Below are 56,183 nucleotides of genomic sequence, written 5' to 3' on the forward strand. Positions count from 1 at the left end.
CCGGATCCGGATCAGCGGCGTCGAAGGCGAGCCACCGCCCCCGACGTACAAGGTGTCGCTGAACAGCATCGGCGGGTTCCGCAACGAGGTGACGTTCGTGCTCACCGGGCTGGAGCTGGAGGCGAAGGCGGAGCTGGTCCAGCGGCAGCTCGAGCAAGGGCTTCAAACCAGACCTGCGGAGCTCAAGTGGTCGCTCGTGTGGACCGAGCAGCCGAACGCGGAGACCGAGGAAGAAGCGAGCGTGCTGCTCAAGTGCACGGTCAAGGACGCCGATCCGAAAGTGGTTGGCCGCGCCTTCTCCAACGCCGCGATCGAGCTGGCCCTGGCGAGCTACCCCGGCTTCCACGTGACGGCTCCGCCTGGCGACGCCTCGCCGTACGGCGTCTTCACGGCCGGGTACGTCGATGCGCGCAAGGTCGACCATGTTGTCGTCCTCCCCGACGGCAGTCGCGTATCCATCGAGCCTTCGGAAGAGACCCAGGAGCTGGAGATCGCGGAAGGCGGCGCGTTGCCGATGCCGTTGCCGCAACTGGTGGCGGCGGGGCGGCCCGCCCGGTCGCTCACGCGGGAGGTCCCGCTGGGCCGGATCGCGGGCGCGCGGAGTGGCGACAAGGGCGGCGACGCGAACGTCGGGGTGTGGGTGCGGAACGAGACCGCCTGGCGATGGTTCGCGCACACGTTGACGGTCGAGAAGTTCCGGGAGCTGTTGCCGGAGACGGCGAACCTGCCGGTGACCAGGCATGTCCTCCCGAATCTGTGGGCGCTGAACTTCGTCGTCGGCGGGCTGCTGGGCGAGGGAGTCGCCTCGCAGGCGCGCTTCGATCCCCAGGCGAAGGCGGTCGGGGAGTGGCTGCGCTCGCGGTACGTCGACGTACCGGAAGTGTTGTTGTGAACGCGTTCCGGGACAGCGTGCGGCGGTTCATGACCGCGGAGGTACTGCCGAACCTGGACCAGTGGGAGCGCGACGGGGAGCTGCCGCGCGAGCTGCACAAGAAGGCCGGCCAGCTCGGTCTGCTCGGGGTCGCGTTTCCCGAGGCGGTCGGGGGTGGCGGTGGATCGCTGGCCGACGCGATCGCGGTGGTCGAGGAGATGCACTACGCCGGCGGGTCCGGCGGGCTGGTCGCCTCGCTGCTCACCTGCGGAATCGCCCTTCCCCATATCGTTGCTGCTGGCAACCAGCCGCAGATCGACCGCTGGGTGCGGCCAACGCTGGACGGCTCATTGATCGGCTCGCTCGCGATCACCGAACCGGACGGTGGCTCCGACGTCGCCTCGCTCCGTACGACGGCCCGCCGCGACGGGGACGACTTCATCGTCAACGGCGCCAAGACCTACATCACCTCGGGCTGCCGCGCCGACTTCGTCACCACGGCGGTCCGCACCGGTGGGCCGGGTGCGCACGGCATCTCGCTGCTCGTGATCGAGCGCGGTACGCCGGGCTTCGAGGTCTCGCGCAAGCTGGAGAAGCTGGGCTGGCTCTGCTCGGACACGGCCGAGTTGTCCTTCACCGACGTCCGGGTGCCGGCAAGTAATCTGGTCGGCGCGGAGGGCTCGGGCTTCGTCCAACTGGCGCAGAACTTCGTCGCCGAGCGGCTGACCCTCGCAGTACAGGCCTATGCGGGCGCGCAGCGCGCTCTCGACCTGACAGTGGCGTGGTGCCTTGACCGGGAGACCTTCGGGCGGCCGTTGATCTCGCGGCAGACCGTGCAGCACACGCTGACCGAGATGGCGCGGCGGATCGACGTCGCCCGGGTCTACACCCACGAGGTGGTCCGGCGTGCCGAAGCAGGTGAGGACGTGATCGCCGAGATGTGCTTCGCCAAGAACACCGCGGTAGAGGCGGGCGCCTGGGTGTGTGATCAGGCGCTGCAACTGCACGGCGGGTTCGGTTACATGCGCGAGGCCGAGGTCGAGCGGCAGTACCGCGACCAGAAGATCCTCGCCATCGGCGGCGGTACCACCGAGATCATGACCGGCCTGGCGGCCAAGAGACTGGGGTTCACCGGATGAGCAATCGCGAGGCGATGCTGGAGAAACTGACCGCGCTGGAGGCCGAGCACGCCAAGGCGCTGGCCGGCGGCGGCCCGAAGTACGTCGAGCGGCATCACAAGCGCGGCAAGCTGCTCGCGCGGGAGCGGATCGAGTTGCTGCTCGACCCGGACACCGCGTTCCTGGAGCTGTCGCCGCTCGCGGGGTGGGGCAGCGACTTCACCGTCGGCGCGAGCCTGATCACCGGGATCGGCGTGGTTTGCGGGGTCGAGTGTCTGATCACCGCGAACGATCCGACGGTGAAGGGTGGCGCGAGCAACCCGTGGACGCTGCGGAAGGCGCTGCGGTCGGACGAGATCGCCCGGGCGAACCGGTTGCCGGTGATCAGCCTGGTCGAGTCGGGTGGCGCTGATCTGCCGACGCAGAAGGAGATCTTCATCCCCGGCGGCGCGATGTTCCGCAACCTGACCCGGTTGTCGGCCGAGGGGATCCCGACGATCGCGCTGGTTTTCGGCAACTCGACCGCCGGTGGCGCGTACATCCCGGGCATGAGCGACTACGTGGTGATGGTCGACGGTGGCGCGAAGGTGTTCCTGGCCGGGCCGCCGCTGGTCAAGATGGCGACCGGTGAGGACGCCGACGACGAGTCGCTCGGTGGCGCCGCGATGCACGCACGGGTCTCCGGGCTGGCCGACTACTTCGCCGTCGACGAGCGGGACGCGATCCGGCTCGGCCGGCAGATCGTCTCGCGGCTGAACTGGAAGAAGCTCGGCCCGCCACCGGCACCGGAGTACGAGGAGCCGTTGTACTCCGAGGACGAGCTGCTGGACATCGTGCCGGGTGACCTGAAGATTCCGTTCGACCCGCGGGACGTGATCGCCCGGGTGGTGGACGGGTCGGTGTTCGACGAGTTCAAGCCGCAGTACGGGTCGTCGCTGGCGACCGGGTGGGCGTCGGTGCACGGCTATCCGGTGGGGATCCTGGCCAATGCGCGCGGGGTGCTGTTCAGCGAAGAGGCGCAGAAGGCGGCGCAGTTCATCCAGCTGGCGAACCGGGCCGGCACGCCGCTGATCTTCCTGCACAACACGACCGGGTACATGGTCGGGCAGGAGTACGAGCAGGGCGGGATCATCAAGCACGGCGCGCAGATGATCAACGCGGTCTCCAACTCTCGTGTTCCGCATCTTTCGATCCTGATGGGGGCGTCGTACGGCGCCGGGCACTACGGGATGTGCGGACGGGCCTTCGATCCACGGTTCCTGTTCGCCTGGCCGTCGGCGAAGTCGGCGGTGATGGGACCGCAGCAGCTCGCCGGGGTGCTGTCGATCGTCGCCCGCGCCGCCGCGGCCGCCAAGAACCAGCCGTACGACGAGGACGGGGACGCCGCGATGCGGGCTTACGTGGAAGGCCAGATCGAGGCGGAGTCCCTGCCGATGTTCCTGTCGGGACGGCTGTACGACGACGGCGTGATCGACCCGCGGGACACCCGGACCGTGCTGGGCATCTGCCTGTCGGCGATCCACTCCGCCCCGGTCGAGGGCACCCGCTTCGACGGCGCCAACTTCGGCGTCTTCCGGATGTGATGGCGATGATCACGTCGGTGCTGGTGGCGAATCGTGGGGAGATCGCGCGGCGGGTGTTCCGGACGGCACGGGACGTGGGCGCGTCGACGGTCGCGGTGCACTCGACGGCGGACGCATCGGCGCCGTACGTCGCGGAGGCGGATGCCGCGGTGCACTTGCCCGGTACTGCCCCCGGTGACACCTATCTGCGCGGCGAACTGGTGATCGAGGCCGCGCTCAAGGCTGGGGCGGATGCGATCCATCCCGGATATGGGTTCCTGTCCGAGAACGCCGAGTTCGCGGCGGCGGTGATCGAGGCCGGGCTGACCTGGATCGGGCCGCCGGTCGAGGCGATCTCGTCGATGGGGTCGAAGATCGAGGCGAAGAAGCTGATGGACGCGGCGGGGGTGCCGGTACTGCGGCAACTCGCCGCTGGTGATGTCACCGATGCGGACCTGCCGGTTCTGGTGAAAGCCTCGGCGGGTGGCGGTGGACGGGGTATGCGGGTAGTCGAGCGGCTGGCGGATCTCCGCGCGGAGATCGCGTCCGCCGAGGCCGAAGCGTTGTCGGCCTTCGGGGACGGGACTGTCTTCTGTGAGCCGTATCTGGCGACCGGGCGGCACATCGAAGTACAGGTGCTGGCGGATCAGCACGGGACGGTGTGGGCGGTCGGTGAGCGCGAGTGCTCGATCCAGCGGCGGCATCAGAAGGTCGTCGAGGAGGCTCCTTCGCCTTTGGTGGAACGGCTTCCGTGGATGCGAGAGCAGCTCTTCGAGGCGGCGCGGAAGGCGGCTCAGGCGATCGGGTACGTCGGGGCGGGGACGGTCGAGTTCCTGGCGGACGAGAAGGGTGGCTTCTACTTCCTGGAGATGAACACGCGGCTGCAGGTCGAACACCCGGTCACCGAGTCGACCACCGGGGTGGATCTGGTGGCGCTGCAGTTCGCGATCGCCGCCGGTGAGGCGTTGCCGACTGAGCCGCCTGCTGCTGTTGGGCACTCGATCGAGGTGCGGTTGTACGCCGAGGACCCGGGGAACGACTGGCAACCCCAGACGGGCACCCTTCACCGCTTCGAACTTCCTGGTTCTTCCTTTGCTCCCGGTGGTCCTCGGCAGGGTACGCCGTGGATTCGGGTCGACTCGGGGGTGGTGAGCGGGTCGGAGGTCTCGCCGTACTACGACGCGATGCTGGCGAAGGTGATCGCGTGGGGCGCGACGCGGACGCAGGCGGCGGCGCGGTTGGCGGCTGAGCTGGAACGCGCCAAGATCCACGGCATCCAGACGAACCGCGACCTGTTGGTGCGCACTCTGCGGCATCCCGCCTTCCTGGCTGGTGACACAGACACCACGTTCTTCGAACGCCACTGGGACGCGCGGAGGGTGGGCGAGGGCGGGCTGGGGGCGCCGTTGGCTGATGCTGTGGGCGAGCGGCTTGCTGCGGTGGCGGCGGCGCTGGCTGATGCTGCTTCGCGGCGGGAGCGGGCTGCGGTTCAGCGTCGAGTGCCTTCCGGCTGGCGGAATCTTCCCTCTCAGCCTCAGCGGAAGAGCTATCGGGTGGGCGAGGCGCAGTACGACGTCGACTATCGGGTGACTCGCGACGGGGTGGTTGTCGAAGGCGGTCCGGTGGTGGTTGTCGCCGCGCCTGAGCGAGTGGTGTTTGAGGTTGGTGGGGTGCGGCGGACGTTCGACGTCGCGGCGTATCCGGGGCTGGTTTGTGTGGGGGCTGTGGCGTTGGTGCCGGTTGAGCGGTTTGCGGATCCGGCGCAGCAGCTTGCGGAGGGCGCGTTGGTGGCGCCGATGCCAGGGAGTGTGGTGCGGGTCGGGGTCGCGGTGGGCGACAAGGTGACGCGTGGGCAGGGGCTGGTGTGGTTGGAGGCGATGAAGATGGAGCACACCATCTCCGCGCCGGCCGATGGGGTGGTGACCGAACTCGCCGTTGCCGCTGGGCAGCAGGTCGAGGTCGGGGTGGTCCTGGCCGTAGTACAAGTGGAGGAGGACGCATGAGCTTCGTCGAGTCCGAGGAACGTCGCGCGTTGCGGGCGGCGGTGAGCGAGCTGGGGAAGAAGTACGGCTACGCCTACTTCAACGAGCGAGCGCGCTCCGGCGGGCAGACCACCGAGCTCTGGCAGGAGGCCGGCAAGCTCGGCTACCTCGGCGTCAACCTCCCCGAGCAGTACGGCGGCGGTGGCGGCGGGATGGCCGACCTGTCGATCGTGCTGGAGGAGCTCGGCGCGGCCGGCTGCCCCTTGCTGATGATGGTCGTGTCACCGGCGATCTGCGGCACGGTGATCACCCGGTTCGGTACCGACGGGCAGAAGGAGCACTGGCTACCGACGCTGGCCGACGGGACCACCACGATGGCCTTCGCGATCACCGAACCCGACGCCGGCTCCAACTCGCACGGGATCACCACGACGGCCCGGCGTACCGATGACGGCTGGTCGTTGTCCGGGCGGAAGGTCTACATCTCCGGGCTCGACGTCGCCAAGGCCGTCCTGGTGGTCGGCCGGACCGAGGACGCCCGGACCGGCAAGCTCAAGCCGGCCCTGTTCATCGTGCCGACCGATGCGCCCGGGGTGGAGTTCCGACAGATCGAGATGGACCTGATCAGCCCGGACAAGCAGTTCTCGCTCTTCCTCGACGACGTCCGGCTGCCCGCCGACGCGCTGGTCGGGTCCGAGGACGCCGGCCTGATGCAGCTCTTCGCCGGCCTCAACCCCGAGCGGATCATGGCCTCGGCGTTCGCGATCGGGATCGGCCGGCACGCCCTCGGCAAAGCCGTTGCCTACGTCAAGGAACGGCAGGTCTGGAAGACCCCGATCGGCGCCCACCAGGGGATCGCGCACCCGCTCGCGCAGAACAAGATCGAGCTCGAGCTCGCCCGGCTGATGATGCAGAAGGCCGCCGCCCTGTACGACGCCGGCGACGACCTCGGCGCGGGCGAGGCGGCGAACATGGCCAAGTACGCCGCCGGCGAGGCAACCGTGCGCGCGACCGACCAGGCCGTCCAGTCGCTCGGTGGCAACGGCATGACCGTCGAGTACGGCGTTGCCTCGCTGGTCGCGGCCGCCCGGGCCAGCCGGATCGCGCCGGTCAGCCGGGAAATGATCCTCAACTTCGTCGCGCAGCACAGTTTGGGTCTACCGAAGTCGTACTGATTACGTCACTGTCATCCCCCAAGGCCGTCGTCGTGAGAGAGGACCCCGCCATGGTCATTCAGAGTGAGTACCCGCCCGTCGCGATCCTGGACATGCCGATCCACGACGCCGTGCTCGGCCGCGCCCAGGAGTACGGTGACCGGCCGGCCATGATCGACGGCGTCACCGGGCAGCAGATCAGCTACGCGCAGCTCGACGGGATGAGCCGGCGGATCGCGGCCGGGTTCGCCGAGCTGGGCATCGTGCACGGTGACACGGTCGCGCTCTACAGCCCGAACACGATCATCTATCCGGCCGTCTTCTACGGCGCCACCCGCGCGGGCGCCACGGTGACGACGGTCAACGCGCTCTACACGGCGAACGAGCTGCACAAGCAACTCGTGGACTCGAAGGCGAAATTGCTGGTGACGATTTCGCTCTTCCTGCCGGTTGCGACGGCCGCGGTGGAAGGAACCGGCGTACAGGAGATCCTGGTCTGTGACACGGCCGAGGGATATCGGTCGGTGCTGGAGCTGCTCGCGTCGACGGCGCCGGAGCCCGTGGTCGACATCGATCCGGCCAACGACGTCGCGGTGCTGCCGTACTCGAGTGGGACCACCGGTGCGGCCAAGGGCGTGATGCTGACGCATCGCAACATCGCCACCAACATCGCCCAGGCCGAGCCGATGATCAACCTCGCGGACGGCGAGCGGCTGATCGCGATCCTGCCGTTCTTCCACATCTACGGGCTGACCGTCCTGATGAATCTGCCGCTGCGGCTCGGTGTCACCGTGGTGGTGCTGCCGAAGTTCGACTTGCAGCAGTTCCTGACCGTGCTCGACGAACAGAAGATCACCCGGGCCTTCGTCGCACCGCCGATCGTGCTGGCGCTGGCGAAGCACCCGGCGGTCGATGGCGTTGACCTGTCCTCACTGAAGTACGTGACATCGGCGGCGGCACCGCTCGACGCTGATCTGGCCGAGGCGTGCGCCAAGCGGCTTGGGCTGCACGCAGTACTGCAGGCCTATGGGATGACCGAGTTGTCGCCGGGAACGCACTCGGTACCGCAGGACGACGTCGATCCGCCACGTGGTGCCGTCGGCAAGCTCTTCCCGTCCACCGAGATGCGGCTCGTCGGTGCCGACGGCAACGACGTACCGGCGGGTGAGGTCGGCGAGGTGTGGATCCGCGGCCCGCAGGTGATGAAGGGGTACCTGGGCCGGCCCGAGGAGACGGCCGCGACCATCGATCCGGACGGCTGGCTCCACACCGGCGATCTCGGTCACGTGGACGAGCGCGGCTATCTGTACATCGTCGACCGGGTCAAGGAGCTGATCAAGTACCACGGGTACCAGGTGCCGCCGGCCGAGCTGGAAGCCGTGCTGCTGACCGACACCCGGATCGCGGATGCCGCCGTGATCGGGGTCCAGATCGAGGGCAACGAAGTACCGAAGGCGTTCGTCGTCCCGATGCCCGGAGTGGAGCTGACCGAGGCCGACGTGATCGAGTACGTCGCGGAGCGCGTCGCGCCGTACAAGAAGATCCGGCAGGTGGAGTTCATCGATGCCGTTCCGAAGGCTGCGTCGGGGAAGATCCTGCGGCGTGAGTTGCGAGCTCGGGAGGCTACGCGTGAGTGAACCCCTGGACTCGCTGTGAGTGATGTGCTGCGGGAGCCGCAGCAGGATCGGAGCCGGGCGACTCGCCAGAAGCTGCTGGTGGCGTCGCTCGAGTCGCTGGCCGAAGTGGGCTACTCGGCGACCACTGTCGCGGTGGTGGCGGCTCGGGCGGGTGTGTCCCGGGGAGCGGCGCAGCACCACTTCCCGACGCGGGCTGATCTGTTTGCGGCGGCAGTGGAGTACATGACCGAGGTGCGGCTGGCGGAGATTCGGCAGCAGGCCGCGGGACTGCCCAGCGGCAAGGGGCGGACCGAGGCGATCGTGGGGATGCTTGCTGACGTCTACACGGGTCCGCTGTTCCGTGCTGCGCTGCACCTGTGGGTTGCGGCGTCTACCGAGGAGCCGCTGCGCCAGCAGATCGTGCGGCTGGAGGCGCATGTCGGGCGGCAGGCGCATCGGGCTCTGCTGGAGGTGCTTGAGGTGGAGGAGCGCACGCCGGGTGTGCGGGAGACGGTCCAGGGGGTGCTCGACATGGCTCGCGGCCTGGGGCTGGCCGACCTCCTGACCGACGACGCAGCCCGGCGCCGCGGCATCGTGCGGCAGTGGTCGCTCATCCTTGACCAGGTGCTCGCGGCTGCGCACTAGCGAGCGCTTGGGACGTGGCGGGTGTGGGCTGGCTGGCGCGCTGGGGCGTGGCGGGTGTGGCTGGCTGGCGCGCTGGGGCGTGGCGGGTGTGGGCCGGCTGGCGCGCTGTCGCGTAGCGGGTGTGAGCCGGCTGGCGGGCTGTCGCGTGGCGGGTGTGGGCGGCTGGCTCCTGCGGCTCAGCGGCTGCGGGCTAGGGAGCTGGGGGAGGTTCTGGCGGCTATGCGCTCGTCTACCTTGGCTGCCAGCGTGTCTGGGTCGCACTCGGCCAGGTGGTCGCGCACCAGGAGGTGGATGAAGGCGTACTCGCCTCGGCCAGTCTTGGCCAGCACGTAGCGCTCGGCCGCGTAGCGGAGGAAGGCGCCGCGACGCCAGGGCAGGTATCCGCTCCACCGGAGCAGGAAGCCATGCAGTCCGCGCGACAGAGGACCGGCGAAGACCGGTGCACGCCGTCGCCAGGCCTTCGCGGCAACCGTGCCCGCCACGATGCCCATGACCGGCTCGAGGCCGTTGCTCCACCACAGACTCGCGCCGAGGGCAACAGCGACGAGCAGACCGGCAAGCGCACCGGTACCGGTCCACTTGTCCATCCGCCACCGATCGCCGGCGTGCTCTTCCTTGCTGTGCGGATAGACCAGATGATCCATCGGCAGCGCCTTCACGAAACGGATGCCTTGGGCAACCATCAGCGCTATGGCGGAGCCGGCCACGAAGTCGGTCGGGTGATCGACAGCGTTGAACACCAGCCAGCTTGCCGCGGTGACGCCGAGCAGGCGCACGGTGAGCAGCAGGCGACGCAGGTTGTTGACCGACAGTACGTACTCGAGACCGAAGGAGACCCAGACCACCACACCTTGGAGCGCCAGGCCGAGCCAAGCCGGCAGGCTCTCAACCAGAGCCGTCACGACGAGGGCTGATGCCAGGCCGGCGACGGCGCCTGCGCAGATCATGACCGCGAGCAATCGCCCACGGGGTTGGTCCCTGCCTTGCTGCAGCGTCCACCAGGTGTGTGGTCGCACATGGACCAGCACCAGTGCGATTGCGGCGACTGCGAGTCCGGACGATACGCCGTACAGGGCGGTGGCGGCTGCGGCGGATCCGGCGGCCAGGCCGGCGAAGAGGGCCGGCAGGCAGACCATGTGGGCCAGGTAGCCGACTGCGGGGAGGACCAGGCCGTACCAGCCGTTCGGCGTCAGTCGACGCGGTACTTCGATGCGGTCGCCGGCTCGCGTCCGTGTCCACCAGGCAAGGCACCAGAGCGAGCGGACGGCCGCGCGGGACTCGAAGTGCGGGCTGCTCGGGCGATAGCGAGCCAGCACCTCGGAGATGAAAGTGTCGAACAGGTCTCTGCGGTGATCGGCCAGTACTCCGGCGGCGACCTCGCGGGCGTCCCGGCCTTGGTAGGCGAGCGCCATGACGTTGAGCATCAGTGGCGAGTTGACCAGGTCCCACAGGTCCTCGTCCCGCTCGAGGGCAGCCAGCGCACCGGCTAGCTCTTCGCCGCCGGAGGCGAAGTAGTCGAGCACCTGGCGCCGGCTCAGCGGGCGGATGCGGACAGCGCCGTACAGCTTGAGGCGGTGCTGCAGTTGCTCGTACTCCTGGATGCGGCAGGTGACGGCTAGCTGGCCGACCAGGTAACGCTGGCCCAGCTCGGCCAGTACAGGTGCGAGCTTCTCCTGGTGGGCAAGGGCTACTTCGTCCAGGCCGTCCAGTAGCAGGCCGAGGCGGCCCTTGCTCAACCAGACTCGGCCTACTGCGGCGGGGATCTGGTACCGGTTGGTCAGCTCGGCTAGCAGCCAACGGATGAAGCCTGCGAGTAGAGGGCTGTCGGCCGGGTCATCGTCTTCCTCGCGCGCAGTGGACGCGGTCCAGCTGGCCAGGTCGACAACGACGGGGATCGGGCTGTTGGGATTGCTGTGCGCTTGGGCGGCGAGGGAGCGGGCCAGCTCCAGCAGCAGCGTGGTCTTGCCGGCGCCGGGTGCTCCGAGGATCAGCATGGAGTCCTGGAGGTCGTCGAAGGCCGCGGCGATGTCGGCGTCCTCGCGGATCTCGGTGACGTTGCCGTCGAGCGGCTGGACGAGCAGGTCGTACGGGCGGATCACCGCCTCGGGGCTGACGTCGAGGGCCAGCGCGAGGTTGGTCTGCGAGGCGAGCGAACCGGCGAACCGGTCGGCCAGGTAGCGGTCGACCCGGGCGAGCGCGTTCGGCCGGTTGCGCGGCTGGTCGGCCGAACGCGCCGAGAGCCCGACCGTTCGCCGACTCCGGTACTCCGCCAGCCCGGTGACGATCGCGACCAGCCACAACACCCCGATCGCGGGCCAGGTCCACCCGACGTACGGCGCGAGAAAGTCCGGCGCGGTCCCGCCGGTGCCGACGTTGATCGCGATCGGCAGCAACACCAACGTCAGCGAGATGGTCACCACGAGCACGACCACCCTGAGCAGCCCGCGCATCCTCACCCACGGAGAGTACCCACCAACCGCCCCCACCGCCCCGAAACCCGTGTCCCCCGCAGCCGCTGCCGCGGCTGGTCCAGTGGGTGAAAAGGCGGTCGGGGAATCGTTGTCCGGGGAGTTAGGTTGGACTTTGTCATGACTACTGAGCGGATCGATCGGGCCGGGGTGGGGCTGCGGTCGGAGCGTGGACCGATCCTGCTCGCGGTGATGTTGAGTGTCGGGCTGGTGGCGATCGACGCGACCATCCTGGCGACCGCGGTGCCGTCGGTGGTCGAGGATCTCGGTGGCTTCACCCAGTTCCCCTGGCTGTTCTCCATCTACCTGCTCGCCCAGGCGGTCTCGGTGCCGATCTACGGCAAGCTCGCCGACCTGCGCGGTCGCAAGCCGGTGATGCTGCTCGGCGTGGTGCTCTTCGTGCTCGGCTCGGTGCTCTGCGGGTTCGCCTGGAGCATGCCCGCGCTGATCGCGTTCCGGCTGATCCAGGGCCTCGGCGCCGGTGCGATCCAGCCGATCGCGATGACGATCGTCGGCGACATCTACTCGGTCGCCGAGCGGGCCAAGGTGCAGGGCTACATCGCCAGCGTGTGGGGGATCGCGTCCTTCGTCGGCCCGACCCTCGGCGGCGTGTTCTCCGACTACGTCTCCTGGCGCTGGATCTTCTTCGTCAACGTCCCGCTCGGTCTGGCCGCCGGCCTGGTCTTCTACCGCCGGTTCAAGGAGAACGTCGTCCGGACGACCAAGCCACAGATCGACTACGCCGGCACCATCCTGCTCGCGGTCGGCGGCTCGCTGCTGCTCCTCGGCCTGCTCGAGGGCGGCGTGGTGTGGGCCTGGGACTCGGTCACCAGCATCGCGATCCTCGCCGTCGCCGCCTTGCTGCTCGTCGCCTTCGGGTTCGTGGAGCGACGCGCCGCCGAGCCGGTCCTGCCGCTGTGGGTGCTCGGGCACCGCGTCCTCAACTCGGCCAACTCCTCCGCACTGCTCGTCGGCGTCCTGATGATCGGGCTGTCGACGTACGTGCCGCTGTATGCCCAGGGCGTGCTCGGTACGTCGGCGCTGGTGGCCGGTTTCGCGCTCGCCGCGATGACGCTGGGCTGGCCGATCGCCGCCTCGCTCGCCGGCCGGCTCTACCTGCGGCTCGGGTTCCGGACCACGATGGTGATCGGCTCGGCCTTCGTGGTGACCGGCGCGGGTCTGCTGCTGACCGTCAAGCCGTCGAGCTCGGTCGTCTACCTCGCGTTCGCCTGCTTCGTGATCGGGATCGGCCTCGGCTTCTCCGCGTCGCCCGCGGTGGTGGCAGCGCAGTCGTCAGTCGACTGGAAGAGCCGTGGAGTCGTGACAGGCGCCAACATGTTCGCCCGCTCAGTCGGCAGTGCGGTCGGTGTGGCCATCTTCGGCGCGGTCGCGAACGGAGTGGTGGCCAGCCGGCTCGGCGACAGCCACGGCGACTTGGAACATCTCCCTGGCGAGATCCTCGCGCCAGCCATCCACGACGTGTACTACGGCGCTGCCGCGGCCGCAGTACTCCTGGTCGTCGCAGTCATGTTCATGCCCAACCGAGTCACCGAAGCACCACGAGACTAGGGCTGCCAGCACCGTCAGGGCATGGGGGCGAGTAGGGCTGCGACCAGGCCGCCGACTGTGAACAGGACCCAGAGGACGGTGAGGCCTCGGTTGAGGGTGGTCACTGACTGCCTGGTGACGGTGCCGGTGAGCTTGCGCCAGACAACGGCCAGGAGACCGGCCACTAGAAACGTGGCGAACAGTGCCATGAAGCCCGCGGCCCAGCCGAACCCGAGCGGCCGGGAGTCGAGATAGGCCTCGCCGAACCTCTCCTCCGCACTGGTGTGCCGACCGGGAATGAGGAGCGCGCCGCTGGCGGCCCAGGCCGTGACGGTATAGGTGAACCCTCGCTTGGCGCGCTGCGACAGGCGATGGCGCTGGCTATAGGCCAGGACCAGTACTACGAACGGCAGCCCGCCCCAGCACCAACCGAGCACGCGCAGGGCGAACTCGTCGTGGTTGAGCAGGCGCCCCAGTCCGCCGACCACGTCCTCAGCCACGAAGGAGCCACCCACTCCGCAGACCAACGCAACGGCGAAGCCGATGCCGACCGCCTGGCTGACGTACCGGCGTACTGGAGGGGGTGTGGCCGTGGACATGAGAGGTGACTCTGCCACGGGCGCAGGGCACTAATTTGGAGACATGCGGCCAGTGGACTGTGTGGGGGCTTTGATCCGGGACGAGCGGCAGCGGGTGTACGTGCACCGGCGTACTGCAGACCGGCGGTTGCTGCCGGGGATCTGGGACATCGTCGGCGGACATCTGGAGGCCGGGGAGACCCCAGAGCAGGCACTGGCCCGGGAGGTCGAGGAGGAGACCGGCTGGCGGGTCCGGAAGATCGTCGCGACTGTCACCGACTGGGAGTGGGAGTGGCAGGGCCGGGTACGCCGGGAGGTCGACTACCTGGTCACTGTCGACGGCGACCTGACCCGGCCTCGGCTGGAAGTCGGCAAGCACGACCTGAGCGCCTGGGTCGGACCGGACAACCTGGAGCTCCTGATGGTCAACCGCACCGACGGCGACCGCCGCCTCCGCGACATCGTGGCGCACACCGTCCGGACCCAATTCACCGAGCGGCTGAGGCTCGTGCCGATCACCGGACCGGGTGAGGTCCTACCCGGACATGCAGCGGACCTCGAGCGGCTGCACGCCGACCCATGGGTCGCAGAGTGGTACGCCGAAGCCTGGTCCACGGCGGAGTCGGTACGCCGGGCAGCGGAGTACCAGTCGCGCTGGGAAGCCAACGGCGTCAGCAAGTGGATGGCCTACGAACGCTCGACCGGTGAACTCGTCGGACGCGGCGGCCTGGATCGGCTGGGGACCGATGACGATGCCACCCGCCAGATCGCGGACCTGCTCGCCGACGACGGCCGGTGGGTGGCCGACCGGTTGGAGCTGGGTCGGGCGCTCCTGGGCTCAGCCCGGGGCAACGGCTACGCCACCGAACTCGGCCGCTGCGCGCTTGACTACGCCTTCGACGCGTTGGCCGCTCGCTCGGTGATCGCGTTCACCGAGCGGCACAACCTGGCCTCTCGCGCGGTGATGGAACGACTCGGGATGCAGTACGCCGGAGAGATCCGGACCGACGGTCTGGTCGAAGGGCAGGAAGGCGTGCGTCCCGACGCGCCGTTCGCGGTGTACGTCGCGGTCAGCGGTGGTCGAGGCCGCTGACGAAGCGGGTCAGCAGCGTGGCGAAGGCTTGCCTGTCGGCGTCGGGCCAGTCGTGCATCGCGGTGGCGAAGCGTTGCCGGCGGAACCGGTGGACGGCGGCTAGCCGTTCGTGGCCCGCCTCGGTGAGGACGAGATTGATGCGCCGGCCGTCGAGCTGGTCGGCTTCCCGCCGGACCAGGCCGGCGCCGACGGCGGCCGCGACGAGTTTGCTGGCCCGGGGCTGGTCGACGCCGAGCGCCTCGGCGACGCCGCTCACGCTGATCGGAGTGGCTCCGGCCGCCTCGATCGCGTCGACCACCTGCTGAGCCGAATCCTCCGGTACGCCGGCCGCCTGGGCGAGGATCCGCCGGGTCTGCCGGCGGCGGATCACCACCATCGCCGCCTCGACCTCGGCCACGGGGTCGACCATTTGCCCTCCTGAATATATGCTGATTGACATGTATATGTCAGATGACAACAAGCCTATCGGATGGTGGCTGAAGGAAGTGGACCGGCTGCTCGAGCAGTCCTTCGAGGAGGTGCTCGCCGCGGACGGGCTGAACCGGCGCCAGTGGCAGATCCTCAACGCCGCCCGCGAGGACGCCCCGATCGCGGTGACCCTCGCGCCGTTCCTGTCCGGCGGACCGGACGAGCTGGCATCGTTCACAGCTCCGCTGGTGGAGCGCGGCTGGCTCGACGGGGACCGGCTGACGCCGGATGGAGCGACCGCGCTGGAGCAGCTGACCGGGAAGGTCCACGCGCAGCGCCTGCGGGTCACGAACGGGATCGTCGACGCGGAGTACCTGCAGACCATCGACGTACTGCGCCGGATGGCGGCGAATCTCGGTCACGAGGCCGGGACGTCAGCAGGGCCCGGGCACGACGCCGGGACGGCAGTGACGGCCGGGCGCAAGCCTGGAATGGCGGCGAGGGCCGGAAATGGCTCCGCTGCGTGACCGCCCAGGCGCGGCGGTCACACAGCGGAGTCGGCCACCTCGGAGTGCGGCTTCTGGTGAGGTGTCAGAAGCCACTGCCCCGCCCGGCCCGAGGTGTCGGCCAGGAGGTGGGTTGGAACGGCTGGGCGGCGGCGATACAGGGACTCAGCCGCCGGCCCAGCCGGGCCGGTGGGCGGTGCGGTCCGGAGCTGAGGAGGCCCCGGACCGCACCTCGGGTTTCGTCCGGGACTGAGGAGTGCCCCGGACCTTCGATCGCTGCTTCCTGGACGTGAGGAGTCCCCAGGAGCAGCTCCGGGTCTGAGGAGGACCCGGAAGCTTGGTCAGATGTCGCTGTCCTGCTGCGGGCCGAGCAGGTCGTTGGTGACCCGGAGACCGGCGAAACGCCGCCTCATGGCCTGCTCGTACCGCGCCGCCAGCGGTGCTTCCGCGACGTACTGCGCGATCACGTGCTCGCCGAACCAGACCCGCACTCTGCGCCGGTGCTGCCTCGACGTCATTTCTGCAACAGTCACTGCTTGCTCACCCCGTAACTCTCAGCCCTTGCAACCAGTTGGACTTACTGGTTGTCATGGCAGTAATGGTGCACAAGCCGACCGTGACCGCTCTAGGACCTGGACCGGACCTTTGCCGGACCTCTTCAGGACCTCTGGCGGACATCTGGAGGACTGCACCTTGTCGTGGGGCATGAGTCGAGACAACGTCTACTTGACGTGAACGGGAGGAACGATGGCGGGTAGGTATACGCCAAGAACGGTCCTGGCGCACCTGATCCAGCGCCGGAACCAGACCTACTCCGAGATCGTCGCCGAGTTCGTCGAGCTGGGTGGAACCATCACCGAGCGGCACCTGCGGCGCCTCGCATCGGGCGAGCGCGCAGGGACCACTCCACAGACCCGGCGCACCCTGCAACGCATGTTCGGCAAGCCGGTCGAGGAACTCCTCGCCCCGTACGTCCCCGAGCAGGCCGCCCAGGTGGCGCCGGCGCCTGCACCGAGTGGACGGATCACGACAGGTAATGAGATGGAGGTACTCGACATGGCTGCCAGCCGTGCGCGGGCTTTTGCCCTCGCGGCCCAGACCGGTCTCGGAAGCGAGGCCATGGAACAGGTGTACGACGACGTGAGACACGTCGCGAAGGCCTATCCGCAGCGCCCGCTGCCGGAGATCCTCGGCCAGCTGGTCGAGACGCAGGACCTGGTCTTCGCGTTGCTGGAGAGCCGGCAGCGTCCGGAACACCTGCGGCAGCTGTACTTCCTCGGTGGCGTGACCGGCGGTCTGCTCGCCAAGGCGTCCCACGACCTCGGTAACCCGCACGCCGCCCTGACTCAGGCCAGGACGGCCTTCCTGTGCGCCGACAACGCCGACCACCACGGCCTGCGCGCCTGGGTCCGCGGGCTGCAGTCGCTGGTCTCCTACTGGGCCGGCAACCCGCACGACTCGGTCCGGTACGCCCAGCTGGGCGCCGGCTACGCCGAGCAGGCCAACAGCACCACCGGGGTCTGGCTCCCGGTCAGCGAGGCCCGCGCCTGGGCCGCACTGGGCAACGCCGACGCCGCCCGCGCCGCGCTGGTCCGCGCGGAGAACGCCTGGGGCTCGGTCCGGGCCGACGACCTCGACGAGATGGGCGGCCTGTGCACCTTCGGCCGCAACCGCCAGCTGTACTACGCGGCCGACGCGCTCGCCTGGCTCCCGGGTGAAGTTGAGACCGCCGAGCAGTATTCTCGGCAGGCAGTGGACGCCTACACCGACCAATCGCACCCCGAGTGGGCCTTCGGCGACGCCGCCGGCAGCCACGCCGCCATGGCCATCACCCGGATCGCGAACGGTGAGCTGGACGGCGCCGCCGACGCGATCGCGCCGGTCCTGGGCCTGCCCGCCGAGCGCCGGATCAACGGCGTCGTGCACTCAGCCCGCCGGGTGCACCAGGCACTGCGCCAGTCCGGCCGCGCGGACGATGCCCGCGAACTGCAGGAAGAGATCGAGATGTTCACCCGTACGCCGATGCAGACCTTCCCGCGGTAGCAGGCGGGATGGATCCGCTCACCGGCGATGGCATCAGGCTGCGCGAGTTGCGGCCGGAGGATCTGGAGGACTTCTTCGCGATCGTCGGTGACGACCGGGTGACCAGCTGGATGGCTTTCGACAGCCACACCCGTGAGTCGGCGGAGAAGATGCTGACCGGGATCGTCACCCGGTCCGCTCAGGAGGACCGGCCCGACTACATGCTCGCCGTCACCCGCCTTGACGACGACCAGGTGATCGGCTTCGGACGCATCGCGCCGAGCGGGACGCGGGCCGGCAAGCTCGGCTACGCGATCGGCGCGGACCACTGGGGCCGCGGCTACGCGACCGATGCGGCCCGGACGCTGGTGAAGTTCGGGTTCGGGACGCTCGACCTGCACCGGATCAGCGCCGCGATCGGCCCGGAGAACCTGGCCTCCGTAGCCGTCGTCAAGCGGCTCGGATTCAGCTACGAAGGCCGGCTCCGCCACCACGTCTTCACCAACGGCGCCTGGCGGGACTCTCTGCTTTACTCGCTTCTGGAGACCGAGTTCCGGGTCGGCTGAAGCCGGCGGTCGAGGGTGACGGCTGCCGTCCCGATCAGCAGCGCCGCCGCGATCACTGTCGCCAGCAGGCCGGCACCCGCCATCGGCAGTCCGCTGACACCGCCCAGAAACGGTACGTACGCGAGCAGGGTCAGCCAGGGGAGGGAATTCACCGCGAGTGCCGCGGCCCAGACCCGGCTTCCGCCGATCATCAGGACGACGGCGACCACCAGCAAGGCGATCCCCAGCAAGCCTCCACCGACGAAGCGCAGCGCGACCTGGTCGGGCATTCGGTAGAAGAACCACGGCTCCGGCCCAAGCGTCAGCGCTGTCACCAGCACAGCACCGAGCGACGGTCCGGCTGCGAGCAAGGCGAACAAGCCGCGGGAAGCGCGAGGCCGCAGCGGCTCACCGACAGCCGCGAGCGCGCCGATGACGGCCAAGAAAGCTAGAAGCGCGCCCGGCGGCCGGGTGAAACCGGAGCTTTCGGCCAGTTGCTCGAGCGGCGGCGCCATCATCGCCAGTGCGCTCATCGCGCTGAAGGCCGCGAGGCATCGCGCGACGGTGGCGCGGCCGAGCATCATGGCGATCGCGGCCAGCAGCCCCGCGGAGAAGCAGATCGAACCAGTGGTCAGATTGCCGATCGGTGAAGCTTCCAGGCTGGTCCGCGGGTCCCAGGGCGCCCACTCACCGAAGATCAGGAAGATGCTGCAGATCGCCGCGAGCAGCGACACCGCGATCACGGAGACCCGGTTCCGGATTCCCTGCACCAGCGTGGGCGGACCTGCGTTGGTGAGGCGCAGCCGGACGGCGTGGAGGGCCAGATTGAGGAGATCACGCGAGTCGACGCGACCCCGGGCGTCGGCCGAATCGAGCAGGAGCCCGAGCGCCTCCTCGCCATGCTGGTCCCGCCACCACCGCGGGTAGCACTTGAGTACTGCGCGGCAGAGGGCGCTCACGCGACCCCACCCCCGCTCGCCGGGCGAAGGCGGAGCCGGCTGATGGCCTGGTCCGCGTTGGACTGGAGCCGGGCGGCCTCGGTGGCCAGCGCCTCGGCGCCGGAGTCGGTGAGTTCGTAGTACCGGCGGAGGCGGCCTTCGACGATCTCCTCGCCGGCGGGCCGGACCAGGCCTTCGGCGCGGAGGCGGTCGAGGGCGGCGTACAGGGTGCCTGGGCGGAGGGTGACCCGGCCGCTGGAGAGGCCCGCGACTTCGGTGATCACCGCGTAGCCGTGTTTGCGGCCGTCGGCCAGGGCGGCCAGGACGAGGAACGTCGGCTCGCGCATCTCGGAGGAGGACATGCGCGCAACCATAGTCAGTTCATCGGTATATGACAATGATCGATCGGTGGAGCGAGTCGTTCATGCTGTGCACATCTTCGAGTCATCGAGGACCTTGACAGTGGCATGTCAGCACAAGAAAGGTTCCGCCATGACCGCGCAGCAAGTCCCCGCCTGGGCCGATCCGGACGTTCCCGACGAGTCGCTGGATCCGCAGGGGGTGTCGCGACGCGGGTTGATCCGAGGTGCCGGGCTGCTGGGTGCGGGCTTCGCGGTGGCCGGGATCGGTGCCGGTGAAGCGGCGGCCAGCCCCGGTACGGCGTACGGGGATCCTGAGCTGGTCTATCTGGTGGGCGATCATCATGTGCACAGCCGGTACAGCCACGATGCGAAGTACGACTTCACGCAGCTCGCGCAGCGCGGGGCGCAGTTCGGGCTGGACTGGATGGCGTTCACCGAGCACAGCAACTTCGGCCACGCCGACAAGGGCGCGCAGGCGGAGCACGCGGAGGTGCTGAAGGCGCGGGCGGAGAACCCGCGGATGCTGATCTTCCAGGGACTGGAGTGGTACATCCCGGCCGCCGAGCACGGCACGCTCCTGGTCGCGCCGGGGCCGAACGACGTCGCGCTGCTCCAGCAGTTCGAGCGCGAGTACGACGGCAAGCTGACCGGCCGCTCGGGGAGCACGCCCGAGAACGAGCAGCACGCCCTCAAGGCGCTGCAGTGGCTGGCCGCGCAGAAGCAGAGCGGGTACGTCGACGATGTGCTCGTGCTGGCCAACCACCCGCTGCGGCTGGGCATCGACTCGCCGCACGAGCTTCGGGGCTGGCGGGACAGCGGCGTCTGCATCGGCATGGAGGGTGCGCCCGGTTCGCAGGGCGACGCTGATCCGGCGTGGGTTGCCTTCCGTGGAGCGACCAATGCGCAGCGCGGTGAGTACGTGAACAGTCCTAGTGCCGCGAGCTTCGCCGGCTACCCGAGCGACGCCTGGCTCTACACGAACCCTGTGTTCGTGGAGGTCAGCCAGTGACTGGCGGCTTGGAGTGGTGGGCAGACTGGACATATGTCCGCCACTGCCCAGGAGAGTCTGCTCGACCCGCTGAGGGACGGGCTGGCTCGGATGATCATGACGAAGGTGGCCGGCCCGGATCCGCGGGCTGCGCGAGCCCAGGTTCACAACACCGCCGGACCTAGGTGGTTCGCGCCGGATCGCCCGATCCGGCGCGTGCACGGGGACGCCTCGATGTTCGCGGGTGGGCTGCGGGCGCTGCTGCTGCAGTCGTTGCATCCACTTGCGATGGCGGCGGTGTCGGCGCACTCGGGCTATCGCGGCGACCCGTGGGGACGGCTGCAACGGACCAGCTTCTTCCTGGCCATCACGACGTACGGCGCTGCTGCGGACGCCGAGGAGGCGGTTGCTCGGGTACGGGCGGTGCACGAGCGAGTGCGGGGGACTAGTCCTGACGGCGTGCACTACCGGGCTTCTGACCCGCATCTGTTGAAGTGGGTGCATCTTGCGGAGGTGGACAGCTTCCTGGCCGCGCACCAGCGCTATGGTGCTGCGCCGCTGGATGCTTTGGAGTGCGACGGGTACGTCGAGGACACGGCTCGGGTGGCTCGCGCACTGGGCGTCGTGGACCCGCCTACCACGCAACTGGAGTTGCGGCAGATGCTGGCGGAGTACAGGCCGGAACTACGCGGCACGACAGAGGCCAGGCAGGCCGCACGCTTCATCCTCGTCCACCCGCCAGTACCACTCGCCGCCCGCCCCGCGTACGCCGTACTGACGGCCGCCGCAGTCGGCCTACTCCCCTGGTGGACCCGCTGGCCCCTACGCCTCCCACTGATGCCCCTAGCCGAAAGCACCCTGGTCCGAGCCGCCGGCACCGGCCTAACCCAAACCATCCGCTGGGCCCTAACCTCCCCCACCCTCGGCGAAACCAACACCACCCCGCACTGACCCCACGGCGCCGCCGCCCCCTTGCCATGTCGTCCGGCGACGGCTTCTTACATCACCCCGAGCGGCGCGGGCTGGGAAGTACACCTGGCGCCGGTAGTTTGGGGGTGTGTCGTTGCGCCTGAATCGCCCGCTGCCGCTCGCTACTCCGGCGGGGGTCGAGGTGCTGACCCGCATCCTGACTCAGGGGCCGATTCCGCGGGTGGAGATCGCGCGGCGGACCGGGCTGTCGCAAGCCGCCGTCACCAAAGCCGTCGCGCCGTTGATCGAAGCTGGGTTCGTGACCGACCAGCCGGTCGCAGTACCGGGTGATGATGCCGGTGAGAACCGTGCAGAGCTGGGTATCGGGCGGCCGGTCAGCCCGCTGACCGTGGTCCCGGACAGCATCTCTGTGATCGGGTTGAAGGTGACACCGACCGACCTGATCGGGGTGACGACCGACTTCCGGGCCGGGATTCGCGCGGTCCGGCACCAGCCGGTGACCGACACCTCCGCCGAGGCGGTACTCGAACGCCTGGCAGATCTCGCCAAGGAACTCATCGAGACGCTCGACGATCCGCTCGATCCGGCCGGCCCGCTGATCGGGATCGGGGTGGCGGTTTCCGGTGACGTCGACGCGCGCGGCGGCGTCGTACGGGACTCGCCGTTCATGGGCTGGCGGGACGTGCCGGTTGCTGCGCTGCTGTCCGAGCAGCTGGACGTTCCGGTCGTGGTGTCGAACGATGTTCGCGCGCTGACGGTGGCTGAGCACTGGTTCGGGGTCGGCGTGGATGCCGACTCGTTCGCGGTGGTGACGATCGGGTCCGGCGTCGGGTGCGGGCTCTACATCAACGGCGAGGTCGTCTCCGGTGCGTACGGGGTGTCGGGCGAGCTCGGGCATCTGCCGCTCGCGCCCGGCGATCTCGTCTGCACCTGCGGTCGCCGCGGCTGCGTCGAGACGGTCGCTTCGTCGGACGCGATCCTGGCGCGGGTGCGCGAGACGACCGGTCGTGCGGAGCTGGATCTATCCGGTGCGATCGAGTTGGCGCACAGCGGTGACGAGCATGCTCGGGAGGCGTTCGACCGCGCGGGCGACGTGATTGGCTCGGCGCTCGCCGCGATGGTCAACCTGGTCGGCCCGGACCTGGTGGTGATCGCCGGCGAGGGTGTCGCCGACTACGACCTGTACGACCAGCGCATGCGCCAGACCTTCAGCGAACACGCCTTCGGCGCCGCCGGCGACTGCCGCCTGATGCTCCGCTCCCACACCTTCGACGACTGGGCCCGCGGCGCCGCCACCACAGTCATCCGCTCCTACGTAAGAGGCGAACCACCCCTCACCCGGTAGCCGATCCCGGCTCGTGACGCTGCGCGTCACCTCGCCAGCGGGAGATGGACCGACGCTCAGCGTGATCTCGGCCGGGCCGGCTTCGTGCCGAGCGACGGGAGGTAGTCGCCGATTCCGGGCCACCGACCTACCCGCCGAGCGTGCGAGCTCCGTCCCGTGCGGACTACCTCCTGTCGCTCGGGACATGCCGCGACGAGGAGCCGGGACTTCGCGCTTGCTGCGGCCGAGGAGCTGCGTGGGTGCTGTTATCCGGCACCCGCGCAGCGTCCGGGGTCAACTGCGGGCGGCTGCGAGGATCTTGCGCCAGACTTTGCGGTAGGACTCCAGGCCGTCTTCGGCTAGGGGGCCGGTGGGGCCGGCGGTGATGGAGACTCGTTCGGGGATGGTGCCCCAGACGGGGATGTTCTCCTCGGCGTACTGCTGCATCGTTTCCTGGTAGCTGCGCGTGTAGGTGCGCGCCGAGCAGATCACCAGGCCGACCGGCACCTCCTTGGGTACCAGCTCCAGCACCGCCTTCACCCGGGGTGTCTCGACGCCGCCGACCCGGGTCGGGATGATGACGATGCGGGCCCGCTCGAGTGCCTTGTTCAGCAGGCGCTCGTGCGACGGGGGCATGTCCACCACCCCGATGCCCTCCGGTGGCACCTTGTCCAGTGCCTTGGTGAGGAGCCGCTCGGTCGGCGCCTCCGCGATCTCGATCCTGGCCAGGTGGTCGTCGTCGGAATCGGCGATCCAGTCCGCGGCGCTTCCCTGCGGATCGGCGTCGACGAGGGTGGCTGTGCGACGGTTGGAAGATGCCAGCGCGGCCAAGTACACCGACGTGGTTGTCTTGCCTACCCCGCCCTTCAGTGCAGCTGTCACGATGATCATGGAACCGACGCTACCCGGTTCTGTCCGATTTCCGGCGTGTCGTCGGCGTTGCTCGCGCGCCGCGTGATAGTTGCCCCGAGCTGCGGACAAGCTCAACCACCCTTCAACCTGTACGCCGGGGCGCCGGCCGCGGCGAGCGTCAGGCTGCTGGCTTCCGGATCGTCTCGGTCATCGAGCTGAACCCCTTGAGCCCGTGGCCCTCAGCGTCCGCCCGGGCGAACAGAGCGGCCACCGCGCTGGGCAGGGTGACGTCCAGACCCGCCTGGGAGAAGGCCTGCGCGATGTGCTCGCTGCCGACCGCCATCATGTGGAGGTTGTTCTCCACACCGGGGTAGTTACCTGCGTCGATCTCGCCGGCGAGGATCTTGATGTAGCCCATCGGGCCTTCGTCGGCCAGCTCGTTCATCATCGTCGCGGCGTACGGCCGGAGCTGCTCGGCGCTGATCCCGGCCGAGCCGACCAGGGCCGCGGAGTACATGTAGCTGATCAGCGTCGTGCAGAACAGGTTGAGCATGGCCTGGTAGTAGAGCATCGCCAGCCCAGGATCGGTACCGACGTAGTCGACGCGACCCAGTGCCTCCAGCGTCGCCTGGTGCTGCTCCAGTACGTCGCGCTGCCCGCTGAAGAAGGAGTAGGCGCCCGGCTGGCCGATCCCCGGCGGCGGGACCATGATTCCAGCAGTGATGAGGGTGGCGCCGCGCTCTTGCGCCCAGCGGCTGGCCTGGCGGAGCCGGTCCGGGCTGTCGGAGCTCAGGTTCACCAGTACGCGCCCGGTGATGTCCACGCCCTCCAGGGAGTCGTTCATTGCGGCATAGTCGATCTGGCTGATCACTACGAGAGTGCTGGCGGCGACGGCCTCTGCCGCCGTGCCGGCCTCAGTGGCCCCGGCCGCGACCAGCTTCGCGGCGCGGCCCGGCGTACGGTTCCAGACGGTGGTCGGGTGGCCGGCGGCGAGGAAGGTCTCGGCCATCTTGGAGCCCATGGCGCCGAGGCCGATGACTGTGACTGCTTCGTGGTTGTTGGTCATGCCTTGATCCTGCGGAAGCCCGCTACGGATTCTCTACGGGTGTCCGTAGCGCTGGCTACTGTTGCACCGTGTACTTCGGGGTGCTGGGGCCGCTGCTGGTGCGGACAGACGCGGGCGAGCCGGTCATCGTGCCGGACACCAAGGTGCGCGCGTTGCTACTGGATCTCCTGGTCAACCTCGGCAAGCCGGTCTCGGCCGACCGACTGATCGACGACCTGTGGGGCGACCGACCGCCACGGAACGCCTCCGGCACACTGCAGGCCCGCGTATCTCAGCTCCGTACTACGCTCGCGCGGGCTGAGCCGGGCGGTCGGGCTCTGGTCACGCACGGGCCGGGCGGCTACACCCTGGAGGTGCCGCCGGAGGTTGTCGATAGCAACAACTTCGAGCGGCTGGTGGGGCGGGCGGCCGGGCAGGTCGAGGTGCTGCAGGAGGCACTCGGGTTGTGGCGAGGGGCGGCGTACGCGGAGGTCGCGGATCGTGAGTTCGCCCGGGCGGCGCGGGATCGGCTGGAGGAGTTGCGGCTGACCGCTGCGGAGGATCTGCTCGAGGCGCGGTTGAAGGCTGATGTTCTGCGGGGTGGCCAGGCTGGGCGGGGGACTCTGCTCGGTGAGGTCGCGCAGTTGGTGGTGGAGCATCCGTTGCGGGAGCGGGTGCGGGGGATTCAGTTGCGGGCGCTGTATCGGGCCGGGCGGCAGGACGAAGCGCTGAAGGCGTTCGCGGAGTACCGGGAGTTGCTGGCTGAGGAGCTGGGGGCTGATCCGGGGCCGGACTTGGCCGCGTTGCATCAGGCGATCCTGCGGCATGATCCCGCGTTGACTGCCGGCTCTGCTGTGAGCCCGGGCAGCCGGTTGCCTGCGCCGGTGAACGAGCTGATCGGGCGGGAGGACCTGCTGGCGGAGGCCCGGGCACTGCTGGAGAAGACCCGGCTGCTGACACTGATCGGCCCGGGCGGGGTGGGGAAGACCCGACTAGCTCTGGAGCTGGCCCGCGGGGCTGCGGACGGCGAGGTCGGGCAGGTGGTTTTGGTGGAGTTGGCTGCTGTGCGGGATGTGGATGTGTTGGATGCGGTGGCTGCTGCGGTGGGGCTGCGGGATGACGTGGTGGGGGTGCCGGCTCCGGCGGTGGGGCTGGAGTTGTGCCAGCGGCTGGTTGAGGCGTTGCGGGCTCGGCGGACGCTGCTGGTGCTGGATAACTGTGAGCATCTTGTTGATGCCGTAGCTGACTTCGTGGGGATTCTGCTGGCGGAGGTGCCTGGACTGCGTGTGCTGACGACCAGCCGCGAGCCGCTGGGCCTGGCGGGTGAGCACCTGCTGGAAGTGAATCCTTTGGATCCTGAGGCTGCAGCCCGCCTGTTCCGCGACCGAGCAGCCGCCGCAGGTGCCCCTCTCCAGACCCTCACCACACGCACGGGAGCTGAGGACGTCGCTGTTGGGGTTATTTGTCGGCGGTTGGATGGGATTCCGTTGGCGTTGGAGTTGGCGGCTACTCGGGTGCGGGCGCTGGGGGTGCAGGGGCTGGCAGCGAAGCTGGATGATCGGTTCCGGTTGTTGGCGGGTGGGCGTGGGGTGCCGGAGCGGCAGCGGACTCTGCGGGCGACCATCGACTGGAGTTGGGAGCTGCTGAGCGAGGAGGAGCAGACGCTCCTCCGGCGGCTCGCAGTACAGGCGGACAGCTTCAGCCTGGAGGCTGCGGAGGAGGTCGGCGGCCTGCCGGCCGAAGTACTGGCTCGGCTGGTCGACCGGTCGCTGGTGGTCTCCACCGATGGCCGGTACCGGCTGCTGGAGACTGTCGCCGCTTACAGCCTCGAGCGGCTGGTCGAGTCCGGCGAGGAGCCGCGGCTGCGGCGCCGTCACTCGGCGTACTACGCATCCCTGGCTGAGCAGGCGGAACCGCATCTCCGTGGCGCCGACCAGCGGCTGTGGTTGAGCCGGCTGGACCTGGAAAGCGCCAACATGCGGCTGGCTCTCCAGCACGCGTCACCGACGACCGGGCTGCGACTGGTGAACGCCATGGCCTGGTACTGGTACCTCCGGGGCCGCCTGGGCGAAGGCAGGCGCGCCCTGGCCGCTGCGCTCGCAGTACCGGGTCCTGCGAATGCTGCGCGCGCTGCGGCGACTGTGTGGAGTGTGGGGTTCTCTGCGACGGCAGCGGAGGGCAGCAACCTGACGGAGGCCAGTGAGGCGGCGCTGGCTCTGTATGAGTCGGTCGATGATGCGCAGGGTCGCGCGCGAGCCGAGTGGTTCCTGACGGCGACGCAGTGGGCGTACGGCGATGGTCGTGAGCTGATGGAGCGGGTTGACCGGGCTATTGCGACCTTCGAGCGGCTCGGGGATCGGTGGGGGTTGGCTGCTGCGCTCAGTACCCGGGCGCAGCTGTCGCTGACGCACGCTGACCTCCCGGCGTTGATGAAGGACGGCCTGCAGAGTGCGGAGTTGTTCGAGGAGCTCGGCGACGGGTGGGGGTTGCTGCAGGCGAACTACTCGCTCATCGTGGCCGCGGAGATCTCAGGCGACTACCCGACGGCTGCCCAGCGGCTGCAGGAGGCACTGCGGCTGGCGGAGGAGCTGGGGATGTGGACGGAGGTGTCGTTCCGTACGTCGGGGCTGGGGCGGATCGCGATGCTCACCGGGGACTACGACCGGGCTGACGAGTTGCACGAGCGGGCGCGGCGACTGGCGATCGAGCAGTCGAACAAGTCGGCGGAGGAGTACGCCGAGGTCGGACTCGGGATGACGGCGCGACGGCGGGGTGAGCTGGACAAGGCGGAGCAGCACCTGGCGAAGTGGCTGGGGTGGTTGCGGCAGGTCGGCGGTACGTCGGGGGTGTCGTTCATCCTCACCCAGCTCGGTTTCATCGCAGACCAGCGGGGTGACCACGCCACGGCTCTCCAACTGCAAACCGAGGCGCATGCCGCAGCACTGACCACAGGAGACGAACGTGCCATCGCCCTGGCACTGGAAGGTCTAGCTGCTGCCTACTCCGCTGCTGCCGAAGCCGCCGCGCGCGAAGCGCACGGCGCAAAGGCGGCGGGCGCCTCGGAGGCGGCTCGGCGGGCGCGGGAGCTGCTGCAGGAAGCTGAGGAGTTGCGATTGCGGGTGGGGGTGCCGTTGGCGGTGGGGGAAGGGTTTGATGTGGAGCGGGTTCGGCGGCGGATTGCGGTGGGAGGGCTTGATGGTTGAGTGGGTTGGGTTGGCGCGTGGGCTGGATGGGGAGCTGCTGGTCGACGAGGTCAGCGTGGAGGAGGTTTCTCGCGACGCGGGCCGGTATGTGAGGAGGACTCCGCGGGCTGTCCTGCGGCCGGGGTCTGTGCGTGACATCCAAGCGATGGTGAAGTTTTGTGGACGGCACGGAGTTCCGGTGGCGGCTCGTGGACTGGCCAACACCACGCACGGGCAGGGGCTGGTCAACGGCTTGTTGATCGACATGCGTTCGCTCAACACGATCCACGAGATCCAAGATGATCGCGCCGTGGTGGACGCAGGAGTCGACTGGCTGACGCTGACCAACGCGGCGCATGAACGTGGCTTGACCCCGCCCGCACTCACCGGCTTTCTTGGCCTCAGCCTGGGTGGCACATTGTCGCTCGGTGGGATCCCGCCCGCGATCCAGTCCGGTGGTCAGGTGGACAGCGTGATCGAGCTCGAGGTGGTCACCGGCACCGGGGAGCTGCTCAAGTGCTCGACCACGCAAGACCGCGAGCTCTTCGAAGCCGTTCTCGCGGGACTAGGGCAGTACGGGATCATCACCAAGGCCACGGTCGGTCTCGGACCGGCGCCCGACCAGGTCCGTGGACACGAGCTCACCTACCCCGACATCCGCGACTTCTTCAAAGACTTCCGCTCGCTGCTCCACCGCGCAGAGATCAGCGAGATCTACGGCGACTGGTGGCGGCCGGGTGAGCAGGGCGAGGTCCAGCACCTCAACGCCTTCACCTTCCACTCACAGGCCGAGCCGCCCGACGACGCCCACCTGCTCCGCGGTCTCACCCCGAGTGCCACCGAGCTGAGCCAGAGCGACTTCCTTCCGCACGTGACCCGCATCGACGTCGCCGTCGAGCAACTGCGCGAGCTGCTCGACTGGGACAACCTGGCCAAGCCGTGGCTCACCGTATGGTTGCCAGAAGCAACCGTCGAGCAGTACGTCACCGAAGTGGTCGGCAACCTGACCCCGCGGGACATCGGCGCCGGCGGGTTCGTCCTGCTCTACGCCCACCGCCGGTCCCGCCTCACCAGGCCGTCGCTCAGCCTGCCGCGGGACGACGCCGAATGGGTCTACCTCTTCACCGTGATGACGGCCGGCCAATCCAGCACGGAGTTCGCCAACGAGATGCTGGCCCGGAACCGCCGGCTGTACGACCGGGCCCGCGCGCTCGGCGGCACGCGGTACCCGATCGAGTCGGTTCCGTTCAGCCAGGACGACTGGGCGGACCACTACGGCGCCCGCTGGCCCCAGCTCCAGGAACTCAAGCGCCGCGTCGACCCGGCCGGAATCCTCACTCCCGGCCCAGGTGTCTTCCCAAAACCAACCGGCTAGTTACTTACCAAGCCAGGCGTCGACCTTCGCCTGGTTGTCCTTGACCCACTTCTCGGCGGCCGCGTCCGGCGTCAGCTTGTCCTCGGCGATGTACTTCGCCACCACGTTCTGGTCGTCGTTGGTCCAGTTGAACTTCTTCACCAGCTCGTACGCCGGGCTGCCCGAGTCGGCGAACTTCTTCGAGACGATCTTGTCCAGCTCGTACGACGGGTAGTCGCACGCGATCTTCGCCGGGACCGCGTCGCAACCGGCCGTGTAGGGCGGCAGGTCCACCTTGACCAGCTTCAGCTCGTTGAAGAACCACTGCGGCTCGTAGAAGTAGCCGATCACCGGCTTCTTGTTCTTCTCCGCGTCCCGGAACGCCTGGATCAGCGCCGTCTCCGAGCCCGCGTAGACGACCTTGAAGTCGAGCTTGAGGTTCTTCACCAGCGCCTCGTCGTTGGTGACGAAGGACGGGTCACCATCCAGCAGCTGTCCCTTGCCGCCCGACTCCGACGTCTTGAACAGGGCCGCGTTCTTGTTGAGGTTCTTCCAGTCCTTCAGCTCCGGCTTCTCGGCCGCGAGCCACGGCGGCAGGTACCAGCCGATCACGCCCTTGTTGCCGGTCGGCCCGGCCTCGACCGCGACCTTCTGCTCGGTGATGTACTTCTTCTTCAGGTCCTCGTGACCCCAGTTCTCCAGGTTCGCGTCGATCTCACCGGTGCTGAAGCCCTGCCAGGCGATCTCTTCCTTCAGGTTCTTCTTCACCACCTTGCAGCCGAGCTCCTTGGTCGCCACGTACGCGACCACGGCCGCGTTCGCCTCGTACCCGACCCACGGGCTGACGGCCAGGTTGAAGGTGCCGCACTCCTTGCCACTGCTGCCGGCGGCCGGCTTGTCGGACTCCCCGACCTTCGCACCCCCACAGGCGGTCAGCGCCAGCGCCAGCGCAGTCAGCACTCCAGCAGTGCGGAGCTTCTTGGTCACCACAGGTTGTCTCCTCTAACGGTTTTGAACTTCCGGGTACGCCGGGCCGCGGCCTGGGTGATCCGGTCGAGCATCACGCCGAGCAGCACGATGGCCAGCCCGGCGGCGAGTCCCTTGCCGTACAGCTCGCTCTGCGCGAAGCCGGCGGCGACGTCGTACCCGAGGGCGCCGGCGCCGACCAGGCCGCCGACGACGACCATCGAGAGGACGTAGATCAGGCCCTGGTTGACCGCCAGCGTGATCGCCCGCCGGGCCACCGGAAGCTGCACCTTGCTGATCACCTGCCAGGTGCTGGAGCCGACCGAGTTCGCCGCCTCGACGGTCGCGACCGGTACCGCCCTGATGCCGTCGGCAACGATCTTGGTGGTCACCGGTACGGCGAAGACGACGGCTGCCGCGATCGCGGTGAACCGGCTGGTCCCGAACAGCGCCAGGAACGGTACGAGGTACACGAACGGCGGCATCGTCTGGCCCGCGTCGAGCACCGGCCGCAGCCAGCTGTCGGCGCGACGGTTGCGGCCGGTCCACACGCCGAGCACGATCCCGACGGCGACGACCACGACGGTGGCGAGCAGAGTCGAGGCGAGCGTGACCATGCTGTCGTGCCACACCCCGGTCGCGACCAGGAGCCCAAGGCAAACAGCAGCCGGTACTGCGCCTCGCCAGCTGCCCAGCAACGCGGCCAGCGCAACGATGACCACGGCAACCAGCCACCACGGCGACTCGGTGAGCAAGGCTTCCAGCGGATTGAGGACGCCCTTGGTCACCGCGTCGCGCAGACCGAACGTGAACCCGCCGAAGACATCCTGCACCCAGTTCGTTGCGTCAGTCGTGGCAACCGCGATCTTCGAACCCACGTTGGCGCCGGTCGGGAACTCGGCCGCCCACACGTAGGTCCGCGAGAACCAGACAGCGACCAACACCGCCGCGGCACCCACGCCGAGCAGCACCTTGCGCCGCAGGCTCGCAGTACGCCAGGGTCGGTCGCCGGCCGCGGTGGTGACCCGGTCGAGCACGATGGCCAGGACGACGATCGCGAGGCCGGCGTTGAACGCGACCCCGACGTCGAGCGTCTGCAGCGCCTTGAGCACGGTCTGCCCGAGGCCGGGTGCGTCGATGAGCGCGGCGACGGTCACCATCGACAGGGCGGCCATGATCGTCTGGTTGATACCGACCACGACCGTACTGCGCGACATCGGCAGCAGCACCTTGAACAGGGTCTGGCCGCCCGACGAGCCGAGCGAACGCGCCGCCTCGACGCTCTCGCGCGGCACCGAGCGGATCGCGTGCGCGGTGAGCCGGACGACCGGCGGAGCCGCGTAGATCAGGGTGGCGATCGTGGCCGCGGCCGGGCCGATCGCGAAGAACAGCGTGAGCGGCGCGAGGTACACGAAGGTCGGCAGCGTCTGCATCAGGTCGAGGATCAGCGTCGCGACCTTGAAGACCCGATCCGACAACCCGGCCCAGATGCCGAGCGGCATCCCGACGAGCAGCGCCAGCAACACGGCCGCGATGGTCAGCGAGAGCGTGTCCATGCTCTCCTGCCACAACCCCTGCAGCCCGAGGAAGGTCAGCCCGGCCGCGGTCAGCACCGCGACCTTCCAGTTCCCGAAGGCCCAGGCCAGGTACGCCGCGACCGCGACGACCCCGAGCCACCCGATCACCGGCACCGGCCGCCCGTACGACGGTTGCGCGATGACCGCCTGCAACAGGATGACGAGCTGGTCGACGGCGGTCCGGATCGCGTCGAGGAACGCGTTGCCGCCGCCCAGGAAGTCGCGCTGGTCGGTCAGCCAGCGATGCAGCCCGGTGGTCTCCTGACCGCCGAGCGCGAGCGTGTTGACGCCCTTCAGCAGGAACCAGGCGGCCACCCAGGCGACCAGCAGGACGCCGACGACCACCCCGCGGCGCGGCCGCCGGACCTCGAGCTCGAGCGAGTTGGTGATGGAAGCCATCAGGACGAGTGCCGGGCAGCACGCTCGGGGGCAGTCTCCCGGTCCGCGACGACGGCGAGGATCTCCTCGTCGCCGATCACGCCGAGCAGCTGCCCGTCGGCCACGACCTTCACCGGACGGTCCGCCTCGAGGACCAGCCGGGTCGCCTCGCGGACCAGGACGTCAGGGCCGAGCTCGGGGCCGTCCAGCGGCTCGCCGTCGCGCGGCGGGCGGACGATCCAACGCAGGGTGAGGACGTCGGCGCGCGGTACGTCGCGGACGAAGTCGCGCACGTAGTCGTCGGCGGGAGCCCCGACGAGTTCGTCGCCGGTGCCGAGCTGGACCGCCTCGCCGTCGCGCATCAGCAGGATCCGGTCGCCGAGCTTGAGCGCCTCGGACAGGTCGTGGGTGATGAACACCATCGTCTTGCCGACCTCCTGGTGCAGCCGGACGACTTCCGTCTGCATCTCCCGGCGGATCAGCGGGTCGAGCGCGGAGAACGGCTCGTCGAACAGCAGTACGTCGGGGTCGCCGGCGAGCGCGCGGGCCAGGCCGACCCGCTGCTGCATCCCGCCGGAGAGCTGCTCGGGGTACAGGTTCTCGTTGCCGCTCAGGCCGACCATGTCGATCACTTCCTGGGCGCGGCGGCGGCGGTCCGGCTTGCTCTCGCCGCGCACCTCGAGGCCGTAGGAGACGTTGTCGATCACCTTGCGGTGCGGGAGCAGGCCGAAGTGCTGGAACACCATCGAGAACTTGCTCCGGCGCAGCGTCCGCAGCCGCTTCTCGTCGGCGGCGCGCAGGTCCTCGCCCTCGAAGATGATGCTGCCGGCGGTGGGCTCGATCAGCCGGGTCAGGCAGCGGACGAGCGTCGACTTACCGGACCCCGACAGGCCCATCACCACGAAGACCTCGCCGGGGGCGACGTCGAAGCTGAGATCGCGGACGGCCGCCGTACAGCCGGTCTGGTGGAGCAGCTGGGACCGGGTCAGCCCCGCGAGCTCCGGCCGGCGGGGGACACGGGCGGCCTTCGGTCCGAAGACCTTCCACAGGCCTTGGATCGACAGCAGCGCCTCGCTGTCCTCCAAGTCGGGGTACTCGAGCTGAGCGGTCACAATGGTTCACCCTCGCATCCCGGCCACCGGGTTCGTCGTGAACCGCCGACACTATCGAAACGATAGGTCCGGAGTTCCCCCGCGGGTATCTGACTCCACAAGCTTTACCCGCTCTTACCGCGGCTCACGCTGGTCGCCTAGGGAGTGTACGGCGGGGCTTCGCCCCAACCCCAGCGCGGAACGGGGGCCTTCGGGGGTGGGGTGGCGCCGGGCTGCGAGTTCGCCAGCGCGAGCCGGGTGCCCCATTCGACGTACGCGACGAAGGCCGAGCGGAACTCGGGGTCACCGGGCAGACCGGCCGGGTCGGCGCTGGCGGCGATCAGGGCGGCCCAGCGAGACCGCTGCTCCTCGGTGAGGCCGAGGTTCAGGTGATGCCCGAGCATCGCCGGGTAGCCGCCGAGCTCGTCGGTGTAGCGGCTCGGGCCGCCGAACACCTCGCCGAGCCAGAGCGCCACGTGCTCGCGGTGCTTGTCGCTCATCTGCGCGAAGACCGGCGCGAGGATCGGGTCCTCGAGCACCTTGTCGTAGAACACCTCGGTCAGCCGAAGAAACGCCTCCGCACCGCCCGCCCACTCGTACACCGTCGGCGTTGTCATGTAATCATGTAATCAGATCGAAGGGTTCACGCAAGGGCCCGCGCGATCTCGAGTTGGTTCGGCTCGATCTCGTTCTCGTCGTCTTCGAGGTCCCAGAGCACGTTCTGCAAGATCCGGACCATCGTCCAGCCGATCGCCCGGTCGCGCTCCAGCCCGGTCACGGCGAGCATCAGGTCGAGCCGGCGCCGGATCGCCCCGTGCAGATCGCCCGTCGCGACCAGGTCGTCCCAGCGGTTGCCCAGCGCCGGGAGCAGCTCAAAACACGGGTCGCCGGCCAGCGGCTTCGGGTCGATGACCAGCCACGGCTTTCGCTGCGCTGCCATCACGTTGCCGTAGTGCAGGTCCCAGTGCAGCAGGCGATCGCCGGGTTCCTGCGCCAATTCGGCCGCCTGCGCGACGTACCGGCGTACGAGTGACTGTTGAGCGGGATCGGCCAGCAGTGGGATCAGCGCCGGGGCGTCAGCGAGCATCTCCGCCACGATGTCGGCGAGCGTACGCAGCCCGGGAGGAGCCGGTACTACGTTGAGCCGGGCGAGCAACTCGGCCAGGATGCGGGTCGCCTCGGTGTCGTCGGGGACGTCGTTGAGGGTTCGGGGCTCGAGTCGCTCCAGCAGGATCGTGGAGTTCGCCGGGTCGTCCTCGAACACCTCCACGACGGCGTCCGCCGGCCAGGTCCGCAAGCCGAGCGCCTCGCCCTCGCTCTCCTCGTTGAACGGCTGCAGCTTCAGCATCGCCGGAGTCCCGTCGGCGCGCTCGACCGGCAGGATGATCGAGGCCATGCCGTGCAGTGGCTTGCCGTCGAGCCGCAGCTTCCAGCGATCCAGGTACTCCGCGGCCTGCGCGGGCGCGGACTCGAGCCACGGCAACTCGTCAGAGAGCGTCTCGAAGAGCGGAGCCGGTACTTCGAACAGAGGGGTCATCGTCGGCAACATTAGAGCCTGGGCACCGCGATGTGCTTGGGTTTTCCGGTGAGTTCACTGGAGGCAAGGCATCGGCAGGCCCAGCTGGTCGTGACGATCGTCTATCTCGGCATCCCGCTGGTCTTCCTCGGCCTGACGCTGTGGATCAGCGCGGAGGCCGACAACTGGCAGGCGGCGCTGATTCCGCTCGCACTGCTCGCGGCCGGCTGGTGGCGGCGCGGGAAGAGTCGCTTCAAGCCCGCCAACTGGCGGTGGGCCGGGCTCACGATGGGTGGCGTCACGGCGATGTTCACGTCGTTCTACACGATCGTGCTGGACTCGGCTTCGCTGGCGCTGTGGTTCCTGCCGATCGGTGTCGGTGGCGCGATCATCGGTGCAGCCTTGGCGGGCTACGGCTTCCGCCAGCTGATGTCTCCCGCGATCCCGGAGCTGGCCGAATCGCCGTACGAGCTGAGCTTCCGGATGCGCGGCCTGACCCGGCTGCGGCTGTCGATCGGCGCCGACCAGGTCGCGCTGCACGAGCTGATGGTGGCGCAGTCGGCCGAGGGCGGGCAGACGACCGAGCGGGACAAGCGCTATCCGTTGACGGCCGTGACCGGCGTCCACGCCGTCGAGCTGTCCGGACACGAGCGGCTCAAATACCCCGTGCCCATGAAGCTGGCACCAGCCAGCAGCCCCGGCCCGGCACTCATCCTGCAGGCCCAGGGCGAAGACTGGGTGCTACCGCACGACGACGCCCCAGTCATCACCGAAATCCTCAACCGCCGCATCGCCACCGTCCGCTCGGGGAAAAGCTCATGAGCGACCGCGCCGTCGCACCGAGCTGACCGCCGCCGCGCGGCCGGCCCGGTGGGGTTAGTTGGATGGGGTTAGTTGCCGGCGGTGGCGCGTTCTTTGCGGGCTGTTTCGGATTTCTCGGCTTGCCAGCCGTCTTCGTTCTTGCCGAGGCGCCAGTAGCCGGACAGGGAGACCTGCTCGCGCGCGAGACCGCGGTCAGTGAAGAGGTGGCGGCGCAAGCGCAGTACGAAACCGGCCTCGCCGTGGACGAAGGCCTGGACCTCGCCGGGCGGGAACTCCAGCGCCTCGACCGCCTCGACCAGGCCGTCACCGCGTTCGCCGCCGCGACCGGCCCGGTGCAGCCAGGTCAGTTCGACGTCGCCGGAGCCGCTGAACTTCTGCTCCTCGGTCTCGTCCTGGACCTCGACGAACACCTTGGCGTGGGCGCCCGGCGGCAGTGCCTCGATCGCGGCGCCGATCGCCGGCAGCGCACTCTCGTCCCCGACCAGCAGGTGCCAGGCGGCGGTCTCCTGCGGCGAGTAGGCGCCACCCGGACCGTTGAACCAGAGCTTGTCGCCGGGCTGAGCCGTCGCGGCCCACGGACCGGCGATGCCCTCGTCGCCGTGGTGCACGAAGTCGATGGTCAGCTCCTTGGCGGCGTCGTCCCAGGATCGGACGGTGTAGGTCCGCATCGTGGGCCACTGTTCGGACGGGAACTGCTCGCGGACGACACCCATGTCGAGCGGGTCCGGGTACTCGACGCCGGGCTGCGGGAAGAGCAGCTTCACGTAGTGGTCGGTGGTGCCGTTGTCGACGAACTCGTCGCAACGCAGCACCACCCTGATCATGTGCGGGGTGACGCGCTCGGTGCGGCGGACGACCGCCAACTTCGCGCGGCGGCTGCGGGGTGCGGGGGTGCTCACGCGACCACGGTCCTCTCGACCTTCAGGCTTGGGCGGATTTGGTTAGGCATACCTAACTAGCCTAACCCACCCCGCCCAAATCCCGTCAGGTACCGAGAATCGCGAAGGTCCTGCTGTAGCCGGCCTGGAAGCGGCCGCAGGTCGGGAAGTAGACCCGGTAGGTGTTGCTCCCGAGGTTCGGCGGCTGGGCCAGAACGGTGAAGCGGCCGCTCTGCCGGACGGTGCTCTTGCTGACCAGCCGCCAGACCGTCCTGCCGTAAAGCCGCTGCAGCAGCACCGGGCAAACCTGAGGAGCACCCGCGACCGAGCCGTTGACCGGTACGACGGTGCTGACCGGCACGCTGGTCTTCGACGGGGCCGCCGCGACGATGCCCGGTCTTAAGGGATTGAAGTAGCGACTGATGGTGTCGAGGACGCGACTGCGGACCCGGACGCAGTTGATCGTGTCAGCCGCGGCCGCCGGGAACGAGGTGTACAGGACGCCGGCCGTATCGGTCAGCCGGGTCGCGGTGCCGTAATCGTGGCAGGCCTCGTCGCTGACGACCCGCAGCGGGAGACGGACGCCGTACGGCTTACCAGTCGCGGAGTCGTAGATCACTGCCTTCACCTGGTACGCCGAACCGAAGGGAACGATCTTGGGGATCACCTGGACTGCCAGCTTCGGCAGGTGCACGCCGGTGACCGCGATGCTGGGCCCGTCGAAAGGCGTGGACTCATAGATGCTTCCCCTGGGGTCCAGGTAGCCCGGCAGGACGCCCGTCACCTTGAAGGTGCCGTTCGCCGTCGACGGGACCTCGACCGTCCCGGTCCAGGTGCCGTTCTTCAGTGTTCCGCCGGTCCGTCTCAGGTCTCCAATCATGCTGTTGAGCGGGCCGACGCCGCCGGTGCGAGCCAAGATCACATTGAGCGGCGTTTCGGTTTCCGAGTTGTACCCCGCTGTGACCGTGACCCCCACCACGACCCGGTTCAGACCCGAGACGAGCACCGCGGAACGGCCCAGCGTCACGCTGGTGACGCTCAAGGCCGGATCCGGATCCGGCCACTGCGCCGTACCCGGTCCTGCCACGGCCGACGGTGCCGCCACCAGCAGCGCCGCCAGTCCCACCAAGGCCGACCCGATGGCGACCATCACACGTCCGGTCTTCATCGGGTGCCTTGAATCGCGAAGGTCCTGCTGTAGCCGGCCTGGAAGCGGTCGCAGGTGGGGAAGTAGACGCGGTAGCTGTTGTTGCCGAGGTTCGGCGGCTGGGCCACGACCGTGAAGCGGCCGCTCTGTCGGACGGTGCTTTGATTGGCTAGGCGCCAAGCGGTGCGGCCGTGAAGGCGTTGCAGTAACACGGGGCAGCGGTAGGGAGCGCCCGCGACCGAGCCGTTGACCGGTACGAGAGTGCTGACCGGCACGCTGGTCTTCGACGGGGTCGCCGCGACAATGCCCGGCCGGAGCGGGAAGAAGAAGCGGGCGATGGTGTCGAAGTAGCGCCCACGCACGCGGACGCAGTTGAGCGAGTCGGCCGCGGCCGCGGGGAACGTGGTGATCAGGACGCCTGCCGTGTCGGTGTATCGGGGTATGGCGTCGTACTCGACGCACAGGTTGTCGTTCACGACCTGCAGCGGGAGCCGGACGCCGTACGGCTTGCCGGTCGCGGAGTCGTAGATGACCGCCTTCACCTGGTACGCCGAACCGAACGGAACCACCCGGGGGATCACCTGGACTGCCAGCTTCGGCAGATGCACGCCGGTGACCGCGATACTCGGCCCGTCGACAGGTGTCTCGGTGGTCATGTCCCCGGGAAGCATGTAGCCCGGCAGGACGCCGTACACCTTGAAGGTGCCGTTCGCCGTCGAAGGAACGTCGACCGTGCCCGTCCAGGTTCCGTCGTTCAACGTTCCGCCGGTTCGCTTCAGTTCGCCGGCGATCATGTGCTGGAGCGGGCCGACACCACCGGTGCGCTTGAAGAACACGTTGAGCGGCGTTTCGGTGCCCGACTTGTACGACGCTTTGACCGTAACCCCCACCGCGACCCGGTTGAGCCCCGAGACCAGCACCGTCGAACGACCCAACGTCACGCTCTTGACGGTCAGGTTCGGATCCGGTGACTCCGCCGTGGCCGGCGCCGCGGTGGCTGAAGGTGCCACCAGCAGCGCTGCCATTCCCAGCAAGGCCGACCCGATGGCGGCCAGGCCGCGCCCGGTCTTCATCAGGTGCCCCTAATCGCGAAGGTCCGGCTGTAGCCGGCCTGGAACCGGTCGCAGGTCGGGAAGTAGACCCGGTAGCTGTTGTTGCCGAGGTTCGGCGGCTGCGCCCGGACGGTGAAGCGTCCACTCGCCCGCACGGTGTCCTGGCTGGCCAGCCTCCAGACCGTCCTGCCGTGAAGCCGCTGCAGCAGCACCGGGCAGCGGTACGGCGCACCTGCGACGGTGCCATTGACCGGTACGACGGTGCTGACCGGCACGCTGGTCTTCGACGGGGTGGCTGCGACGATGCCCGGCCGGAGTGGGACAAAGCCAAGTCCGAGGGTGTCGAAGAAGCGGCCGCCGCCGGGCACCCGGACGCAGTTGAGCCAGTCAGCCGTGGCGGCCGGGAACGAGGTGTACAGGACCCCCGCGGTGTCAGTGAGCCGCGCGATGCCGCCGCGCTCGGCACACGCGTCGTCGACGGTGACCACAAGCGGGAGACGGACGCCGTACGGCCTGGCAGTCGCGGAGTCGTAGATGACGGCCTTCACCTGGTACGGCGAACCGAAGGGAACCACCCGCGGGATCACCTGGACGGCCAACTTCGGCAGGTGCACGCCGGTGACCGCGACGCTCGGCCCGTCGAACGGCGTCTCGGTCGTCATGTCCCCGACCTGCAGGTAGCCCGGCAGGACGCCGTACACCTTGAAGGTGCCGTTTGCCGTCGAGGGGATGTCGACCGTTCCCGTCCAGGTGCCGTCGCTGAGCGATCCGCCGGTGCGTTTCAGCTGGCCAGCGATCATCGACTTGAGCGGGCCGACGCCGCCGGTGCGCTTGAACAGCACGTTGAGCGGTGTTTCGCTGCCCGAGTACGCCGCTTTGACCGTGACGCCGACCGCGACCCGGTTGAGCCCCGACACGAGCACCGACGAGCGGCCCAGTGTCACACTCTTGACGGTCAGGCCCGGATCCGGCGTCTGCGCCGTACTCGGTGCTGCGCCCGCTGAAGGTGCCGTTACCAGCGCCGCCGCCATCGACACTGTCCCCAGCAGTGCCATCATTGTCGTCTTTCTCGCTCGCAAGCGCCCCACCCCTTTGTCCATTTTCGCAGGATGACACGGGGTGGGGCAATTTCCTAGAGGTTATTGCGAAAGGCAGCACTGCGGAAATTCTTCATTCTTTTCGCAACTTTCCCGCTCGTGCCCGCATCAAGTCTTCAGGTGCCCTGAATCGCGAAGGTCCGGCTGTAGCCGGCCTGGAAACGCCCGCAGGTCGGGAAGTAGACCCGATAGCTGTTGTTCCCGAGGTTCGGCGGCTGCGCCCGGAGGGTGAAGCGTCCGCTCTGCCGGACGATGTCCTGGCTGGCCAGCCTCCAGACTGTCCTGCCGTGAAGTCGCTGCAGCAACACCGGGCAGCGGAAGGGCGCACCCAAGACCGTGCCGTAGACCGGCACGACGGTGTTGACCGGCACCCGGGTCTTCGACGGAGTCACCCCGACGATGCCCGGCCGCAGCGGCATGAAGAACCGGCTGATCGTGTCGAAGCTGGGCCCTATCACGCGAATGCAGTTGACCAAGTCAGCCGAGGCGGCCGGGAACGAGGTGTACAGGATGCCGGCAGTGTTGGTGCGCCCGGAGTTGATGGCGCCGAGGTTGCAGAGGATGTCGTCAGCCGCAAGCCCCACCGGGATGCGGGTGCCGTACGGCAACCCGGTCGCGGTGTCGTAGATCGCCGTCTTCACCTGGTACGGCGAACCGAACGGCACCACCCTGGGGATCACCTGAGCGACAAGCTTGGGCACGTGGACGCCGGTGACCGCGATACTCGGCCCGGCGAAAAGCGCGTAGCTCTGGGGAATGTCGAGGTTGAGGCTGCCCCGCATGACCCACTCCACCGTGAAGGTGCCGTTCGCCGTCGAGGGCACGGCGAGCGTTCCGGTGTAGGTGCCATCCCTCACCGTGCCGGCCGTCAGCTTCAGGTACCCGGCGATCATGTACCCGAGCGGACCGACGCCGCCGGTGCGCTTCAGGTACACGTTGAGCTGCGAGGGGTCCTGCGGACCGTCCGCGAGGTACTCCGCCTTGACCGTGACCCCGACCGCGACCCGGTTGAGACCCGAGACGAGGACTGTCGAACGGCCCAGCGTCACGCTCTTGATGATCAGGTCCGGGTCCGGCTGCTGCGCCGTACTCGGCGACGCCACCGCCGAAGGTGCCGTCATCAACACCGCCGCCATCGACACTGTCCCCACCAATGCCGTCAACTTCGTCATTCTCGCTCGCAAGCGTCCCACCCTGGTCTCCATTTCCGCAGGATGACAGCCGGGGTGGGTATTTCCCAGGCCTTCGCCGGTATAGGCTGCAGAAAAGGCGGCGTTGGGGAATTCGGCACGATTTCCGGGTGGTCTTTGTCTTTTTCGCAACTTTTCCGCTCGGGCCGGCATCAGGTCTTCTGAGGGATTCAGCGCCCGTTCATCTGCCGGTCAACTCGTCCCCGCGTCCCGGCCCGGCGGAGCATCAAAGCTGGCGGGATGAGTCAGGTCTTCGGCACGCCCCGCCGCCCGGCGTACGCGGTCACCCGGACGGATCAGCTGGGCCGGCCGATCTCGCTCGACCGGCGCGCACCCGAGGGCAACTCGGTGCTGTTCACCGGCGGCCCGGGGATGGGCAAGAGCCTCGAGCTGGACCGGGCCCAGGAGCTGGCCCGGCGGAACGGCTGGACCGCCGTCCGGGTCGACGCCTCACCCCGCGAGCCGTTGGAGAACCGGTTCGTCCGGGCAGTCAGCGAGGATCTCGGCGGACTGCGCAAACGGCACGGGTACTTCGCGCTGCGCAAGCTGAAGAAGACGCTGCGGGACCTGACCCAGCGCAGCCGCAGCCAGCAGAACGGCGCGGAACTCCGCTTCGGCGTCGCACCGGTCCAGGCCGTGGTCAAGAAGCAGTGGGAGGCGCCGGGCAAGGACGGGGTCGGCAGCACGCTGAACCAACTGGCCGACAACCTGGGCGAGCTGGCCGCCAAGAAAGGGCAGCCGGTGATGCTGATGGTCGACAATCTCGACGTCGCGTCCGAGCGTGATCTCGCCGCGTTGACCGAGCTCTCCGCGCATCTGGAGCGGGAGGGCCGGCCGGTTTACCTCGTTGGCGCGGGAGGCGAGCTGGCGGCGACGAGACTGATGGCCGCATCCGGTGGGATGTCGGGGATCGCGACCGGCGTGACGGCGCGGTTCGACGTACGGGAGTGTGGGCCGTTGAGCGCTGACGAGCTGCGGCCGACGGTGACCGAGCCATTGCGGCAGGCCGGCATTCCGTACCAGCCGGAGGCTGTGGAGAGTCTGCTCAAGTCGGCCAACGGCAACCCGAGCCGGTTGCGGGATCTGTCGGAGACAGCGTTGCAGGTCGCGCGGCCGCCGTACGGGATCACTAGCGATGTGGCGAAGCAGGCGACGGCTCAGGTGAACGCTCGGGCTCGGGTGGTCTATCAGGCTGCCTGGAACAACTGCTCAGCTGCCGAGAAGGAGCTGCTGGCGAAGGTCGCAGTACGGGGGCCGCGGGGGTTGGCGATGGCGAGTGAGACTCAGGCGGCAGGGCCGGGCAAGTGGCAGGAGGTGGATGCTGCCAGGCAGGGGCTGGTCGCGCGCGGGATGTTGCGGGAGAGCCCGAGTGGTCAGCGGGTGTCGCTTGCGGATCCTGGGCTGGAGGAGTGGGTTCAGACCCGCGTGGGTCAGTCTGCCGCTCATGCTGGGGTGGCGCTGCCCGGTACGCCGGCGCCTGCGATCACTCAGCCGGATCCACGGGGTACGGCGGCCGGTGCTCATCACCGCGGTCCGAACACGACCACTCGTCAGGTCGGGCAGAGCACCTTCACCATGAACAGCTAGCAGCAGCCATCGTTGCAGGGCGTTTCCGCAGCACCTGGTTTGGCGGGGGCGCAGCAGCCTTTGCCCTGCCAGGCCTGGATGCCTTCGCGGAGCGCGATGGCGGCGATCACCAGACCGGCGATCGGGTCGGCCCACGACCAGCCGAGCGTCGCGTTGAGCACCAGACCGACCAGGAGCACCGCCGAGAGGTAGGTGCAGAGCAGGGTTTGGGTGCCGTCGGCAACTACCGAGTTGGAGCCGAGCGCCTTGCCGGTACGCCGCTGCGCAGCCGACAGCACCGGCATGACGAGGAGAGACGCCATCGCCAGGCCGATGCCGACCCGCGATGCGTCGGGGCTGGAACCGGTGGCCAGCGCACGGATCGACTCGACCGACACGTAGAGCGCGAGCCCGAAGAACGACAGGGCGATCAACCGCAGTGCCCGGCGCTCCCGCGTCTCCGGGAACGGATGCCGGAACTGCCACAGGATGATCAACCCACTGGCCACCTCGACCATCGAGTCGAGCCCAAACCCCACCAACGCCACCGACCCCGAAACCGCCCCGGCCCCAACAGCCACCCCAGCCTCAACCACGTTGTAACCAACGCTAACCCCCGCCAAAACCTGAGCCCGCCGCCCCAACTTCTTCCTGTCGACCTTCTCTGCAGTCGAAGGCACTTCACTGGAAACCAGTGGAAGCAGGCGCGGCTCGCCGTGGGTCGTCATTTGCACTCGCCGGTGGTGTTGGGCGGGCAGCAGGCGGGGTCTACTGCCAGGGCGATGGTGAGGAGTTGGGTGAGGGCTGTGCCGAGGGTGGGGTCGGTGAGTTCGTAGCGGGTTCGGCGGCCTTCTGGTTCCGCTACCACCAGGCCGCAGCCGCGGAGGCAAGCCAGGTGGTTGGACAGCGACTGACGGCTGACGCCGATGCGTTCGGCCAGGTCGGCCGGGTAGCTCGGGCCCTCGGTCAGGACGAGCATCACCTGCGTCCGGGTCGGGTCCGACAACGCGTGCCCGAACCGGGCCAGCACTTCACTCCGGCTGATCGTGTCCACACCACGACGGTACATCAAAATCTGTATTCACCGAAAGCTGTATCAATCGGCGGTGTGAGTTGCTGTCAACAGGTGCTTTGCACCGGGCGCTCGGCGAAGCGGTCAGCCAGCCAGGAGACCGCGCCGGGCAGGCCGGTGGTTTCGCCGGTGATGTGGTCTCCGGGCACGACGGAGAAGACCATGCGGGCGCCTTTGGCACACCAGGCTCGGTTGAGCGAGCGTGCTTGGCCGATGGGAACGATTTCGTCCAGAGCCGCGTGGTACTGATACACCGGCACGGTGGGTGCCGGCCGGGCGCTGAGCTCGTTCTCCGCGTACACCGACGCGACGTCAGGGCGAGCGTTGAACTGCTGGATCGTCTCGCCGGTGGAGTAGTCGCTGAACCTCTTCAACGGGAAGCTGGCCAGCGTTTGCACGACACACTGAGTCTTCACCGACGCCATGGTGGCCCTGCCCTCGGCGCTGAGGGACTCGTCCAGCGGGAAGCGGCCTGGATAGGCCTGCTGGAGGCCGATCAGCGCGTACAACTGCAGGCCTTCGCCGATGAGGCTGCCGTCGAGAGATTCGGCAACGTTGCGGACGTCGGCCGGCACGCCACCGGACACGTCAGTGATCAGTTTGAGCTCGGGCGCATAGGAAGGGGCCAGCGACGCCGCCCAACTCGACGCGCCGCCGCCTTGGGAGTAGCCCATGGTGGCCCAGCGGGTCGCCGCCGAGATGCCCGTTCCCGGGACGGAGGCAGCCGCGCGGGCGATGTCGAGCACCGTGTGCGCCTCGGAGACTCCGGCGACATAGGTAGGGGTGGAACCTGTGGTGTAGCCCTCGTAGTCGCTGACCACGACGCCCCAACCGTTCGCCAGCAGGAGCTCGACCGGTTGCAGTTCCTGCTCGGTCGTGGCGACGAACTGCTTCGACGGCGCGCACCGCTGACCCAGGCCCTGGGTACCGACCGCGAGGTTCACCCAGGGCCGGGTGCCGCGGCCCAGCCACGGCAGCGTGGGGGTGAAAATGGTGCCGGTCACCGCGATATCCGCATTCTGAGCGTCGCGAGAGTGATACATGACCGTCGTCGCCTTCGCCGTGAGCGCGGTCGCGAGGACCGTGGCGGGCCGGGAACGGATCACCGTGCCAGGTCGACCGGCAGGGAGGGGCGACGGCGCTTGGTAGAAATCGACAGAGGCTGAAGTCGCCGCGGGTGCGGCCGACGCTGTGGTCGGTGACGGGCAGGCCATTGCCAGGAGGGCCACGCCGAGCAGGCAAGCCGAAACAGGACGACGCACTACAGGACCTCATCTCATCTGGTGGCCGACGATCGCCGCCGCACCCTGCGAACCCGGCCGGGTCAACACGCAGCATTATGCAACCATCACAGACGGTCATCGAATTCTGCGTGGCAGCTCAGTCCCTCTTCAGCAGCTCTCTGCGGTCCTCCCGCTGAGCCCGCTGCCACATCGCCGCCAGCGCTACCGCCGCCAGTACGCCGGCCGCGCCGAACCAGCCGACCGCCTCGACCGGGTCCGTCTTGTCCGCGAGCAACCCGGCAAAAAGCGGGCTGACGCCGGTCGCGGTGGTCAGCCCGGAGTTGGACATCCCGATCGCCTGCCCGCGCCGCGCGTCCGGCAGCATGAACGTCATCGTCGTTGTCGTCTGCATCACCACGATCGTTCCGAACGCCCCAGCCAGTACGAACAGCACGATCGACGCCACCAGCCCCGGCCGGAGCAGACAGAGCGCGACCGGCGCCGCCGCGAGGATCGTCAACGGCCCGAGCAGCTTCGGCCGGAGCTCCTCCGGCACGAGCTTGCTGAACACGAACGCGCCGACCACACTCCCGAACGGATCAGCCGCCAGGATCAGCCCGACCACCACCGAGCTGCCACCGAACACCGCGGCGTACGGCGCAGCCATCCCCTCGTAGACGGCGACGAGCGCCATCAGCCAGAGCATCAGGACCAGCGCCCGCATCCCGCGATCCGCGAAGAGCAGTCCCCACGACTCTCCCGCCGACCCCCGCCACGACCGCCGTACGCCGGTATCTCCTGCCGCGCCGGCGCGGTCGGCCGCGGGTCGCGCCTGCAGCCGGGTGCGGATGAGCAGCGCGGAGCCGAAGAAGGTGAGCGCGTCGAGCAACAGGACGACGTACGGGTTGAACAACGCGATCAGCAGACCGCCACCGGCGAAGCCGGCCATCTGCGCGGACTGGATGGTGATGCTGCGAATCGCCATCCCGGTGGCGAACCGCCCTTCACCGAGCACATCCGGCAGCAGCGCGAGCTGAGCCGACTTGAACACCGGCTGCAGCAACGACACGATCCCGACCAGCACACACAGCGACCAGAACGGCATCCCCGGAATCGCCACCAGCAGGATGAGGCAACCGCGCAACCCGTCGACCCACATGATCAACTCACGCCGCGGAAACCGATCCGCGAGCCCGGTCAGGAAGATGCCACCGAGCAGGGAAGGCACGAACGTCAAGGCATAGGTCAACCCGGTCAACGCGGCCGACCCCGTGTCGGCAAACACCAACACCGACAACGCCACCCGAGCCAACTGATCCCCAGCTACCGACTGAAGCTCCGCCAACCACATCGCCCGAAACTCCGGAACGCGAAAAACTTCCCTGTAGCTAGCCCCACTCACCATGCGCCGGAGCGTAAGCCGCCCTCAGGTCCCCAACCCCAGCATTCGACCCTACTGAAAACACTTGCAACACCGGCCAGATCGCCGCCAGATGGAGCCGACCAGGAGGATCACCGACGCTGTTCCGCCACCAGATCACTGACCGTGCCCTCGACCCGGATCGGAGCAGGAGCTGGGCGCCTCGGCTGCCCGGGCAGCCGGACACGACCTTCGGCCACCAATCGCTCCAGCGTGCTGGGCTGAGAGATCCGCTCGAGGCGCGCGATCGGCTTGCCCCTGCGGGTGATCGTGATGGTCCCACCCCGGGCTACGTCCGCGAGGTACCGGCTGAGATTGCTGCGCAGTTCCTGGATCCCGATCTGCACCAGAAGACCTTCCTTGGTTGCTGGAGCTTCAGCCTAGGAAGACCGACGGTAAACGCGGAGGGCAGATCGCAGGGCAGGGCGGGCCTTTTCAGGTGGCGAAGATGTCTTTTTCGTTGGTGAAGGCTTTGAATTCGAGGGCGTTTCCGGCTGGGTCGTGGAGGAACATGGTCCACTGCTCGCCGGGTTTGCCTTCAAAGCGGAGGTAGGGGGCGATGACGAAGGGGGTGTTGGCGGCGCGGAAGCGGTCGGCCAAGGTGTGGAAGTCGGGGATTTCCAGGATCAGGCCGAAGTGGGGGACGGGGACGTCGTGGCCGTCTACCGGGTTGTGGATGGGTTGCTGGCGGGTCGGGGCCAGGTGGGTCACGAACTGGTGGCCGCGGAGGTTCCAGTCGATCCAGGTGTCGGAGCTGCGGCCACGCTCGCAGCCGACCACGGAGCCGTAGAACTCCGCGGCGGCGGCGAGGTCGTCGACCGGCATGGCGAGGTGGAAGCGTGGGATGGAAGGGCTCATACCTTCCAACCTAGGCGCTACGGCCAGATCGACGTGACCCATTCGGGGTGGTCGATGAACGGGTTGCGGTTGTGTTGCCAGGTGTCGAAGATGACCTGGTTGCGGCGCTTCTCGAAGGCGTCCGGCGGGTCGGCCGCGCTCCAGGCCTTCAGCACCGACAGCTTCCCGATGTACGGCGCGGTGCCGTTGTTGACCGAGTTGTTCGGCTCCAGGTTCGGCCATCCGTCGCCGCCTTCGTACCGAACCGCCATGTAGAGGATCATCCGCGCGACATCACCCCGTACTGCGGCCCGCGGCGCGAACGAGTCGCCGTCCGCCGTGCAACCCGGGCACTCCGCCACGGTCGTGCCACCATTGTCGAAGTCGAGGTTGCCGCGGGCACCGTTCACCGAGACGTCCTCGGGACGCAGGTGGTGCACATCCGTCCCAGGGCCGGTCGCAGTACCGAAGTCGCCGTGGGACTTGGCCCAGACGTGTTCGCGGTTCCAGTCGTTCACGCCGCCGCCGTTGGTGCTCTTGCTCTGTGAGCGGCCGGAGTACAGCAGGATCACGTTGTTGGGGTTGGCCGGGTCCTGGTCGGTGTCCTTGAGCGCGTTCCAGACCTGGTCGTAGCTCAGCTTGGTCTGGTTCGAGATGATCCCGTGCAGCGCGGACTTCAGCGCCGCACCCGTCTTCCCGGCAGCCGGCGCGTAGTAGTCACCCGGATCGGATGGACCCGGATCCGTTCCACCGCCGCCGCTGAACGCGGTCGGGTTCTTCAACCCCGCGTGTGGGGTGAAGTACGGCGTCAGCGTCCCGGTCACGCTGATCTTGGTGCCGATCAATCCCGGATTCGACTGCAGCCCGTACTGCGCCCGGAAGCTGGTCGGGATCTGGACGTACAGCATCGACGCCGTGCTGGTCTGCGCAGCCGAGTCGGCCAGCGCGAGTGCGGTGTCGCCGGTGAAGTTGCTCCGGATCACCGTGTTCGCGGCCGTCGGCTGGCCGACCACGTACCCCTCGACAGTGGCGACCGACCCGTCCTGTTGCTGGATCGCCGCACTGACGGTGAGGTTCGCCGTCGTCGCGGCCGTCGACGGATTGACGCCGAAGGCAAGTAACGCCAGCAGGACGCCGAAGATCAGCGCAGGACGGAAAGCACGATGAGAAGGCACGGCATCTCCCAGGGGCGGTTGGGAATCACGGCAACGGTGATCAGTCTGCCCGCATCAGCACCGGATCGAACGTCGAACCGCGGCAAAGGTTGTCCGACGATCCGGCAAACCACCGATGGCCGCTACGTCACCTGGACGGTCCACGGGCCGCCGGCCGCCTGGACCTGGTAGAGGGCGAAGTCGCGGCGGTTCTGGTGGAAGGTCTTCAGCGCGTAGAGCTGGTAGCTGCCCGGTTCCAGCACGGGCGGGCCGAGCCGATCGCACCGTCGAAGGGACAGCGAGGTCACGATGGTTGCCGTTTGCCGCGGCGTGAACACCCAGCGCCGACCCATCGACCGCTCGCCCAGAGGCCGCGCGACGACAACGCCGTCCTTGACGACAACGAGTCCCGGTCCGCCGGGTGTGCCGGTCAGGTCCAGTGTTCTGCCGGTGGTGTTGCTGACCTGGACACCGATCGGCGCGCTGGCCGCACCGGCCGACCGAGCCACCTTCCGCGTCGTCACCGAGACCAGCAACGACGGATCGCCCGTGATGGCCGCGGTGAGGCTCGCCCCACAGGCATCCCAAGCGCGGGTCTCCCCAGGGGTGATGGTCATCGTCGGAACCGGCGGTCGAGCCGGAGTCGGCGTCCCCCCGGCAGCAGGCCACTGCTCCTGCCCACCCCCCGGCAGTACTGCGTACGCTCCCGCCGCGAGCATCACCGCTGTCGACGCGGCGACCGCCGCCGTCAGCGCGGCGCGGCGACGCCGGCGCGAGCGGATGCGGGGAACCAACTGCTCCTCATCCAGCTCGACCCGCTCGGCCCCATCGGCAGCCAGGTCGTGCAGAAGATGTTTCAGGTCTCCGGAGGTCATCGCAGGCTCTCTTCGGTCGCGCCGAGTTGAGCGGCCAACTTGGCCCTCGCGTCGGCCAGATGACGTTTCACCGTGCCCTCGGCGCAGCTGAGTTGTTCTGCGATCTCGAGGACGGTGCGGTCCTCGTAGTACCGCAGGACGATGCAGGCGCGTTGTTTGGGCGACAGGGTCGACAACGCCTGCCGAACCTCGTCGGCGATGGTGACGTCCACGTCCTCGTGCACCGGGGGGTGGACGAGCAGGTGCCGCGCCTGCCGCCAGAGCGTTGCTCGGCGTCGGCCGTCGACGTACTGGTTGAGCATGACGCGCCGGACGTAGCCCTCGAGCTCTACTACATCCCCGCCGACTCGCAGGCGGCTGAACACTCGCAGCAGTGCGTCCTGGACGAGATCACTCGCCGCGGCCGCGTCACCGGTGAGCAGGTAGGCGTAGGAGCGCAGTGCGCTGCCGCGAGCCGTCAGGAGCTCGCCGAACGCGGCTTCCCAGTCAGCCACCCGCACCCCTCCCTGTCACTTACCCAGACGAGCAGGAACGGTGCGGGGTTGGGGGCAGCATCGAGAAAGATTGAGTCGGTGGGGCGGGAGCGCTGTGCGCTCATCCGCCCCACCTAGGTGTACGGGCCCCCATCAGCCCGTAGCTGCTGCCACGAACTGCTCGCCCATCCACCAGTGAGGTGCTACTGGCGGGCAGCACCTCACCGTCTGGCAGGAGTTGGGCCCGGAAGCCCTGCTCCGACGGTGGCGTGGTGCGGACGCCGTTACGGACCGTACTCAGTCCGGAACCGATTGTCCATGGGTGGCGAAGGGCGTCTCACACTACTGACGGGTCACTGTTTCAGCAGCTGATTGTGTCCGCATGCGTGGCGCCTGCGGAGCGATACGAGTTCACCCGAGCGACGGCCGCCGAAGGGGTCAGTACTTCGTTCTTCGCGTAGTACACCCAGTCCGCCGCCTGCACGTAGGCGCTGGTCCCACCCGTGTGGCCGGTCAGGTCGATGAACCACTGGTTGTAGTTGAGCGTCATCGGCCGCCGCGGGTAGACCGAGCGGCCGGCCGCGTCGGTGGTGTGGTCCGCGGCGAGCGCGCCGTCGACGTAGTACTTCACGTGCCCGCCGCCGACCGTGGCGACCAGGGTGTGCCAGCCCGCATGACTCCAGCGCCGGGCCTCGCTGATCCGCCAGCCGTCGAACGGGTCGGCCTGGTAGGTGTTCCAGCTGGTGATGAAGTTGACCGGCCCGGTCTCACCCCAACCGCCGTTCGGCAGGTACTCCGAGATGTCGAGCTCGCTGTACGTCGGTTCCCAGTCGTAGTCGAGCGGCGAGATCGTGTAGAAGGTCTGGTTGACGGTGTCCCCGTCGGCACCGCTGATCGGGGTGTCGCTGAACTTGAACCGGGTGGCGTAGGTGCCTTCGAAGAAGCGCAGGTCCCGTTGCTGGACCTGCGCGTGCGTGGTGCCGGCCGGCGTGCCGTTGGTGGTGGCACGCAACTGCAGCGCCTTCCGGCCGTCCACGACCGGGAAGGTCACGTTGTTGGCGGCCCAGGTCGCGCCGCCGACGCCGGGTCCGCCGGCGTTGGTCCGGACCTCCCACTTGTGGCCGGTGAAGTTGGGGTCGGTCCGGGAGCTGTAGTTGAAGTCGTCGAAGAACGCGCCACACGCGGCAGGCCTGAGCGGCTTCTCGGGTCCGGGGCGGGCGCTGGCCGTAGTACTGGCGCCGGCGGCAGCAAGAGCAGCCAGTACTACGGCTGTCGCGGTGATCCGGAGTTTGCGTGATCGAGCCATGGTTTTCACCTTCGTCTCGGGGCGGAGAACGCGGGACTCTTCGTAAAATGGTCTATCCAACTGGTCAAGTCAACCCCTCAACCCGGAGTGAATGCGCTCTCAGAGGTCCGACCATTGGTAAAGATTGCTAGGATCGTGCCATGAGGAGGACCGAGGCGCGCGATCGCCTGCTGCGGCTGATCGAGGTCCGGAGTCCCGGTGAGGCGCTGCCCTCCGAACGCAGCCTGAGCGAGTCGCTCGGTGTGTCCCGCCCGACCCTGCGCGCCGCGCTCGACGATCTGGCCCGCGACGGACTGGTGGTCCGCGAGCACGGCCGCGGCACCTTCACCAGCTCGCGCAAGATCCACCAGGAGCTCGAGCCGACGCCGACGGGCGATTTCCAGGTTCCGCCGGCCGAGGGCACCCCCTGGCAGAGCAAGCTGATCAGCTTCGACATCGAGCCGGCCGGCGCGAGACTCGGCCAGCGACTGGAGATCTCACCGGGCGACCAGTTGGTCTCCGTGGTCCGGCTGCGGCTCGTCGACGGCGCTCCGATGTGCATCGAGCGGATCCGGATCCCGTCCGCCTTCGTTCCCGGCATCACCGGCCGTGACTTCGAGATCGGCTCGCTCTACGGGTTGCTGCGGTCGAGGTACCAGGTGGCGGCGAAGGACGCAGTACAGACGACTGAGCCGACGGTGACCGATGCGCAGGAGGCGGCGCTGCTCGGCGTACCGCTGCATTCGCCGGCGTTGCTGTTCGAGCGGACCACGCGCAACGCGGACCGCGCCGTGATCGAGTACACCCGCTCCCTCTATCGGGGCGACCGGTACCGGATCACGACGCGGTTGACCTTCCCTGATTAGCCCTTCACTGCTCCGGCGGCCACGCCGGTCGTCACGCGGCCCTGCAGGACCAGGAAGATCAGCAGCACCGGCAGCATGAACAAGGTCGCGGCAGCCATCGTCGCGCCCCAGTCCGTGCCGAAGGTGTTGCTGAACGACGAGAGCCAGACCGGCAGCGTGCGCTGGTCCTGGTTCTTGATGATCAGCAGGTTCGCGAAGGCGAACTCGTTCCACGCGGTGATGAAGCCGAACAGCGACGTGGACAGCAGCCCCGGCGCGAGCAACGGGAAGACGACCCGCCGGAACGCCTCGAACTGGTTGCAGCCGTCCACCTGGGCGGCCTCCTCGAGCTCGACCGGGATGCCCTTCAGGAAGCCGCGCAGCGTCACGATCGTGAACGGCAGCGTCATCATGAAGTAGATCAGCGTCAGCATCGGCAGCTTGTCCAGCATGTCCGTGTCCCGCGCGATCACGTACATCGGGATCAGCAGCGCCTCCCACGGCGTCATCTGCGCGATGAACACCATCAGGATGAACGCCTGCCGGCCCTTCCACCGGATCCGGCCGACCGCGTACGCCGCCAGGCAGGCGACCACCAGCGACATCAGTACTGCGCTGACGGCGACCAGCCCGCTGTTGCGCCAGAAGATCCAGAAGCCGTCGGCGTTCACGGCGGTACTGAAATGCGTGAACGTGACGTGCGTCGGGAAGAACGACGGGGTCTCGGCCTGGATCTCCTTGGTCGGCTTGAACGCGGTCAGCACCATCCAGTAGACGGGGAAGACCGAGAAGGCGAAGACGCCGAGGGCCAGCACGTTCAGCGTGAGCCTGCGGCTGAGCCGGGTCCTCACAGTTCACCTTCTTCCTTGAACATCTGCCGGAAGTAGGCCAGCAGCACCACGGCTAGGATCAGCACCGTGACCATCGAGATCGCCGCCCCGAGGTCGTAGCGGTTCAGCGACTGGGCGATCTGGTAGGCGTAGACGGGCAGCGTCAGCGTCGCGTCGCCCGGACCGCCCTGGCTGATCGCCCAGATCTGGACGAAGCACTTGAACACCCAGATCACTTCGAGGCACAGGATCAGCCCGAACATCGGCCGGAGGATCGGGAACGTGATCAGCCGGAAGGTCTTCACCGCGCCGGCCCCGTCGATCTGGGCCGACTCGTGCAGCTCCTTGGGCACCGTCGTCATCGCGGCGTACAGGGTCAGCGCCGCGAACGGGACCGACTGCCAGACGATCAGCAACACGATGATCGCGAACGTCGAGTTGCCGTCCGCGAACCAGGCCTTGCCGTCGTACTGTTCGAAGCCGAGCGCGACGAGGACCCAGTTGACGACCCCCAGCTGGGACTGGAAGAGCCACTGGAAGACGGTCGTCGCGGCGATCACCGGGATCGCCCAGGCGACGACCAGGCCACCCATCACCGCCAGTCGCATCCACTTGCCCAGGGCACCGATCAGCAACGCGACCAGAGTGCCGAGCACCATGATCAGGCCGACGTTGATCGCGGTGAACACGAACGTGCGGCCGACCACACTCCAGAACTTGTCGTCGGTCAGGATCGTCTTGTAGTTGTCGAACCCGACGAACTCGGCGCCACCGCGAATCAATTGGGCGATGCCGAACTTCTGCACCGAGATCAGCAGGTTGCGCACCAGCGGATAGACCAGCAGGTACGCCGTACCGACAACCGTCGGCGCCACCAGCAGGTATGGGAGAACCCGTGACCACAGGGGTCGCCCCCGCCGGGCCGAGACCGGCGTACCGGTCTCGGGGGCGGGGGCCGCTGTGGTTTGTGCTTCAGCCACAGCCATGGCTCTACTTGGCGTTCAGGGCCTGGGTGATGATCTCGTCGGCCGCCTTCGCCGCGGCGGCGGGGTCACCGCCGGTCAGCACCTTGGTCTGGTACTCCTTGATCGGGTTCTTCGCCTCGACCGCGGCCCAGTTCGGCGAGTTCGGCGTCGCCTTGCCGTTGGCCGCACCGGCCGCCATCGCCGCGGTGCCCTCGTCGGAGCCGACGGAGGCGGCCAGGCTCTTCCGGTTCGGCACGTACTTCATCGTCTTGGCCAAGTCGACCTGCCACTTCTCACCGGCCAGCTCCTTGATGAACGTGTACGCCGCGTCCTGCCCGTCCGAGGCCTCCGGGATGATCAGGTCGGAGCCACCGGTGAAAACGGCACCCGGCTTGTCGGCGGTCTTGCCGGGGATCGGGAAGAAGCCCAGCTTGTCCTTGAGGGCCGGGTTCGCCTGGGTGATCAGCTCGGCCGCGCCCGGGACCGCGATCATCTGCGCGACCTTGCCCTGCGCGAACACGTCGGTCTGGGTCGGCTTGGCCTCGTCGGAGTCCTTCGGGCCCTTGCCGAGCGCCTGGATCTGCTGGTAGAAGTCCATTCCCTTCAGCGCCTCGGGCGTGGACAGCGCGCCCTTCCACTGGTCGCCTTCCTTCACCGCCAGGTCGCCGCCCTCGTCCCAGATGAAGCCGGACAGCACGTAGAAGTTCTGGCCGGGCAGGTAGATGCCCTGGTTGCCGCCGGTGTTCAGCTTGGCGGTCGTGGCCAGCCACTCCTCGCGGGTCTTCGGCGGCGTGACGCCCGCCGCCTGGAACAGGTCCTTGCGGTACACGACGACGCGGTTCGCGGCGTAGTACGGGATGCCGTACTGCTTGCCCTCGTACAGACCTGGGCCGGCCAGGCCCTCGATCCAGTCGTCGCCCTTGAGATCGGCCTTCTTGTCGGTCAGGTCCTTGACGCCACCGCTGGCCGAGTACTGCGCGACCTGGGTGTTGCCGACCTCGATCACGTCCGGCGCGTCCTTGCTGGCCAGGGCGCCGATGATCTTGGTGCCGATCCCGTTCCACTCCTGGATCTGGACGTTGGCCTTGATGTCGGGGTGGCCGGCGGCGAAGTCCGCCTCGAACCGCTTCAGGAAGTCGTCGGAGACGCTGCCCTTCATCAGCCAGACGTCGATCGTCGTCGGGCCGGATGCGGCGGCGTCCTTCTTGTCGTCGGAACTGCCGCAAGCGGCGAGTGCAGTGAGGGATAGGGCCGCGACTGCGGCGACAGCAAGCGAACGGAACTTCATCGGATCACCTCGGGCGAAGTAGCCGGATCGGCCTCCGGCTGACTGGTACGAACCTGTCGTTCAGTGGCGTAGAGAATTGCCCAGCCCGGATGACCAGTCAATAGTTCAGGAGCCTCCGTTACTAAGTCGTGAGAGCGCAATCGCACGGCAAGTGGCGGTTCAAGCTGGCGTTTGAGAGCAAGCGTCGCAGCCTGCGTTGCGCAGGGCGCAATAGACCACTTTGAGAAGTGGTAAGTTATTTACTGGACCACTCGGTCCGCTTGTCGAGCCATGTCGCCCACTGCTCGAGAGCTTCCTCGGGCCTGCTGCGGCCGAGGCCGACGCGGAAACGGTCGGCCGGCGTCTCGGTCAACTCGGAGCTGTAGATGCTCGACGGCAACAGCAGGATGCCGGCCTGCTCGACCAGGCTCGTGCACATTGCTTCAACCCCGTCGGCACCTAGGTACCGCGGGTAGCAGACGCAGCCACCCTGCGGACGGGCGAAGTCGAACAGTTCCGGATAGCGGCCGAAGAACTCCTCGAACAGCGGCAGATTGGTCCGGATGATGTCCCGGTTGCGTTCCAGCAGGTGATCACGAGCGCGAAGCCCAATGAGGGCAAGGATTTCGCTCGGCGCGGAGTTGCAGATCGACGTGTAGTGCTTGGCCCGCTCCAGCTTGTCGAGCAGCGCACGGTCGCGGCAGGCGATCCAGCCGATCCGCAGCCCGGGCAGGCCGTACGCCTTCGACATCACGTTCAGCGACAGGGCCGTCGGCGACAGATCGGTTGCCTGAGGCAACGATGGTCGCTCCAGTTCCAGGCCGCGGTACACCTCGTCACCGAACAACCTGATGCCCCGCTCCTCGCACAGCTCCACCAAACGCTGCCAGGTGGCGAGATCCGGTACGGCGCCCGTCGGGTTGTTCGGGAAGTTGACCGACACCAGTTTGGTGTTCGGCCGGAGCGCGCGTTCGACCGCGTCCAGGTCGAGCGACCAGTTGCTCTCAGCAACCAGTGGGACGCCGGTGACTTCGCAGATGGACAACGGGATCGTCTCGGCCGCCTGGTAGTTCGGCGTCAGCACCACGGCATGGTCATCAGGCTCCAGCAACGCGTGCATCGCCAGGTAGATCGCCTCTTCGGCGCCGGCGAAACACAGCACGTCCTCCGGTGCGACCACGTCGTACGTACGGGCGATCTCCTCGCGCAACGCCGGTAGCCCGCGCGTCTCGGTGTAGCCGAGCGCGAGCGTGTCCCAGCGCCGCCGGCCGTCCTCGTCGGCGAGCTCGAGCAGCTCGGACACCGCGATCGTCTGCGCGTCGGACGCGGTCAGGTGGTAGCGGGCGCTGAACTCCCAGCGCGAGAAGTACGTCTCCAGCTTGAAGTCAGGCAGGCTGGGCATCGGCGTGGTCCTTCCGCTGCGCGTGCCGGAGGCCGGTGAGGAGGAGGCCGATGCTGATCGCGCCGACGATCGCGTAGGTGACGCGGCCGCCGATGCCGTCCCAGGTGGTGTGTAGGGCAACCGCAACGGCGTACGCGCCGAGGAAGCCGAGGAATCGCTTGCCC

53 protein-coding genes (2 of these 53 running past the window's edge) are annotated in these 56,183 nt (G+C 68.3%); 20 read left to right on the forward strand and 33 right to left on the reverse strand.

Features of this window, described 5'->3' with window-relative positions; genetic code table 11:
* The 7 genes in view from AB0F51_RS09420 to AB0F51_RS09450 are tightly spaced (at most 50 nt apart) and all read left to right on the forward strand, a layout consistent with a single transcriptional unit that may run on beyond the window.
* Window positions 1-892, forward strand: the 3' portion of a protein-coding gene (locus AB0F51_RS09420; RefSeq protein ID WP_360276535.1) for an acyclic terpene utilization AtuA family protein. Its footprint begins 836 nt before the window's first position; only the last 892 of its 1,728 coding nucleotides appear in the window; its start codon lies beyond the left edge, outside the window; its stop codon occupies window positions 890-892.
* A complete protein-coding gene (locus AB0F51_RS09425; protein ID WP_360276538.1) occupies window positions 889-2,010 on the forward strand; it encodes an acyl-CoA dehydrogenase family protein in 1,122 nt (373 codons plus the stop codon). Before AB0F51_RS09420 ends, AB0F51_RS09425 begins: the two co-directional genes overlap by 4 nt.
* The gene (locus AB0F51_RS09430) at window positions 2,007-3,572 is read left to right on the forward strand and encodes a carboxyl transferase domain-containing protein (RefSeq protein ID WP_360276540.1); all 1,566 of its coding nucleotides are present in this window, start codon (window positions 2,007-2,009) and stop codon (window positions 3,570-3,572) included. The genes AB0F51_RS09425 and AB0F51_RS09430 overlap by 4 nt, the downstream gene beginning before the upstream one ends.
* A 5-nt stretch (window positions 3,573-3,577) precedes the next feature.
* The gene (locus tag AB0F51_RS09435; protein ID WP_360276543.1) at window positions 3,578-5,554 is read left to right on the forward strand and encodes a biotin carboxylase N-terminal domain-containing protein; all 1,977 of its coding nucleotides are present in this window, start codon (window positions 3,578-3,580) and stop codon (window positions 5,552-5,554) included.
* The gene (locus tag AB0F51_RS09440; protein WP_360276546.1) at window positions 5,551-6,708 is read left to right on the forward strand and encodes an acyl-CoA dehydrogenase family protein; all 1,158 of its coding nucleotides are present in this window, start codon (window positions 5,551-5,553) and stop codon (window positions 6,706-6,708) included. The genes AB0F51_RS09435 and AB0F51_RS09440 overlap by 4 nt, the downstream gene beginning before the upstream one ends.
* Before the next feature lie 50 nt (window positions 6,709-6,758).
* On the forward strand, window positions 6,759-8,324 hold the full coding sequence (locus tag AB0F51_RS09445) for an AMP-binding protein (RefSeq protein ID WP_360276548.1): 1,566 nt from the start codon (window positions 6,759-6,761) through the stop codon (window positions 8,322-8,324).
* 15 nt (window positions 8,325-8,339) lie between these two features.
* Window positions 8,340-8,948 (forward strand): TetR/AcrR family transcriptional regulator, encoded by a 609-nt coding sequence (locus tag AB0F51_RS09450; protein ID WP_360276551.1) that lies wholly within the window; start codon window positions 8,340-8,342, stop codon window positions 8,946-8,948.
* Between the two features lie 176 nt (window positions 8,949-9,124).
* Here the strand turns inward: AB0F51_RS09450 and AB0F51_RS09455 are convergent, their stop codons facing one another.
* Window positions 9,125-11,398, reverse strand: a complete 2,274-nt coding sequence (locus AB0F51_RS09455) for an NACHT domain-containing protein (protein WP_360277263.1) — start codon at window positions 11,396-11,398, stop codon at window positions 9,125-9,127.
* Between the two features lie 138 nt (window positions 11,399-11,536).
* Between AB0F51_RS09455 and AB0F51_RS09460 the strand changes: the two genes are divergently transcribed.
* A complete protein-coding gene (locus AB0F51_RS09460; RefSeq protein ID WP_360276554.1) occupies window positions 11,537-12,985 on the forward strand; it encodes an MDR family MFS transporter in 1,449 nt (482 codons plus the stop codon).
* Window positions 12,986-12,999: 14 nt separating this feature from the next.
* Here the strand turns inward: AB0F51_RS09460 and AB0F51_RS09465 are convergent, their stop codons facing one another.
* On the reverse strand, window positions 13,000-13,563 hold the full coding sequence (locus AB0F51_RS09465) for a hypothetical protein (protein ID WP_360276557.1): 564 nt from the start codon (window positions 13,561-13,563) through the stop codon (window positions 13,000-13,002).
* A 43-nt stretch (window positions 13,564-13,606) separates the two neighbouring features.
* On the opposite strand from AB0F51_RS09465, the gene AB0F51_RS09470 reads away from it, so the two are divergent.
* On the forward strand, window positions 13,607-14,635 hold the full coding sequence (locus AB0F51_RS09470) for a GNAT family N-acetyltransferase (RefSeq protein WP_360276559.1): 1,029 nt from the start codon (window positions 13,607-13,609) through the stop codon (window positions 14,633-14,635).
* Here the strand turns inward: AB0F51_RS09470 and AB0F51_RS09475 are convergent.
* On the reverse strand, window positions 14,613-15,044 hold the full coding sequence (locus AB0F51_RS09475) for a MarR family winged helix-turn-helix transcriptional regulator (protein ID WP_360276562.1): 432 nt from the start codon (window positions 15,042-15,044) through the stop codon (window positions 14,613-14,615). The genes AB0F51_RS09470 and AB0F51_RS09475 overlap by 23 nt on opposite strands.
* Before the next feature lie 28 nt (window positions 15,045-15,072).
* Here AB0F51_RS09475 and AB0F51_RS09480 point away from each other — a divergent pair, with 28 nt between their 5' ends.
* On the forward strand, window positions 15,073-15,570 hold the full coding sequence (locus tag AB0F51_RS09480; protein WP_360276565.1) for a hypothetical protein: 498 nt from the start codon (window positions 15,073-15,075) through the stop codon (window positions 15,568-15,570).
* Between the two features lie 320 nt (window positions 15,571-15,890).
* Here AB0F51_RS09480 and AB0F51_RS09485 read toward each other — a convergent pair whose 3' ends face one another.
* Window positions 15,891-16,067: a hypothetical protein gene (locus AB0F51_RS09485; protein WP_360276567.1), complete on the reverse strand. Its 177-nt coding sequence runs from the start codon at window positions 16,065-16,067 to the stop codon at window positions 15,891-15,893.
* 229 nt (window positions 16,068-16,296) lie between these two features.
* On the opposite strand from AB0F51_RS09485, the gene AB0F51_RS09490 reads away from it, so the two are divergent.
* Both AB0F51_RS09490 and AB0F51_RS09495 read left to right on the forward strand, forming a co-directional pair.
* Entirely contained in the window at window positions 16,297-17,592 is a 1,296-nt protein-coding gene (locus tag AB0F51_RS09490) for an XRE family transcriptional regulator (RefSeq protein WP_360276570.1), read from the forward strand.
* A gap of 8 nt (window positions 17,593-17,600) precedes the next feature.
* A complete protein-coding gene (locus tag AB0F51_RS09495) occupies window positions 17,601-18,137 on the forward strand; it encodes a GNAT family protein (RefSeq protein ID WP_360276573.1) in 537 nt (178 codons plus the stop codon).
* Here the strand turns inward: AB0F51_RS09495 and AB0F51_RS09500 are convergent.
* Window positions 18,101-19,075, reverse strand: coding sequence for a hypothetical protein (locus AB0F51_RS09500; protein ID WP_360276575.1), 975 nt, complete (start codon window positions 19,073-19,075; stop codon window positions 18,101-18,103). The genes AB0F51_RS09495 and AB0F51_RS09500 overlap by 37 nt on opposite strands.
* Window positions 19,072-19,416 (reverse strand): PadR family transcriptional regulator, encoded by a 345-nt coding sequence (locus AB0F51_RS09505; RefSeq protein ID WP_360276577.1) that lies wholly within the window; start codon window positions 19,414-19,416, stop codon window positions 19,072-19,074. Before AB0F51_RS09505 ends, AB0F51_RS09500 begins: the two co-directional genes overlap by 4 nt.
* 130 nt (window positions 19,417-19,546) lie before the next feature.
* Between AB0F51_RS09505 and AB0F51_RS09510 the strand changes: the two genes are divergently transcribed.
* The 3 genes from AB0F51_RS09510 (at window position 19,547) to AB0F51_RS09520 (ending at window position 22,679) form a co-directional block, all read left to right on the forward strand.
* On the forward strand, window positions 19,547-20,425 hold the full coding sequence (locus tag AB0F51_RS09510) for a PHP domain-containing protein (protein WP_360276580.1): 879 nt from the start codon (window positions 19,547-19,549) through the stop codon (window positions 20,423-20,425).
* A 33-nt stretch (window positions 20,426-20,458) separates the two neighbouring features.
* The gene (locus AB0F51_RS09515; protein ID WP_360276583.1) at window positions 20,459-21,355 is read left to right on the forward strand and encodes an oxygenase MpaB family protein; all 897 of its coding nucleotides are present in this window, start codon (window positions 20,459-20,461) and stop codon (window positions 21,353-21,355) included.
* 106 nt (window positions 21,356-21,461) lie between these two features.
* The gene (locus tag AB0F51_RS09520) at window positions 21,462-22,679 is read left to right on the forward strand and encodes an ROK family transcriptional regulator (protein WP_360276585.1); all 1,218 of its coding nucleotides are present in this window, start codon (window positions 21,462-21,464) and stop codon (window positions 22,677-22,679) included.
* Between the two features lie 273 nt (window positions 22,680-22,952).
* Here AB0F51_RS09520 and AB0F51_RS09525 read toward each other — a convergent pair whose 3' ends face one another.
* Window positions 22,953-23,549, reverse strand: coding sequence for a ParA family protein (locus AB0F51_RS09525; protein WP_360276587.1), 597 nt, complete (start codon window positions 23,547-23,549; stop codon window positions 22,953-22,955).
* A gap of 139 nt (window positions 23,550-23,688) precedes the next feature.
* Window positions 23,689-24,576 (reverse strand): NAD(P)-binding domain-containing protein, encoded by an 888-nt coding sequence (locus AB0F51_RS09530; protein WP_360276590.1) that lies wholly within the window; start codon window positions 24,574-24,576, stop codon window positions 23,689-23,691.
* A gap of 68 nt (window positions 24,577-24,644) precedes the next feature.
* Here AB0F51_RS09530 and AB0F51_RS09535 point away from each other — a divergent pair, with 68 nt between their 5' ends.
* Together AB0F51_RS09535 and AB0F51_RS09540 are read left to right on the forward strand one after the other, a co-directional pair.
* Entirely contained in the window at window positions 24,645-27,758 is a 3,114-nt protein-coding gene (locus tag AB0F51_RS09535; RefSeq protein ID WP_360276593.1) for a BTAD domain-containing putative transcriptional regulator, read from the forward strand.
* The gene (locus AB0F51_RS09540; protein WP_360276596.1) at window positions 27,751-29,112 is read left to right on the forward strand and encodes an FAD-binding protein; all 1,362 of its coding nucleotides are present in this window, start codon (window positions 27,751-27,753) and stop codon (window positions 29,110-29,112) included. Before AB0F51_RS09535 ends, AB0F51_RS09540 begins: the two co-directional genes overlap by 8 nt.
* Here AB0F51_RS09540 and AB0F51_RS09545 read toward each other — a convergent pair whose 3' ends face one another.
* The 5 genes from AB0F51_RS09545 to AB0F51_RS09565 form a co-directional block, all read right to left on the reverse strand.
* Window positions 29,113-30,078 (reverse strand): ABC transporter substrate-binding protein, encoded by a 966-nt coding sequence (locus AB0F51_RS09545; protein ID WP_360276598.1) that lies wholly within the window; start codon window positions 30,076-30,078, stop codon window positions 29,113-29,115.
* A complete protein-coding gene (locus tag AB0F51_RS09550; protein WP_360276601.1) occupies window positions 30,075-32,033 on the reverse strand; it encodes an ABC transporter permease subunit in 1,959 nt (652 codons plus the stop codon). The genes AB0F51_RS09545 and AB0F51_RS09550 overlap by 4 nt, the downstream gene beginning before the upstream one ends.
* Window positions 32,033-33,124 carry a glycine betaine/L-proline ABC transporter ATP-binding protein gene (locus tag AB0F51_RS09555; RefSeq protein ID WP_360276604.1) on the reverse strand — a complete coding sequence of 364 codons (1,092 nt, stop codon included), beginning with the start codon at window positions 33,122-33,124 and terminating at the stop codon, window positions 32,033-32,035. The genes AB0F51_RS09550 and AB0F51_RS09555 overlap by 1 nt, the downstream gene beginning before the upstream one ends.
* A gap of 137 nt (window positions 33,125-33,261) precedes the next feature.
* Complete coding sequence (locus AB0F51_RS09560; RefSeq protein ID WP_360276607.1) at window positions 33,262-33,720, reverse strand: group II truncated hemoglobin; 459 nt, start codon at window positions 33,718-33,720, stop codon at window positions 33,262-33,264.
* Between the two features lie 26 nt (window positions 33,721-33,746).
* Window positions 33,747-34,640: an aminoglycoside phosphotransferase family protein gene (locus AB0F51_RS09565; RefSeq protein WP_360276610.1), complete on the reverse strand. Its 894-nt coding sequence runs from the start codon at window positions 34,638-34,640 to the stop codon at window positions 33,747-33,749.
* Window positions 34,641-34,688: 48 nt separating this feature from the next.
* On the opposite strand from AB0F51_RS09565, the gene AB0F51_RS09570 reads away from it, so the two are divergent.
* Window positions 34,689-35,441 carry a hypothetical protein gene (locus tag AB0F51_RS09570; RefSeq protein WP_360276613.1) on the forward strand — a complete coding sequence of 251 codons (753 nt, stop codon included), beginning with the start codon at window positions 34,689-34,691 and terminating at the stop codon, window positions 35,439-35,441.
* Window positions 35,442-35,509: 68 nt separating this feature from the next.
* Here AB0F51_RS09570 and AB0F51_RS09575 read toward each other — a convergent pair whose 3' ends face one another.
* The 5 genes from AB0F51_RS09575 to AB0F51_RS09595 all read right to left on the reverse strand — a co-directional run bounded on the left by AB0F51_RS09575 (window position 35,510) and on the right by AB0F51_RS09595 (window position 40,787).
* A complete protein-coding gene (locus AB0F51_RS09575; protein WP_360276616.1) occupies window positions 35,510-36,340 on the reverse strand; it encodes a siderophore-interacting protein in 831 nt (276 codons plus the stop codon).
* An 85-nt stretch (window positions 36,341-36,425) separates the two neighbouring features.
* The gene (locus tag AB0F51_RS09580; protein ID WP_360276619.1) at window positions 36,426-37,487 is read right to left on the reverse strand and encodes a hypothetical protein; all 1,062 of its coding nucleotides are present in this window, start codon (window positions 37,485-37,487) and stop codon (window positions 36,426-36,428) included.
* Entirely contained in the window at window positions 37,484-38,539 is a 1,056-nt protein-coding gene (locus tag AB0F51_RS09585; RefSeq protein ID WP_360276621.1) for a hypothetical protein, read from the reverse strand. Before AB0F51_RS09585 ends, AB0F51_RS09580 begins: the two co-directional genes overlap by 4 nt.
* The gene (locus AB0F51_RS09590) at window positions 38,539-39,576 is read right to left on the reverse strand and encodes a hypothetical protein (protein WP_360276624.1); all 1,038 of its coding nucleotides are present in this window, start codon (window positions 39,574-39,576) and stop codon (window positions 38,539-38,541) included. The genes AB0F51_RS09585 and AB0F51_RS09590 overlap by 1 nt, the downstream gene beginning before the upstream one ends.
* Before the next feature lie 155 nt (window positions 39,577-39,731).
* Entirely contained in the window at window positions 39,732-40,787 is a 1,056-nt protein-coding gene (locus AB0F51_RS09595) for a hypothetical protein (RefSeq protein WP_360276627.1), read from the reverse strand.
* A 258-nt stretch (window positions 40,788-41,045) separates the two neighbouring features.
* Here AB0F51_RS09595 and AB0F51_RS09600 point away from each other — a divergent pair, with 258 nt between their 5' ends.
* On the forward strand, window positions 41,046-42,392 hold the full coding sequence (locus AB0F51_RS09600; RefSeq protein WP_360276630.1) for an ATP-binding protein: 1,347 nt from the start codon (window positions 41,046-41,048) through the stop codon (window positions 42,390-42,392).
* Here AB0F51_RS09600 and AB0F51_RS09605 read toward each other — a convergent pair.
* The 10 genes from AB0F51_RS09605 to AB0F51_RS09650 all read right to left on the reverse strand — a co-directional run bounded on the left by AB0F51_RS09605 (window position 42,389) and on the right by AB0F51_RS09650 (window position 50,731).
* The gene (locus AB0F51_RS09605; RefSeq protein WP_360276633.1) at window positions 42,389-43,099 is read right to left on the reverse strand and encodes a cation transporter; all 711 of its coding nucleotides are present in this window, start codon (window positions 43,097-43,099) and stop codon (window positions 42,389-42,391) included. The genes AB0F51_RS09600 and AB0F51_RS09605 overlap by 4 nt on opposite strands.
* Window positions 43,096-43,425: a metalloregulator ArsR/SmtB family transcription factor gene (locus AB0F51_RS09610; protein ID WP_360276636.1), complete on the reverse strand. Its 330-nt coding sequence runs from the start codon at window positions 43,423-43,425 to the stop codon at window positions 43,096-43,098. The genes AB0F51_RS09605 and AB0F51_RS09610 overlap by 4 nt, the downstream gene beginning before the upstream one ends.
* A gap of 65 nt (window positions 43,426-43,490) precedes the next feature.
* The gene (locus AB0F51_RS09615) at window positions 43,491-44,447 is read right to left on the reverse strand and encodes a lipase family protein (RefSeq protein WP_360276639.1); all 957 of its coding nucleotides are present in this window, start codon (window positions 44,445-44,447) and stop codon (window positions 43,491-43,493) included.
* A gap of 376 nt (window positions 44,448-44,823) precedes the next feature.
* On the reverse strand, window positions 44,824-46,071 hold the full coding sequence (locus AB0F51_RS09620; protein ID WP_360276642.1) for an MFS transporter: 1,248 nt from the start codon (window positions 46,069-46,071) through the stop codon (window positions 44,824-44,826).
* A 107-nt stretch (window positions 46,072-46,178) separates the two neighbouring features.
* Window positions 46,179-46,433, reverse strand: coding sequence for a type II toxin-antitoxin system Phd/YefM family antitoxin (locus AB0F51_RS09625; RefSeq protein WP_360276645.1), 255 nt, complete (start codon window positions 46,431-46,433; stop codon window positions 46,179-46,181).
* Window positions 46,434-46,521: 88 nt separating this feature from the next.
* Window positions 46,522-46,944, reverse strand: coding sequence for a VOC family protein (locus AB0F51_RS09630; protein WP_360276648.1), 423 nt, complete (start codon window positions 46,942-46,944; stop codon window positions 46,522-46,524).
* Window positions 46,945-46,961: 17 nt separating this feature from the next.
* The gene (locus AB0F51_RS09635) at window positions 46,962-48,098 is read right to left on the reverse strand and encodes an endonuclease (protein WP_360276651.1); all 1,137 of its coding nucleotides are present in this window, start codon (window positions 48,096-48,098) and stop codon (window positions 46,962-46,964) included.
* Window positions 48,099-48,220: 122 nt separating this feature from the next.
* Complete coding sequence (locus tag AB0F51_RS09640; RefSeq protein WP_360276654.1) at window positions 48,221-48,952, reverse strand: hypothetical protein; 732 nt, start codon at window positions 48,950-48,952, stop codon at window positions 48,221-48,223.
* Window positions 48,949-49,446, reverse strand: coding sequence for a sigma-70 family RNA polymerase sigma factor (locus AB0F51_RS09645; RefSeq protein WP_360276656.1), 498 nt, complete (start codon window positions 49,444-49,446; stop codon window positions 48,949-48,951). Before AB0F51_RS09645 ends, AB0F51_RS09640 begins: the two co-directional genes overlap by 4 nt.
* A gap of 340 nt (window positions 49,447-49,786) precedes the next feature.
* Entirely contained in the window at window positions 49,787-50,731 is a 945-nt protein-coding gene (locus tag AB0F51_RS09650; RefSeq protein WP_360276659.1) for a glycoside hydrolase family 16 protein, read from the reverse strand.
* A 140-nt stretch (window positions 50,732-50,871) separates the two neighbouring features.
* On the opposite strand from AB0F51_RS09650, the gene AB0F51_RS09655 reads away from it, so the two are divergent.
* Window positions 50,872-51,576 (forward strand): GntR family transcriptional regulator, encoded by a 705-nt coding sequence (locus AB0F51_RS09655; protein ID WP_360276662.1) that lies wholly within the window; start codon window positions 50,872-50,874, stop codon window positions 51,574-51,576.
* On the opposite strand, the gene AB0F51_RS09660 is transcribed toward AB0F51_RS09655, so the two are convergent.
* From AB0F51_RS09660 to AB0F51_RS09680, 5 genes are all read right to left on the reverse strand, one after another.
* Complete coding sequence (locus tag AB0F51_RS09660; RefSeq protein ID WP_360276665.1) at window positions 51,573-52,406, reverse strand: carbohydrate ABC transporter permease; 834 nt, start codon at window positions 52,404-52,406, stop codon at window positions 51,573-51,575. The genes AB0F51_RS09655 and AB0F51_RS09660 overlap by 4 nt on opposite strands.
* The gene (locus tag AB0F51_RS09665; protein WP_360276668.1) at window positions 52,403-53,371 is read right to left on the reverse strand and encodes a sugar ABC transporter permease; all 969 of its coding nucleotides are present in this window, start codon (window positions 53,369-53,371) and stop codon (window positions 52,403-52,405) included. The genes AB0F51_RS09660 and AB0F51_RS09665 overlap by 4 nt, the downstream gene beginning before the upstream one ends.
* A 4-nt stretch (window positions 53,372-53,375) precedes the next feature.
* Entirely contained in the window at window positions 53,376-54,638 is a 1,263-nt protein-coding gene (locus tag AB0F51_RS09670; protein WP_360276671.1) for an extracellular solute-binding protein, read from the reverse strand.
* A 235-nt stretch (window positions 54,639-54,873) separates the two neighbouring features.
* The gene (locus tag AB0F51_RS09675; RefSeq protein WP_360276674.1) at window positions 54,874-56,019 is read right to left on the reverse strand and encodes an aminotransferase class I/II-fold pyridoxal phosphate-dependent enzyme; all 1,146 of its coding nucleotides are present in this window, start codon (window positions 56,017-56,019) and stop codon (window positions 54,874-54,876) included.
* Window positions 56,003-56,183 carry the 3' portion of a PrsW family intramembrane metalloprotease gene (locus AB0F51_RS09680; protein ID WP_360276677.1) on the reverse strand. It continues 611 nt past the right edge of the window, so 181 of the gene's 792 nt are visible here — the last part of the coding sequence; the start codon falls outside the window, past its right edge; the stop codon is at window positions 56,003-56,005. Before AB0F51_RS09680 ends, AB0F51_RS09675 begins: the two co-directional genes overlap by 17 nt.

This window comes from Kribbella sp. NPDC023855 (assembly GCF_040639475.1).
In the GTDB taxonomy this organism is placed as follows: domain Bacteria; phylum Actinomycetota; class Actinomycetes; order Propionibacteriales; family Kribbellaceae; genus Kribbella.

Bases quoted from the DNA above. Each gene is read 5' to 3' on its own strand.
- AB0F51_RS09470 (WP_360276559.1), top strand. From the start codon at position 13,607: ATGCGGCCAGTGGACTGTGTGGGGGCTTTGATCCGGGACGAGCGGCAG.
- AB0F51_RS09650 (WP_360276659.1), bottom strand. From the start codon at position 50,731: ATGGCTCGATCACGCAAACTCCGGATCACCGCGACAGCCGTAGTACTG.
- AB0F51_RS09640 (WP_360276654.1), bottom strand. From the start codon at position 48,952: ATGACCTCCGGAGACCTGAAACATCTTCTGCACGACCTGGCTGCCGAT.
- AB0F51_RS09465 (WP_360276557.1), bottom strand. From the start codon at position 13,563: ATGTCCACGGCCACACCCCCTCCAGTACGCCGGTACGTCAGCCAGGCG.
- AB0F51_RS09595 (WP_360276627.1), bottom strand. From the start codon at position 40,787: ATGACGAAGTTGACGGCATTGGTGGGGACAGTGTCGATGGCGGCGGTG.
- AB0F51_RS09620 (WP_360276642.1), bottom strand. From the start codon at position 46,071: ATGGTGAGTGGGGCTAGCTACAGGGAAGTTTTTCGCGTTCCGGAGTTT.
- AB0F51_RS09530 (WP_360276590.1), bottom strand. From the start codon at position 24,576: ATGACCAACAACCACGAAGCAGTCACAGTCATCGGCCTCGGCGCCATG.
- AB0F51_RS09670 (WP_360276671.1), bottom strand. From the start codon at position 54,638: ATGAAGTTCCGTTCGCTTGCTGTCGCCGCAGTCGCGGCCCTATCCCTC.
- AB0F51_RS09495 (WP_360276573.1), top strand. From the start codon at position 17,601: ATGGATCCGCTCACCGGCGATGGCATCAGGCTGCGCGAGTTGCGGCCG.
- AB0F51_RS09565 (WP_360276610.1), bottom strand. From the start codon at position 34,640: ATGACCCCTCTGTTCGAAGTACCGGCTCCGCTCTTCGAGACGCTCTCT.
- AB0F51_RS09540 (WP_360276596.1), top strand. From the start codon at position 27,751: ATGGTTGAGTGGGTTGGGTTGGCGCGTGGGCTGGATGGGGAGCTGCTG.
- AB0F51_RS09460 (WP_360276554.1), top strand. From the start codon at position 11,537: ATGACTACTGAGCGGATCGATCGGGCCGGGGTGGGGCTGCGGTCGGAG.
- AB0F51_RS09585 (WP_360276621.1), bottom strand. From the start codon at position 38,539: ATGAAGACCGGGCGCGGCCTGGCCGCCATCGGGTCGGCCTTGCTGGGA.
- AB0F51_RS09440 (WP_360276546.1), top strand. From the start codon at position 5,551: ATGAGCTTCGTCGAGTCCGAGGAACGTCGCGCGTTGCGGGCGGCGGTG.
- AB0F51_RS09435 (WP_360276543.1), top strand. From the start codon at position 3,578: ATGATCACGTCGGTGCTGGTGGCGAATCGTGGGGAGATCGCGCGGCGG.
- AB0F51_RS09675 (WP_360276674.1), bottom strand. From the start codon at position 56,019: ATGCCCAGCCTGCCTGACTTCAAGCTGGAGACGTACTTCTCGCGCTGG.
- AB0F51_RS09480 (WP_360276565.1), top strand. From the start codon at position 15,073: ATGTATATGTCAGATGACAACAAGCCTATCGGATGGTGGCTGAAGGAA.
- AB0F51_RS09475 (WP_360276562.1), bottom strand. From the start codon at position 15,044: ATGGTCGACCCCGTGGCCGAGGTCGAGGCGGCGATGGTGGTGATCCGC.
- AB0F51_RS09550 (WP_360276601.1), bottom strand. From the start codon at position 32,033: ATGGCTTCCATCACCAACTCGCTCGAGCTCGAGGTCCGGCGGCCGCGC.
- AB0F51_RS09580 (WP_360276619.1), bottom strand. From the start codon at position 37,487: ATGAAGACCGGACGTGTGATGGTCGCCATCGGGTCGGCCTTGGTGGGA.
- AB0F51_RS09510 (WP_360276580.1), top strand. From the start codon at position 19,547: ATGACCGCGCAGCAAGTCCCCGCCTGGGCCGATCCGGACGTTCCCGAC.
- AB0F51_RS09600 (WP_360276630.1), top strand. From the start codon at position 41,046: ATGAGTCAGGTCTTCGGCACGCCCCGCCGCCCGGCGTACGCGGTCACC.
- AB0F51_RS09430 (WP_360276540.1), top strand. From the start codon at position 2,007: ATGAGCAATCGCGAGGCGATGCTGGAGAAACTGACCGCGCTGGAGGCC.
- AB0F51_RS09655 (WP_360276662.1), top strand. From the start codon at position 50,872: ATGAGGAGGACCGAGGCGCGCGATCGCCTGCTGCGGCTGATCGAGGTC.
- AB0F51_RS09630 (WP_360276648.1), bottom strand. From the start codon at position 46,944: ATGAGCCCTTCCATCCCACGCTTCCACCTCGCCATGCCGGTCGACGAC.
- AB0F51_RS09445 (WP_360276548.1), top strand. From the start codon at position 6,759: ATGGTCATTCAGAGTGAGTACCCGCCCGTCGCGATCCTGGACATGCCG.
- AB0F51_RS09485 (WP_360276567.1), bottom strand. From the start codon at position 16,067: ATGACGTCGAGGCAGCACCGGCGCAGAGTGCGGGTCTGGTTCGGCGAG.
- AB0F51_RS09665 (WP_360276668.1), bottom strand. From the start codon at position 53,371: ATGGCTGTGGCTGAAGCACAAACCACAGCGGCCCCCGCCCCCGAGACC.
- AB0F51_RS09525 (WP_360276587.1), bottom strand. From the start codon at position 23,549: ATGATCATCGTGACAGCTGCACTGAAGGGCGGGGTAGGCAAGACAACC.
- AB0F51_RS09515 (WP_360276583.1), top strand. From the start codon at position 20,459: ATGTCCGCCACTGCCCAGGAGAGTCTGCTCGACCCGCTGAGGGACGGG.
- AB0F51_RS09560 (WP_360276607.1), bottom strand. From the start codon at position 33,720: ATGACAACGCCGACGGTGTACGAGTGGGCGGGCGGTGCGGAGGCGTTT.
- AB0F51_RS09455 (WP_360277263.1), bottom strand. From the start codon at position 11,398: ATGCGCGGGCTGCTCAGGGTGGTCGTGCTCGTGGTGACCATCTCGCTG.
- AB0F51_RS09505 (WP_360276577.1), bottom strand. From the start codon at position 19,416: ATGTCCTCCTCCGAGATGCGCGAGCCGACGTTCCTCGTCCTGGCCGCC.
- AB0F51_RS09490 (WP_360276570.1), top strand. From the start codon at position 16,297: ATGGCGGGTAGGTATACGCCAAGAACGGTCCTGGCGCACCTGATCCAG.
- AB0F51_RS09590 (WP_360276624.1), bottom strand. From the start codon at position 39,576: ATGATGGCACTGCTGGGGACAGTGTCGATGGCGGCGGCGCTGGTAACG.
- AB0F51_RS09605 (WP_360276633.1), bottom strand. From the start codon at position 43,099: ATGACGACCCACGGCGAGCCGCGCCTGCTTCCACTGGTTTCCAGTGAA.